47 protein-coding genes are annotated in these 52785 nt (G+C 61.6%); 37 read left to right on the top strand and 10 right to left on the bottom strand.

The window, feature by feature from the left end:
• The 18 genes from AC1ROT_RS07575 to AC1ROT_RS07490 all read left to right on the top strand — a co-directional run.
• Positions 1-818: toxin TcdB middle/N-terminal domain-containing protein (locus AC1ROT_RS07575; protein WP_492998171.1), on the top strand; the 818-nt coding region annotated here is incomplete at its 5' end.
• 106 nt (positions 819-924) lie between these two features.
• Entirely contained in the window at positions 925-3783 is a 2859-nt protein-coding gene (locus AC1ROT_RS07570) for an FG-GAP-like repeat-containing protein (protein ID WP_492998169.1), read from the top strand.
• A gap of 64 nt (positions 3784-3847) precedes the next feature.
• Entirely contained in the window at positions 3848-7540 is a 3693-nt protein-coding gene (locus AC1ROT_RS07565) for an RHS repeat-associated core domain-containing protein (protein ID WP_492998168.1), read from the top strand.
• Positions 7537-7917, top strand: coding sequence for a hypothetical protein (locus AC1ROT_RS07560; RefSeq protein WP_492998164.1), 381 nt, complete (start codon positions 7537-7539; stop codon positions 7915-7917). Before AC1ROT_RS07565 ends, AC1ROT_RS07560 begins: the two co-directional genes overlap by 4 nt.
• 825 nt (positions 7918-8742) lie before the next feature.
• Entirely contained in the window at positions 8743-10416 is a 1674-nt protein-coding gene (locus AC1ROT_RS07555; RefSeq protein ID WP_492998162.1) for a GspE/PulE family protein, read from the top strand.
• Between the two features lie 2 nt (positions 10417-10418).
• A complete protein-coding gene (locus tag AC1ROT_RS07550) occupies positions 10419-11633 on the top strand; it encodes a type II secretion system F family protein (RefSeq protein WP_492998161.1) in 1215 nt (404 codons plus the stop codon).
• 24 nt (positions 11634-11657) lie between these two features.
• Complete coding sequence (gene gspG / locus AC1ROT_RS07545; RefSeq protein WP_492998159.1) at positions 11658-12101, top strand: type II secretion system major pseudopilin GspG; 444 nt, start codon at positions 11658-11660, stop codon at positions 12099-12101.
• Positions 12082-12483, top strand: a complete 402-nt coding sequence (locus tag AC1ROT_RS07540) for a pilus assembly FimT family protein (protein ID WP_492998157.1) — start codon at positions 12082-12084, stop codon at positions 12481-12483. Before gspG ends, AC1ROT_RS07540 begins: the two co-directional genes overlap by 20 nt.
• Positions 12483-12857, top strand: a complete 375-nt coding sequence (locus AC1ROT_RS07535; protein ID WP_492969299.1) for a type IV pilus modification PilV family protein — start codon at positions 12483-12485, stop codon at positions 12855-12857. Before AC1ROT_RS07540 ends, AC1ROT_RS07535 begins: the two co-directional genes overlap by 1 nt.
• Positions 12854-13510 carry a prepilin-type N-terminal cleavage/methylation domain-containing protein gene (locus AC1ROT_RS07530; RefSeq protein WP_492998156.1) on the top strand — a complete coding sequence of 219 codons (657 nt, stop codon included), beginning with the start codon at positions 12854-12856 and terminating at the stop codon, positions 13508-13510. The genes AC1ROT_RS07535 and AC1ROT_RS07530 overlap by 4 nt, the downstream gene beginning before the upstream one ends.
• Before the next feature lie 12 nt (positions 13511-13522).
• Positions 13523-14605: a PilN domain-containing protein gene (locus AC1ROT_RS07525; protein WP_492998154.1), complete on the top strand. Its 1083-nt coding sequence runs from the start codon at positions 13523-13525 to the stop codon at positions 14603-14605.
• Positions 14602-15180 (top strand): type II secretion system protein GspM, encoded by a 579-nt coding sequence (gspM, locus tag AC1ROT_RS07520; protein WP_492998153.1) that lies wholly within the window; start codon positions 14602-14604, stop codon positions 15178-15180. The genes AC1ROT_RS07525 and gspM overlap by 4 nt, the downstream gene beginning before the upstream one ends.
• A gap of 8 nt (positions 15181-15188) precedes the next feature.
• Positions 15189-15725, top strand: a complete 537-nt coding sequence (locus tag AC1ROT_RS07515; protein ID WP_492998151.1) for a hypothetical protein — start codon at positions 15189-15191, stop codon at positions 15723-15725.
• A gap of 72 nt (positions 15726-15797) precedes the next feature.
• Positions 15798-17909, top strand: a complete 2112-nt coding sequence (gene gspD / locus AC1ROT_RS07510) for a type II secretion system secretin GspD (protein ID WP_492998149.1) — start codon at positions 15798-15800, stop codon at positions 17907-17909.
• Positions 17909-18772, top strand: a complete 864-nt coding sequence (locus AC1ROT_RS07505; protein ID WP_492998147.1) for a type II secretion system minor pseudopilin — start codon at positions 17909-17911, stop codon at positions 18770-18772. Before gspD ends, AC1ROT_RS07505 begins: the two co-directional genes overlap by 1 nt.
• A 210-nt stretch (positions 18773-18982) precedes the next feature.
• On the top strand, positions 18983-20188 hold the full coding sequence (locus AC1ROT_RS07500; protein WP_492998145.1) for a tyrosine-type recombinase/integrase: 1206 nt from the start codon (positions 18983-18985) through the stop codon (positions 20186-20188).
• A gap of 371 nt (positions 20189-20559) precedes the next feature.
• Positions 20560-21090 (top strand): hypothetical protein, encoded by a 531-nt coding sequence (locus AC1ROT_RS07495; protein WP_492998144.1) that lies wholly within the window; start codon positions 20560-20562, stop codon positions 21088-21090.
• Positions 21091-21212: 122 nt separating this feature from the next.
• Entirely contained in the window at positions 21213-21638 is a 426-nt protein-coding gene (locus AC1ROT_RS07490) for a hypothetical protein (protein WP_492998142.1), read from the top strand.
• 23 nt (positions 21639-21661) lie between these two features.
• Here AC1ROT_RS07490 and AC1ROT_RS07485 read toward each other — a convergent pair whose 3' ends face one another.
• Positions 21662-22225 (bottom strand): 4'-phosphopantetheinyl transferase family protein, encoded by a 564-nt coding sequence (locus AC1ROT_RS07485; protein ID WP_493001139.1) that lies wholly within the window; start codon positions 22223-22225, stop codon positions 21662-21664.
• 261 nt (positions 22226-22486) lie between these two features.
• On the opposite strand from AC1ROT_RS07485, the gene AC1ROT_RS07480 reads away from it, so the two are divergent.
• The 19 genes from AC1ROT_RS07480 to AC1ROT_RS07390 all read left to right on the top strand — a co-directional run bounded on the left by AC1ROT_RS07480 (position 22487) and on the right by AC1ROT_RS07390 (position 38653).
• Positions 22487-22846, top strand: coding sequence for a hypothetical protein (locus AC1ROT_RS07480; RefSeq protein WP_492998140.1), 360 nt, complete (start codon positions 22487-22489; stop codon positions 22844-22846).
• A gap of 9 nt (positions 22847-22855) precedes the next feature.
• Positions 22856-23572 carry a beta-ketoacyl synthase chain length factor gene (locus tag AC1ROT_RS07475; RefSeq protein WP_492998138.1) on the top strand — a complete coding sequence of 239 codons (717 nt, stop codon included), beginning with the start codon at positions 22856-22858 and terminating at the stop codon, positions 23570-23572.
• The gene (locus AC1ROT_RS07470) at positions 23562-24335 is read left to right on the top strand and encodes a lysophospholipid acyltransferase family protein (protein ID WP_492998136.1); all 774 of its coding nucleotides are present in this window, start codon (positions 23562-23564) and stop codon (positions 24333-24335) included. The genes AC1ROT_RS07475 and AC1ROT_RS07470 overlap by 11 nt, the downstream gene beginning before the upstream one ends.
• Positions 24328-24588 (top strand): phosphopantetheine-binding protein, encoded by a 261-nt coding sequence (locus tag AC1ROT_RS07465; protein WP_492998134.1) that lies wholly within the window; start codon positions 24328-24330, stop codon positions 24586-24588. The genes AC1ROT_RS07470 and AC1ROT_RS07465 overlap by 8 nt, the downstream gene beginning before the upstream one ends.
• Positions 24589-24593: 5 nt before the next feature.
• The gene (locus tag AC1ROT_RS07460; protein ID WP_492998132.1) at positions 24594-24839 is read left to right on the top strand and encodes an acyl carrier protein; all 246 of its coding nucleotides are present in this window, start codon (positions 24594-24596) and stop codon (positions 24837-24839) included.
• Between the two features lie 25 nt (positions 24840-24864).
• A complete protein-coding gene (locus AC1ROT_RS07455; RefSeq protein WP_492998131.1) occupies positions 24865-25404 on the top strand; it encodes a COG4648 family protein in 540 nt (179 codons plus the stop codon).
• 11 nt (positions 25405-25415) lie between these two features.
• On the top strand, positions 25416-26771 hold the full coding sequence (locus AC1ROT_RS07450) for an AMP-binding protein (protein ID WP_492998129.1): 1356 nt from the start codon (positions 25416-25418) through the stop codon (positions 26769-26771).
• Positions 26768-27121: an ApeI family dehydratase gene (locus AC1ROT_RS07445; RefSeq protein ID WP_492998127.1), complete on the top strand. Its 354-nt coding sequence runs from the start codon at positions 26768-26770 to the stop codon at positions 27119-27121. Before AC1ROT_RS07450 ends, AC1ROT_RS07445 begins: the two co-directional genes overlap by 4 nt.
• A complete protein-coding gene (locus tag AC1ROT_RS07440; protein ID WP_492998125.1) occupies positions 27118-28809 on the top strand; it encodes a glycosyltransferase family 2 protein in 1692 nt (563 codons plus the stop codon). Before AC1ROT_RS07445 ends, AC1ROT_RS07440 begins: the two co-directional genes overlap by 4 nt.
• Positions 28806-29213 (top strand): acyl-CoA thioesterase, encoded by a 408-nt coding sequence (locus tag AC1ROT_RS07435; protein ID WP_492998123.1) that lies wholly within the window; start codon positions 28806-28808, stop codon positions 29211-29213. The genes AC1ROT_RS07440 and AC1ROT_RS07435 overlap by 4 nt, the downstream gene beginning before the upstream one ends.
• Before the next feature lie 5 nt (positions 29214-29218).
• The gene (locus tag AC1ROT_RS07430) at positions 29219-29833 is read left to right on the top strand and encodes an outer membrane lipoprotein carrier protein LolA (RefSeq protein ID WP_493001137.1); all 615 of its coding nucleotides are present in this window, start codon (positions 29219-29221) and stop codon (positions 29831-29833) included.
• Positions 29833-32139, top strand: a complete 2307-nt coding sequence (locus AC1ROT_RS07425; protein ID WP_492998121.1) for an MMPL family transporter — start codon at positions 29833-29835, stop codon at positions 32137-32139. The genes AC1ROT_RS07430 and AC1ROT_RS07425 overlap by 1 nt, the downstream gene beginning before the upstream one ends.
• Positions 32136-32729 carry a DUF3261 domain-containing protein gene (locus tag AC1ROT_RS07420; RefSeq protein ID WP_492998119.1) on the top strand — a complete coding sequence of 198 codons (594 nt, stop codon included), beginning with the start codon at positions 32136-32138 and terminating at the stop codon, positions 32727-32729. Before AC1ROT_RS07425 ends, AC1ROT_RS07420 begins: the two co-directional genes overlap by 4 nt.
• Positions 32726-33931 (top strand): beta-ketoacyl-[acyl-carrier-protein] synthase family protein, encoded by a 1206-nt coding sequence (locus AC1ROT_RS07415; RefSeq protein WP_492998118.1) that lies wholly within the window; start codon positions 32726-32728, stop codon positions 33929-33931. The genes AC1ROT_RS07420 and AC1ROT_RS07415 overlap by 4 nt, the downstream gene beginning before the upstream one ends.
• A complete protein-coding gene (locus AC1ROT_RS07410; RefSeq protein ID WP_492998116.1) occupies positions 33931-34407 on the top strand; it encodes a hotdog family protein in 477 nt (158 codons plus the stop codon). The genes AC1ROT_RS07415 and AC1ROT_RS07410 overlap by 1 nt, the downstream gene beginning before the upstream one ends.
• The gene (locus AC1ROT_RS07405; protein ID WP_492998114.1) at positions 34404-35129 is read left to right on the top strand and encodes a 3-ketoacyl-ACP reductase FabG2; all 726 of its coding nucleotides are present in this window, start codon (positions 34404-34406) and stop codon (positions 35127-35129) included. The genes AC1ROT_RS07410 and AC1ROT_RS07405 overlap by 4 nt, the downstream gene beginning before the upstream one ends.
• Complete coding sequence (locus tag AC1ROT_RS07400; RefSeq protein ID WP_492998112.1) at positions 35129-36352, top strand: beta-ketoacyl-ACP synthase; 1224 nt, start codon at positions 35129-35131, stop codon at positions 36350-36352. Before AC1ROT_RS07405 ends, AC1ROT_RS07400 begins: the two co-directional genes overlap by 1 nt.
• 250 nt (positions 36353-36602) lie before the next feature.
• The gene (locus AC1ROT_RS07395) at positions 36603-37625 is read left to right on the top strand and encodes an alpha/beta hydrolase family protein (protein ID WP_492998110.1); all 1023 of its coding nucleotides are present in this window, start codon (positions 36603-36605) and stop codon (positions 37623-37625) included.
• A gap of 626 nt (positions 37626-38251) precedes the next feature.
• The gene (locus AC1ROT_RS07390) at positions 38252-38653 is read left to right on the top strand and encodes a RidA family protein (RefSeq protein WP_492998108.1); all 402 of its coding nucleotides are present in this window, start codon (positions 38252-38254) and stop codon (positions 38651-38653) included.
• A 3-nt stretch (positions 38654-38656) separates the two neighbouring features.
• Here the strand turns inward: AC1ROT_RS07390 and AC1ROT_RS07385 are convergent, their stop codons facing one another.
• The 9 genes from AC1ROT_RS07385 to AC1ROT_RS07345 all read right to left on the bottom strand — a co-directional run.
• Positions 38657-39586, bottom strand: coding sequence for an ABC transporter permease (locus AC1ROT_RS07385; RefSeq protein WP_492998106.1), 930 nt, complete (start codon positions 39584-39586; stop codon positions 38657-38659).
• 1 nt (position 39587) lies between these two features.
• On the bottom strand, positions 39588-40652 hold the full coding sequence (locus tag AC1ROT_RS07380) for an ABC transporter permease (protein WP_492998104.1): 1065 nt from the start codon (positions 40650-40652) through the stop codon (positions 39588-39590).
• Entirely contained in the window at positions 40649-42181 is a 1533-nt protein-coding gene (locus tag AC1ROT_RS07375; protein WP_492998102.1) for an ABC transporter ATP-binding protein, read from the bottom strand. The genes AC1ROT_RS07380 and AC1ROT_RS07375 overlap by 4 nt, the downstream gene beginning before the upstream one ends.
• 10 nt (positions 42182-42191) lie before the next feature.
• The gene (locus AC1ROT_RS07370; protein ID WP_492969333.1) at positions 42192-43229 is read right to left on the bottom strand and encodes a BMP family protein; all 1038 of its coding nucleotides are present in this window, start codon (positions 43227-43229) and stop codon (positions 42192-42194) included.
• Positions 43230-43322: 93 nt separating this feature from the next.
• Positions 43323-44450 (bottom strand): cyanuric acid amidohydrolase, encoded by a 1128-nt coding sequence (atzD, locus tag AC1ROT_RS07365; protein WP_492998100.1) that lies wholly within the window; start codon positions 44448-44450, stop codon positions 43323-43325.
• Complete coding sequence (locus AC1ROT_RS07360) at positions 44447-45481, bottom strand: isopenicillin N synthase family dioxygenase (protein ID WP_492998098.1); 1035 nt, start codon at positions 45479-45481, stop codon at positions 44447-44449. The genes atzD and AC1ROT_RS07360 overlap by 4 nt, the downstream gene beginning before the upstream one ends.
• A gap of 107 nt (positions 45482-45588) precedes the next feature.
• A complete protein-coding gene (locus AC1ROT_RS07355) occupies positions 45589-46494 on the bottom strand; it encodes a LysR family transcriptional regulator (RefSeq protein WP_492969336.1) in 906 nt (301 codons plus the stop codon).
• A 131-nt stretch (positions 46495-46625) separates the two neighbouring features.
• Entirely contained in the window at positions 46626-48668 is a 2043-nt protein-coding gene (locus AC1ROT_RS07350) for a response regulator (protein ID WP_492998097.1), read from the bottom strand.
• Positions 48669-48719: 51 nt separating this feature from the next.
• Positions 48720-52785, bottom strand: a 4066-nt coding sequence (locus AC1ROT_RS07345; RefSeq protein WP_492998095.1) for a response regulator, incomplete at its 5' end; no start/stop codon positions are given.

The following is a 52785-nucleotide window of genomic DNA, read 5'->3' as shown; positions in this document are numbered from 1 at the left end:
GCGCCAACAATACTATGGCGACCTACCGGCCGCATTTCGTCGACTTCAACGGCGACGGCAAAATCGACGTACTGTGGAATTACGGATATTCTGACGCTCGCTCGGGTTCGCCCGGTTTGCGCGTCCTTTGGACCTTCCAGGGCTATCAGGCGCCGGCCAACGACCTGCTGGCAACGGCGACATCGGGCAATGGCGCTCTGACCACGGTAATCCCGGACCGCATCAGCAACGGCAGCTTCTACATCAAGGACAGCGGTGGATCCGCTTGTGCCTGGCCCTGCCGCGACCTCAACGGCCCGCTCTGGGTGACCAAGGAAGTGAAGTCCGCCAACGGCCTCGGCGGCGAGTACCGCAGCACCTACCGCTATGCCGGTGCCAAGGCCGACAATCACGGCCGCGGGTTCCTCGGCTTCCGCCAGATGACGGTGAAGGACGAGCAGACCGGCGTCGAGCAGCTCACCAGCTACCGCCAGGATTATCCCTTCGCCGGTCTGGTGGCCAGCCGCGAGAAGAAGCTCAGCAGCCAGCTGCTCAATCGCTCGACCAACACCTACAGCAGCAGCAATCTCGGCGGCACGCGCCGTTATCCCTTCCTGACGCAGAGCTTGGAGGAGAGCTGGGAGTTGACCGGTGCGGCGCTGCCGGCAGTGACCACCAGCTACAGCTACGACTCTTACGGCAACGCCACGCAGGTCGGCGTCTCCACCGGCGACGGCCACAGCAAGACCACGGTCAACACCTACAGCAATGACACCGCCAACTGGCTGCTCGGGCGCCTGACGCGCTCGGAAGTCACCAGCACAACCCCGGGCAACTGATGTTTACTGAAAAGGGTAATAAATTGAAGATTGACAATTTTAGCGTCAGTCTTTTAGCTCATCTTTAAGGTAGAAAATAAGGCGAATCGTGGGCTTGGGGGTTGTGGTGACCGATCGGATGAAAGGGGGGCTGGTTGTGGCTCTGGCCGGGGCGTTTGCATCCGCGGCGGCCCTGGCCCAGATGACGCTGCCGGGCAAGTTCGAGGTCACCGATACCGGCTCGGCCAGCTACACCATCCCGATCAGTGTCGTCCCGGGCACGGCCGGGCTGGAGCCCAAGCTTTCGCTCTCCTACGACAGCCGCGGCGGCAACGGGCTGCTCGGCATCGGCTGGAGCCTGTCCGGCCTGCCGGCGATCACCCGGTGCGGCAAGACGATTGCCCAGGATAGCGTCGCCGGCAGCATCAACTTCGATGCCGATGACCGTTTCTGTCTCGACGGTCAGCGCCTGATCGCCACCTCTGGCACCTATGGCGCCGACAGCACGGAATATCGCACCGAGCGCGAGAGCTTCAGCAAGGTCGTCAGCTACGGCGGCGCTGGCTCCGGCCCGAGCTGGTTCAAGGTCTGGACCAAGGCCGGGCTGGTGATGGAATTCGGCAATACGGCCGATAGCAAGATCGAAGCCCAGGGCAAGGCCTCGGTCCGGGTCTGGGCGCTGAACAAGACCGCGGATACCAAGGCCAACTATTTCACCGTCAGCTATACCGAAGACAGCGCCAACGGCGGTTACCAGCCCAGCCGCATCGATTACACCGGCAATGGCAGCGTCGCGCCGAACAACTCGGTGCGCTTTGTCTACGAGGACCGCCTGGCGGCCCCGCCGGCTTTGCCCAACAACGTCACCACCGTCGATCCGCAGCCCGACGCGACGCCAGCCTACCAGGCCGGCAGCCGCGTGCAGGTCACCCAGCGGTTGGCCAAGGTCCAGGCCTGGCAGGGCTCGAACCTGACGCGCGAATACCGCCTGGCCTATGAAGCCAGCCCGGCGACGCGGCGCTCGCGGCTGACCTCGGTGACGCAGTGCGACGGCGCCAGCACCTGTCTGCCGGCGACCGGCTTCAGCTGGAGCAACACGGCGATTCCCTTTGCCTATAACAACACTGGCAACGGCGCTTTCACCCGCGTCTTCCACCAGACCGATGCCAATACCGGCCCGTTCTGGGCGACCGATACGCATCCGACCTTCCCGATCGATATCAACGGCGACGGCCGTACCGATTTCCTGCAGATCGGCAAGACCACCGATGTGGCGCAGGTGCTGAAGTCCAACGGCGACGGCACCTACACCCAGATATTCAGCCAGACGGTGGCGCAGACGCCGTTCCGCCAGGTCGATGGCAATCCCACCATCCTGGCCGATGTGGATGGCGATGGCCTCACCGATGTGATCCAGATCGCCAAGACGGCATCGGGCGGCCAGGTGGCGGCTCAGGTGCTGCGCTCCAACGGCGACGGTACCTTCACCCAGATCTACAGCAACGCGGCGAGCCCCTTCTGGGAGGGCAACGACGCCACCAATGTGACCTATGCCATCGATTACAACGGCGATGGCCGCGCCGACATCATCCAGAACCAGAAAAGCGGCGCGGTGGTGCAGATGCTGCGCTCCAACGGCGACGGCAGCTTCACCCAGGTGTTCAACCAGACCAGCACGGCCAACGGCCCGTTCCGCCCGGCCAGCGACTCCGTGCTGCATATCGTCGATATGGATGGCGACGGCCGCACGGAAATCCTGGTCCAGGCCATCGGGTCTTACTTCGCCTTCATCCTGCGCGCCAATGCCGATGCCACCTTCACCCAGCTCTGGGCGCAGCCCGAATGGGCCAACAATCCGGTTTGGCGTTCGACCGATGGCCATGCCTTCCCGGTCGATTTCGGCGGCGATGGCATGATCGACATCGCCAAGATCGCCACCACCTCCTGCCACTGCATGGAATCGCTGCGGCAGAATGGCGACTGGACCTACAACCTGGTCTTCTCCGGCCCGAACCAGGTCTACAGCCCGTTCATGGCGCTGGGCGCCGCTTATGCCTTCCCGATCAATTACAACAACGACGGCAAGACCGATTTCCTCCAGATCGCTCAGGTCGCCTCGCCGGACTATTATGCCCGCCTGCTGTTCTCGCGCGGTAACGGCACGTTTGACGAGGTGTTCTACCAGTCGAATGGCTCGACCGGCCCGTTCTGGGACCTGACCAGCTACGCCACCTTCCCGATCGATGTGAATGGCGATGGCCGCACCGACATCGTGCAGATCCACAAATACCAGCCGATCGCCCAGGTCGTCTTCCCCGCCGGCACCATCCCCGACCAGCTGCACACCATCACGGCCGGGCAGGGCGCGGTCACGCAGGTGGCCTATGCGCCATCGGTCAGCACCGGCGCGCTCTATACGCGCGACAGCGGCGAGAACAAAGCGGTATGGCCGGCGCAGGATATGGCCGGGCCGCTCTATGTCGTTTCCGAGGTGAAGAGCAGCAACGGGCTTGGCGGCGAATACCGCAGCACCTATCGCTATGCCGGCGCCAAGTCCGATCTGCAGGGCCGCGGCTTCCTCGGCTTCCGCCAGATGACGGTGAAGGATGAACAGACCGGCGTCGAACAGCTCACCAGCTACCGCCAGGACTATCCTTTCGCCGGCCTGGTGGTGTCGCGCGAGAAAAAGCTGGCCGCCCAGCTGCTCAACCGCAGCACCAATACCTACAGCAGCAGCAATCTCGGCGGCACCCGCCGTTATCCGTTCCTGACCCAGAGCCTGGAAGAGAGCTGGGAACTCACCGGCACGGCGCTGCCGGCGGTCACCACCAGCTACAGCTACGATTCTTATGGCAATGCCACGCAGGTCGGGGTCAGCACCGGCGACGGCCATGCCAAGATCACCGCCAACACCTACAGCAACGACAACACCAACTGGCTGCTCGGGCGCCTGACGCGTTCCGAAGTCACCAGCGCGACGCCGTGATTTACAAGTCTTAACGCATAAAGCGACAAGCAAACGACGGTCATATGGCCGGGGGGCAGTGAAGATGAATGCAGCGCAGCAGCGTTTGAGCACTCGGCTTGCGGCCGGGCTTCTCCCCCCTGGGCTGCCTTCATTGGGGCGTCTCTCATTCGGCCGTGTCCTGGCCGGCGCCGGCCTGGCCGCTCTGCTGCTCGGCCTGCCGCTGCAGGCCTTTGCCGCCACCGAGACCCGGGTGTCGAGCTGGACCTACGATGCGGCCGGCATGATCGCCACCGAGACGATCGAGCCCGATACCGCCCAGCTGACGCTCACCACCACCTACACCTACGATGCCTTCGGCAACAAGACCGCCGTCACGGTGTCCTCGCCGGCTACCGGCGATGCGGCGATTGCCAGCCGCACCACCTCCAGCGCCTATAGCAGCGACGGTCGTTTCCCCGTCACGGTGACCAATGCGCTGAGCCAGTCGGAGACCCGCGTCTACGATCCGAAATTCGGCACGCTGACCAGCCAGACCGGCCCCAACGGCCTGACCACCACCTGGACCTATGACGGCTTCGGCCGCAAGACGCTCGAAACCCGCCCCGACGGCACCAAAACCAAGGTCGAATACCTGTGGTGCAGCGGCTATAACGGCGGCACGCTCTCGGGCTGCCCCACGCTGGCGCGCTACGCTATCCAGTCCACGCCGCTGGCCTCCGATGGCACCACCCAGATCGGTGCGCGCTCGCGCCAGTATATGGATGCGCTGGAGCGCGAGATCCGCGTCGAGACGCAAGGCTATGCCTCCAGCGGCGATCAGGCGCATACGATTTACGCCGATACCGAATACGACAGCTACGGCCGCGTCTATCGCAAATCCCGGCCGTATTACGCGGGCGACACGGCGATCTGGACCAGCTTCGTCTATGACGCCATCAGCCGCGTGGTGGCGGAAAACCGCCCGCAGGAGGAAAACGGCGTCGCCGTCGTTAAGCAGGTGACCATCGCATACGCCGGCCTGGTCACCACGGTGACCAATGAGTGGAATGAAAAACGCATCACCACCAAGAACAGCCAGGGCCAGACCATCCATGTGAAGAACGGCCGCCAGGATGGCGGCACCAGCGTCTTCACGGTCAACCGCTATACCTACGATCCCTTCGGCAACCTGATGACGGTGATCGACGCCGAGAACGGCGCCACCGATGGCAACACCGTCAGCTTCACCTATGACAAGCGCGGCCGCAAGGTGGCGATGTCGGACCCCGACAAGGGCGCCTGGAGTTATGTCTATGATGCGCTTGGTCAGCTGAAATCGCAGACCGATGCCAAGGGCCAGACCACCGAGATCGTGTATGACCTGCTTGGCCGCACGACGTCCAAGGTGGCGAAGAACAGCGCGGCCGTGGTCGAGCAGACGGATACTTGGGTCTACGACACCGCCACCTATGGCATCGGCAAGCTGGCCAGCGCCACGGCGACGGACGGCAGCAGCGCGGTGATCCACACCAAAACCCAGGCCTATGACTCCTTGGGCCGGCCGCAGCAGACCACGCTGAGCCAGGATGGCAATACCAGCTACTACACCCAGACCTACGATTCCTACAGCCGGCTCGCCAGCCTGAACTATCCCTCCGGCCTGACGCTGGATTACGCCTATAGCGCCCTGAGCGAGCTACTCACCGTCTCCAATGGCGGCAACGCGGTCTGGTCGCTCAACACCCGCAACGCGGCGCGCCAGCTCACCGGCGAAACCTATGGCAACGGCGTGGTCGGCACGCGGACTTACGAGGCCGGCCGCGGCCTGGTGCAGACCATCGTCGCCACCAAGGACAGCGTCACCCTGCAGTCCTGGGCCATCGGCTACGATTCTGTCGGCAATGTCACATCCCGCGCCGAATCCGCCACCAGCCTGGCCGAGACCTTTGATTACGATCCGCTCAACCGCCTGATCGCGGTCAGGGTCGCCGGTACAGTCACGCTGGAGATGGCCTACGAGCGCGGCAATATTGCCTACAAGTCCGATGTCGGCACCTACAGCTACCCGGCCTCGGGCACCGCCTCGGTGCGGCCCCATGCGGTCACCGGCATCCTCTCCAACCAGTCCGGCGTGGCCGACAAGAGCTACGAGTATGACGTCAACGGCAACATGCTCAGTGGCGACGGCCGCACGCTGACCTGGAACGCCTTCGACATGCCGGCCAGCATCACAAAGGGCGGCAGCAGCTTAAGCTTCGCCTATGATGCGGATCATGCGCGCATCAAGCAGATCACCCCGGCCGACCAGAAGCACTACCTCACCGATCTGGTGACCGGCGCGCGCACCGAGCGCAAGCTCAGCCTGGCCGGCGCCCATGTGCAGTGGGACAGCTATATCAGCATCGGCGGCGAGCTGGTCTCGCTGGTGACCAAAGAGGCCAACGATAATATCGTCACGCGCTACTTCCACCGCGACCATCTGGGCAGCGCCACCTTGCTCACCGATGGTGCCGGCGTGGTGAGCCAGCGCCTGCGCTATGACGCCTGGGGCAAGCGGGCGGTGGTGTCGGGTCCGCTCGGGCCGGAGATCGACCGCGGCTATACCGGTCACGAGCATCTGGAAGAGGTCGACCTCATTCATATGAACGGCCGCGTCTATGATGCGACCATTGCAAGGTTTGTCAGTGCGGATCCGGTGATCGGCGACCCGATGTCGACCTTGGCGTTTAACCGCTATGCCTATGTCGATAACAATCCGCTCACATACACGGATCCGACCGGGTATCTGAAACTCGGGGGTATTCTGACCAAGATCCTTGGTGCCGGTAATTTCGGCGCATTCTATCTCATTCCTGGGATCGGGAATCGCATCGATAAATTCATCGCGGGTAATCAGTTCGCCCAGATGTATCTCATGGCAAGTTCTGCTTTCTGCGGGCCTGGTGCTGCAGCCTGTGCAGCAGCCAATGCAGCTTATATCTCGGGCATTCAAGGTGGGTCCCTTGGTGATATGTTCAAGGCTGCGGTTATTGCTTATGCCACAGCCGAAGCTTTCAACTTCGTCGGCGATAAAACTGCCCACGGGAAGTTTGATTTCCTAGAGCCGAACCACATCAAAAATATTGCTGGCCATGCCGTTGTTGGTTGTGGTTCAGCGGTAGCGAGTGGCGGCAAGTGCGGTTCGGGTGCACTTGCTGCCGGTTTTGGCTCATTTGCTGGACCACTGATCCCCTCGGAGTGGGGCCGCGTTGGAAATATCACTGCTCAAATGGTGATTGGCGGGACGGGCTCGATTTTGGGGGGCGGGAAATTCCACAATGGCGCGATTACTGCGGCGTTTGGGTACCTATTTAATGAGCTTCAGATACTCGAAGGTATCCCGATTAAGTCTGGTTCAAACGCAGAGTCGTATTTTGATGATAGCATCGCAGATCGGGTCAAAGGGTTCTTCGATACCTTGAATAACAAGGATATTCCGATCCAACTCACCGATGGATTCCGTACTAATGATATGCAAGCTGAATTGACCGGCAATCGGTACGGGGGCGCGCGAGCTGGTAATAGCTTGCATCAAGCTGGATATTCTTTCGACGTCAACTGGCGGGCATTGACGGTTGATCAACAGAGGACAGTTCTTCAGACTGCTAAGGACTACGGATTTAAGTGGGGGGGTGGATTTAAGCCTTCGGATCCAGTCCATTTTTATGTCGATCCCTTTAAGAACCTTGCTGCTCGACAGGCTTATATTCGAGATGCGCAGCAACAGTATCGTGATTTAGGAGGGCAGCGGCGATGACACGGCTCAGGCAATTATTCGGTGGACTTGTTTTATTATTGCTGCCGGTTGTTGCGCATTCTGCCGACGTTCCTGGCAGAATGAATCTGCGTGTATACTCTGAAATGAGCTTTAACAAACTTGAAGGTGAATTTAACGGGTTGGAACTCACTATTGTGCCTTATTCTGGCGGGCAAAAAATACTGTGGCGTTCTGGGAGTGGCCGGCTCGACCCGCCATTATTACTCGACGCGGTAAAAGAAGGTGGCAGTTGGAGAGTCGTTGTTCCAGAGAGCAGCGACTTTTTCGGAGAGTGGAATCTTTCGGTTGAGAGGAATGCTCTTCGGGCCGTTGGCCCTAGAGGGATGCAGTTCAACCTAAAAGAAGTGAAACGCTAATTTTACTAAGTAATCGGGACCGGCCGCGATTTCTGTTGCGCTGTCGCATCCGTCTGCTGAAATCGTCAGCACTTGCTGGCGAAGCCAAACGAACACCAAGAGTAATCGGGGACAGACCACGATTTTGTTGCCGCTGTCGCGTCTGATAACCGGCGTTCGGCTCGCAACCACCGCCTCCACCTTGCTCCACCATGTCACGCCGGCGTGCCCTCCATGCGCACGACCTGATGACCACCCTTGTCATTCGTGCTGACGCCTTTCCGACTCTGCGTTCGCCAGCCTTTGCGGCAACCACCTGAATGACCGGCCGCGCTCCTGCTCGTGCGGGACTTGATTCCGTAGGATCGTTCCCTATATGCCCCAATGCTGCTGTCGCCCATCGTGAATATCGCCGTCCATCCGCAGAGAATCGCGGAGAACAGCCTGTGCGTGCATGCGGGCTGAAAATACCTGGCCACAACTGGCCGGAACTGACTCCGAATGGGTCTCAACTGGCTCGCAACGGGACACAACTGGTCCCGCATTGGCCCTCAACGGGCCCAAACTGGCTCCGCATGGGCCCTGATTGGCCGGGCTGGTAGCGCCACCGGCTCAATGTCGTCAGTTGCTTAGCCGCAAAAATTCACCACACGGGCCCGATTTTGCCCGCAAACATCCACCCTTGGCCCGTTTTGCGGCCGGCATTTGCCCCGCACTGCAATCCCCGGTAGGCTGTGGTCGGGTTGCCGGCGCCGCATCGTCCGGTCTGGTTCGCAAGCTTTTCCAAGGGGATAGAGCAGGGTGCAGGGGGAGTCCGCAGGCGCCGTCTTGGCGACAGGTCAGGCCATGCTCGAGCTGGGTGCCCTGCTGCTGCAGGCCGGCCGCCTCACCGCCCCGGCTCTGGCCCGCGCCCGCACCCTGCAGCGTGAAACCGGCGAGAGGCTCGACTCTGTTTTGCTCAAGCTCGGCCTGGTCGCCGAGGCCGATCTGGCGGAAGCCCTGAGCGCCGCGCTGCGGCTGCCGCGCATCCGGCCCGAGCAGTTTCCCGCCATGGCCCTGCTGCCCGATCGCCTGCCGGCCGGCTTCCTGCGCCAGATGCGCGCCATCCCGGTGCAGGCCAGCGAAACCGCCATCGATGTCGCCGTGGTCGATCCCACCGACTCTTACGTGGCCGAGGCCATTGGCTATCGCCTCAAGCTGCCGGTGCGGCTGCAGGTGGCGCTGGCCAGCGATCTCGACCGCGCTTTCGAGCGGCTCTATGCCGATGGCCAGACCGCGCAGTCCGAGCTGGCGAAATCCGCCGGCGAAAAGGTGGCGGCACTGCGCCATGACGATGTCGAGCGGCTGAAGGACCTGGCCTCCGACGCGCCGGTGATCCGGCTGGTGCATCGCTGGATCGAAGATGCCGCGGCGCTCGGCGCTTCCGACGTGCATCTGGAAGCCACCGAGGATGCCCTGCTGGTGCGCTACCGCATCGATGGCGTGCTCAAGCCCATCGAGCAGGCGCCGCCGCAGATCCAGGCCGCCGTGGTGTCGCGCCTCAAGATCATGGCCAAGCTCGATATCGCCGAGCGACGGCTGGCCCAGGACGGCCGCATCGGCATGGCGATCAAGGGCCGCGAGATCGATATCCGCGTCTCGATCATCCCCACGGTGGCCGGCGAGAGCATCGTGCTGCGGTTGCTGGAGCGCGGCAATATTGCATTGGAATTTGGCAGCCTCGGCCTCGAAGGCGAGGCGCTGACGCGCTGGCTGTCGGCGCTCGAACGGCCCCATGGCATCGTGCTGGTCACTGGCCCCACCGGCAGCGGCAAGACGACGACGCTCTATGCCTCGCTGCTGCGGCTGCGCAAGCCCGAGGTGAAAATCCTCACCCTGGAAGATCCGGTGGAATACCGGCTCGACGGCATCAACCAGACCCAGGTGAAGCCACAGATCGGCTTCACCTTTGCCTCTGCCCTGCGCAGCTTCCTGCGCCACGATCCCGATATCATGATGGTCGGCGAAATCCGCGACGTCGAGACCGCGAAGATCGCCGTGCAGGCGGCGCTCACCGGCCATCTGGTGCTCTCCACCCTGCATACCAACGATGCCGCCAGCGCCATTACCCGCTTGGTCGATATGGGGCTGGAGGATTTCCTGCTCACCGCCACCATCAACGGCCTGGCCGCCCAGCGCCTGGTGCGCGTGTTGTGCAGCCATTGCCGTGAGCCTTACAAGCCCTCGGCCGAACTGACGGCGCGGCTCGGGTTCTCCGCCATTGCCGGCGCGACGCTACATCGGGCGGTGGGCTGCAGTCATTGCGGCAACACCGGCTACAAGGGCCGTACCGCGATCTCGGAAGTGCTGGTGATGAGCGAGGCGATCCGCCGCCTGGTGATGGGCCGGGCCACCGCCCAGCAGATCCAGCAGGCGGCCGCGGCCGAGGGTATGGAAACCATGTACCAGCACGGTCTGCGCAAATGCATCGCCGGCGTCACCTCGGTGGAAGAGGTGGTGCGGGTGACGCGCGACATCTGATCATGCCGGTTTTCCGCTATCAGGCCATCGCGCGCAGCGGCGAACCGCTGACCGGCGAGCGCGAGGAGGCGAGCGCCCAGGCGGTCACCGGCTGGCTGCAGGCGCAGGGCCATTTCCCGCTGCAGGTCGAGGCATTAGATGGCGTGCGGCGCTGGCGTCTGCCCGCGCTGCGCTTCGAGAGCAGCGGCACCCGGCGCGCGGTGGCGTTGTTCACGTTTGAACTCAGCGTGCTGCTGCAGGCCGGCTTCCCGGTCGACCGCGCGTTGCAGGCCGCCATGGACTCGCTCAATGACCGGGTCTTGCGCAAGGCGCTGGGCGAAGTGGTCGAGGCGGTGCGCAGCGGCGGCAGCCTGGCGGCGGCGTTGCGCCTGCATCCGGCCCTGTTCTCGCCGCTCTACTGCGCCCTGGTCGAGGCCGGCGAAGCCAGCGGCGCTTTGGCCGCCACGCTCGAACGCCTGGCCGAAGACCTGACCAAGGCGGAGGAATTCCGCGGCGCCGTCGCCTCGGCCTTGCTCTATCCGGCGCTGCTGGTGGTGCTGGCGGTGGTGTCGGTGATTTTCATCCTGCTGGTGGTGGTGCCGTCCTTCCGCCCGATGCTGGCCGATGCCGGGGTGGAATTGCCCTGGTCGATGACCCTTCTGCTGGCTGCCTCCGATCTGCTCTCGGCGGTCGGCGGCGTTCTGGCGCTGCTGCTGGCCGTGGTTCTGGCCGGCGTCATGCAGACCTGGAATCGCCCGGATTTCCGCCTCTGGCGCGCCGGCCAGGCGCTGCGTTTGCCGGGGTTGCGCGACATTGTCGCCAAGGCGGATACGGCGCGGCTTTGTCGCAACCTCGGGTTGCTGCTCACCAACGGGGCGCCGCTCACCGTCGCCTGGCGTACCTCCTTGGCGGGATTGAGCAATGCCGCGTTCCAGGCCCGCCTCGCCGGGGTGGGGGATGCGATTGCAGAAGGCGACGGACTTTCTCACGGGCTGGATCACAGTGGCGTGGTGACGCAACTGGCGGTACACATGATCAGGGTTGGCGAACAGACGGGCAGGCTGGGCGCCATGGCCGACCAGGCCGCCGGATTGATCGAGCGCGATGTGAAACGCCGGCTCGACCGTTTCCTGGCGATCCTGGTGCCGGCACTGACCATCGGCGTGGGGGCGATGATTGCCTTTCTGGTCGCCACGGTGTTCTCGGCCCTGCTCAGCATCAACCAGATCGTGCTGTAGGCCGGGTCTGGCAGGGGGACGTATATGATTGCGCGTAAGCAGGGGCGGGCGCGGTATCGCAAGGATGCCGGCTTCACGCTGATCGAACTGCTGGTGGTTCTGGTGATCATCGGCCTGCTGGCCAGCGTGGCGACGCCGCCGGTGATCCGCTATCTCGGTAAGGCCAAGACGGATACCGCAAAGATCCAGATTCAGGCGCTGAGCGCGGCCGTCGATATGTACCGCCTCGACAACGACCGCTATCCGGCCACGGAAGAAGGTCTGCAGGCGCTGGTGACCAAGCCGGCGAATGCCGAGCGCTGGAACGGTCCCTATGTGAAAAAGGATTCCAGCCTGCTCGATCCTTGGGGGCAGAAATATCAGTACCGCGCGCCGGGCGAACATGGCGATTACGATCTCTTCACGCTCGGCGCCGACAGGACGCAGGGCGGCACCGGCGAGAATGCGGATGTCGGCAACTGGCAGTAAAGCCGATGCCGGCTTCAGCCTGGTCGAGATGCTGGTGACGCTCGCCATCGTGGCGCTGCTGGCTGCCGGCACGGTTGCCATCTGGCCCAAGCGCGGCGGCGGCACCCTCGACCTGCAGGCCACCGCGCAGGCCCTGGCGGGCGATCTGCGCGCCGCCCGTGGTCGCGCGATTGCCGAAGGCCGCGCTGTGCTGGTGACGGTGGACGGCCTGCGGGCCTTGCCCGCCGGCGTATCGCTGGCTGAGGGCACCACAGCAGAATTCCTGTTCCAGCGCGACGGCACCACGGCCGGCGGTGCAATCGCGCTGCAGGCCCAGGCCCGCCGCGCGACCGTGCAGGTCGAGCGCCTGTCCGGTCGCGTCATGGTGGTCGAGCCACGCTGATGAAGGATGCCGGCTTCACCCTGCTGGAAGTGCTGATCGCCGTGGCGATCCTGGCACTGGGGATTCAAGCCGCAGCCTGGGTCTTCACCGAGCAGGCTGCGGGTCTGGCGCGCGCCGAACGCCTGCAATATGCCACCGCCATGGCCGCCAGCACCTTCGATCGTGTCGGGCAGGATATTCCCTTGCGCGACACCCAGCTGCGTGGCCAGTGGCTTGAAGGCATGGACTGGGAGCTGACCATCGCGCCCTATCAGGCCGCGCCGGCCGGGGCGCTGGTGCGGCTCTATCGCGTCGAACTCGCGGTGCGGGATGCTGCTGCGCGTAAACCATTGTTGGAACTCAGCACCCTGCGCCTTGCCGCGGTGCGCTCATGACGCACCATGTCGGAGACCGCGGCTTCACACTGGTCGAGACGCTGGTGGCGCTGGTGGTGATCAGCCTGATGGCCGGCGCATTGTATCAGGGCTTCCGGCTGGCCAATGGTCTTTGGGCCGGCCTGAATGCCCGCGCATCGGCAATCGATGAAATCGGCGTGGCGCAACGCCTCATCCGCCAGGCTTTCGATCAGGCCTATCCGCTGCCGGCGCCCACGGCGCAAGGCTATCGCGTCGATTTCCGCGGCGAGCCCGGCAGCGTCACATTCTGGACGCCGCCGCCAGATATCTGGCGTTATCCCGGCGGTTTTATCCCGGCACAGTTGCGCGTGACTGGTCCGGACGGACGCAAGCAGCTCGTGCTTTCGCTATCGGAACAGGCTGGCGCCGCCACCCGCATGACTGAAGATGTCGTGCTGCTGCGCGATGTCGCGACTATCAGCCTGGATTATTTCGGTGCCACTGGCACAGCTGCTGCAGCCTGGTCAACAAGCTGGACGGATCGTCCGGCATTACCGGGATTGATCCGCCTTCGTGTGCGTTTTGCCGATGGGGATCGTCGCCGTTGGCCCGAATTGGTGGTGGCGCCCAAGGTGACCATGGATGCCGAATGCGTGCCGGATCCGCTGACCCAACGTTGTCGGGGCCGATAGATGCGCTTCAGCATGGCTCGTGTCCTTCCCGTTCTTGAGCAGGTCGCCGATCTGGCCAGCGACGGCCTGCGCTGGTGGCGCGCAGAGCTGCTGGCCATGGTTCCTGTATCCATCCAACTGCGGCTTGGCCTGGCGCGCCCAGAATTGCTGGCGCATCTGGAAGGTGAAATCCTCACGTTGACCCTGCAGACGACGAGCGGCCCGCGGCCGGTCTATCAGGGAACAGCGGAGCCGGGCGCGGTTCAGGCTACCCTGCACCGGATGCGTCCGGCATTGCGGCCGGATCGCCTGAATGTCGTGCTGCTGGTGGCGCGAACCGACGTGCTGATGCGACAGGTGGAACTGCCTTTGGCTGCCCGCCGGCAGTTGGCTAAGGTCCTGACCTTCGAATTGTCGCGCCAGACACCGCTTGCCGCAAGCGAGGCTTATTTCGACTGGCGCATGACAGGTGAAGCAGCTGGGCGTTTGCAGGTCAGCTTGGCCGTTGTTGAACGCGCGCCGGTGGATCGTGCGCTTCAGATTCTGCAGCACTGTCGCCTGCCACCATCCTCGGCGCGGATCGATGGCAGCGCGGATGGTGCAATCAATATATTGCGCGAGGTTCGTATAAGGTCGCCGCTGCATTGGGCAGCCATCACGACTGCAGCGCTCGCCATGCTCATGTTCAGTCTTGGCCTTGTCGTTGCCGATCTACAGTTATCCCGCCAGGAATCTGCGCTTGCAGCTCTTGCGGTCGATATTGGCAAAGAGCGCAAAGTGGCAATGGAGGTGGAGGCGTTGCGCAGGGATTTGGCGGAAGCAGACCGGCGGGCCGGTTTCTTTGCCGAAAAGCTGGAAGATAAGTCTGTCTCGCGCATGTTAAACCAACTGAGCCGGATACTGCCTGGGGATACCTGGCTCTATCAGATGCAACTGCAGAATCGCGATATCCGCCTCTATGGCTATGGTCCCGATCCCGCGACCGTCATTGCCATTCTGGAAAAATCTGAGCTGTTCCGTAATTCGCAGTTCCGCTCGCCCTCAACCCGCCGCAGCGGCGCAGAGGTCGATCGCTTTGATATTTCGACTACGCTGGTGCGGAGCGATAAGCCATGATGTTCCGCTTAGCTCCCTATTTGCGGCGGGCTCTGGCAATTGCCCTCCTGATCCTACCGGTCGCCGTGGGGTGGCAGCTTACCATCGCGCCGATGGTCGATCGATATCTGGATGTAGAGGAGGCAACCTCCACCTCTATTCAGCTATTGTCGCGGTATCGTGCGTACGCCGCGGAGAAACCACGTTTGAGCGAGCAAGTGGCGCTGCGGCGTCAAGATGCCACCCAGATACGCGGCTTCATCGAGGCTCCGAACCAGCCTTTGGCAGCCTCGACGTTGCAGACGGCAATGCGCCGTATTCTGGAAAGCAACGGAGCATCCGTCCGCACCTTGTCGGTGCTTCCGCCGGTAAAGGACGGCGGATATGAGCGCCTGACGGCCCGGGTGGAGGTGGTGGCAGATGCGGATCGGCTGATCGAGATTCTGCACGGGATAGAAAGCGCTGTCGCTCCTAGTATGACCATCGATGGTATGGATATCCGGGCGCCGGATCAGGGTTTGCCGACACAGAAGAATGAAGCAAATGTCAGTCTAACGGTGCGGCTGGATGTTGTCGGATATTGGGTCGCCAAATGAGAGCCGCTATGCAGGCTGCGGCAACCCCATTGAACAGCGTGATGGCGGCGGGAATCCTTGCCCTGCTGGGACTGATGCTGTGGCTGGCCATCTGGGCATCTCCGCTGCGGCCAGATGTGCCAACACAGGCACCCGTCGCCTCAGCGGCGGCAACTGCACGACGCCAATCAACACCCAGCCCATTTCCGCCCGTTCAAGACTTTGCTGAAGCCGCTGAAAGGCCGTTGTTCAATCCTTCGCGTGCGAAAGTTCCGCGCCTGCTCGCAGTCACGCCGACACCATCTCCAGTGACGACAGCGTTTCGCGCCCCAGTGCTCCTGGGGGTGGTGGGTGCCGGGGAGCGCAGGCTAGCCCTGATCCGCGGTCTGGACGAGAAGGACAGCCGCCGTCTGCGGACCGGTGACAGTTATGATGGCTGGGTTTTAAGCGCCATTCATACCGATTCCATTGTTTTCAAGAACGGTGTCGAGGAACGTGAAGTACGCCTCAACACCGGAAAGGAGGCAGGCATGTTGAATCCGCCATTGCCTCCGCGACGCAGATAGGCGTCAGACATGTATGTTGGGGGTAGAAGGGTGAACGGGAAATCCATCGTAGCGTCAGTCGGTTTGCTGGCGATGACGCTGTCGGCCTGCGCCGATCAGGCACGCAGACCGGCCAATCAATTGCCGCCGGCCAATATGGCGATGCGCACAGCCGCCACCCCGGTTCCGGATGTGCCGACTGCCGCCGCTGGTAGCAACCAGATGCGCAATGATGGCGTGCAGCAGGATTTCAGCAAACAGATGTTTCCCGGCAGTGGCCGCGTGGTGGGTGGCCGTCCGGGGGTGTTGTCGCGTAGCGGTGCAAATGCCGAGGGCGACATTACGCTCAATTTCGTGAATGCCGACGTCAAGGATGTCGCCCGCACTGTCCTAGGCGATATCCTGCAAGCCAATTTCGCTATCGATCCCAAGGCGCAGGGCACCATTACGCTGCAGACTAACCGGCCGATCAGCCGTGATGCGGTATTGCCGGTGCTGGAAAGCGCATTGCGCCTCAATGGTCTTAGTGTCGTCCGGTCCGGAGACGTATATACCGTCGCTCCATCCAATGACGTTCTGCGCTACGGTGCCGGTGTAGGCCGGTCCAGCATTGCCATGGCTGATCAGCCTGGCTATGGCCTGCGAGTGGTGCCGCTATCCTTCGTGTCGGCCGAGGAGATCGCCGGCCTGCTCCGTTCATTCATGCCTCAGGAATCTGTCATCCGCACAATTCCCTCAAGGAATGTTTTGCTACTTGGCGGCAGTCAGGGCGAAATCGCGACGATGATGGATACAGTTGGCGTCTTTGACGTCAACTGGATGTCGGGTATGTCTTTCGGCCTGTTTACGCCACGCAATGTCGATGCGAAGACAGTCGTCAAGGAGCTGGAAGTCATTTTTGGCTTGAATATCCGGCAGGCCGGTACCGCTCCGATCCGTATTCTGCCGATCGAGAGGATTAATGCGGTGCTCGCCATCGCATCAACAGCAGAGTCGCTGCGCGAAATCGAGAGTTGGGTCGATCGCCTTGACCGCGGCGCAGAGAATGTGGACGCCCGTGTTTATGTTTACTACGTACAGAACGGCCGGGCGGCCGACCTGGCCACCGCACTGACAGGCCTGTTCGGTGAAGGCGATGCCGGTGGAGGAAGTTCAAAGAGCGCTGTCCGGGACGGGACCGCGGCGCGCTCCAGCCTGCTGATGGGAACTGCGACCGATGGGCGTGCCAGCACCGCCACGACAGATGCTGCGCCATTGCAGAATGTCCGCACGGACGCCTCCGGCGGTAACGATGGCGGGATCAAGTCGGGCAATCTTGGGGGGATGCGCCTGAAGGCGGACGAAGTGAATAATGCCCTGCTGATCCTGGCGACTCCGCGAGAATATCGCGTTATTGAGGCGGCGCTCAGCAAACTGGATATTCCACCGCTACAGGTGATGATCGAGGCGGTGGTGGCCGAGGTTACCCTGACGGATGAGTTGCGCTACGGCGTACAATGGCTGTTCCAGCCCGGTTCGCAGACTTTGACGCTGAGCCAGGCTGCAAGCGGTGCTGTGGCGGGTACCTTCCCGGGCTTTTCTGCCGTGCTCAGCAAGGGCAATGACATCCGGGCTGTTCTCAGCCTTTTGGAGGGTGTGACGAATGTCAACGTGGTGTCTTCGCCCAAGCTGATGGTGCTGAACAACCAGACGGCAACCCTACAGGTTGGCGACCAGGTGCCGGTCGCCACCCAATCCGCGGTCAGCGTCGGTGCCGCCGGTGCCCCGGTGGTCAATACCATTCAGTTCCGCGACACTGGCGTGATCCTCAAGGTGACGCCGCGTGTGAACGAAGGCGGCTTGGTGCTGATGGATATCAGCCAGGAGGTCAGCGACGTGGCCAAGACGACGACATCCAACCTCGACTCGCCAACGATCCAGCAGCGCAAAGTTTCAAGCTCGATCAGTGTGTCTACCGGAGAAACCATTGCGCTGGGCGGTTTGATCCGGGACCGGCGCGTTGACGGAAATTCCGGCGTACCGATCCTCAAGGATGTCCCTTTGCTGGGTAACCTGTTCAAGACCACCACAGAGACGACGACCCGTACTGAGTTGCTGATCCTGATCACGCCGCAGGTCGTGCGGGCCCCGGCCGATATCCGCCGAGTTACGCAGGAATTGCGGGATCGCCTTCGTATTCCGCCAGGAATGCTCGGCGAGCAGTAATGGCGGTGCGGAAGGGGGACCGTGGCTCTGTTCTGGTCGCCAGCCTTTGGGTGGTTGCCGCAGTCGCCCTGCTGGCCGGGGCGATAATCGCCATTGCCAGGCCATCGCAGTCGGTGGCACGTCATGCTGCGGATACCCTGCAACGCGAGTTGCGCCTGCAGAAGGCGGTTATGACGGCTATCGATGGATTACTTGTTCAATCCCAGCAGTGGCGCTCAGATGGCGTTGCGCGGGATATATCCGTGGATGGAGCTGTCGTGCGTATTCTGGTGGAGGATGAAGCCGGTAAGCTCGATCTCAATGCTGCGACTGAAGATCTGTTGCGGCAAATTCTCTCGGCCGGGATGCCGGAACCGCAGCGGTCTCGACTGATCGATGCCGTGCAGGACTGGCGCGACCCCGACACAGCGCGGCGGCTGCAGGGCGCGGAATCGGCTGAGTATGCCGCGGCCGGCCGCCCCTATGGGCCAAGTAACAAACCATTTCAGAGTGTGACTGAAGTGCAGCGGGTCATCGGCATGACGGCTGATCACTATCGTCGCACGATGCCGCATCTGACGGTTTATTCGCAGCGTACAGGGATCGACAGCCGCGTTGCGGTTCCAGCCATTTTGGTGCTGTTGCCTGGTATGGACCAAGCAGCCGTCAATGCCATTTTACAAGAGCGTCGCACGGGCCCAGCCGGCACCGATAGCCGGAGTGGGATGGGGCGAACGGTTACGATCATGGCTGCAGATCAAAGTGTATCAAACATGGCCTGGATGGCGGTGGTACGGCTGACCGGTGCGCCCAGCCGTCCATTCGAAATTCTGCTGTGGCAACAGGTTGATCAAAAGGGCCGTACAGCAAGTATGAGCGCATGATTTGAACTGATCTATTTCGATAACATCAGGATAAAGACGGGCCGTTCATAACGATGATGATTGCTAATACATTTTATCGACTACGTTGGTATTCAGCATCACTCCTTATGGCCGTGCAATTTAAGTCTATAATGCTTCTGCATGCTCGGCTGCAGGGGGGTATAGATGCGCTCAATTATGAATTGCGGATCGGGCACAAGCTCCAGGCTTATGTCCCATGATGAGTTGGCCCACTACCTCGGTGTAAGAGCGACCGCTCTATCGAATCTAATACCAAAGTTTCAGAAAATTCAGTTCCCCCAGCCATTACCCCAGTTTGGTCTCTACGACAGGAAAGTGATTGACCTGTGGCTGGATCGACTTAGTGGTATCACGACAGATGGAAGGTTCAGTTTTCATCCACCAGAGCATTTTAGAATTGGAAGTCCATTTGCTCCGATAAAGCGAAAATCTGGAGTTATAATGGAGCGAAACAGCTCAAATCCATACACGGTGGCACAAGCAATCGATGCTTATGCTGCGTACTGCAGAGAATATACTGTTTCTGTGATGCGCGTTCAGTGGATATCCAACGCGACAATCCTCCCTCATTTTGGCCATCGCACTGTCGACAGTCTTACACCAGTGGAAATACGTGAGTGGCATGCGGGCATTGCCAAAAGCCCAAAAGTGAAGCGTTCCGGGTTTGGCCAACCCCGTGCCTATTGCGAGCCACCGAAAACACCAGAAGAAAAGCGGCGTCGTAAGATGACTGCGAATAGTCATTTACTGGTGCTAAAGGCGGCGCTTAATTTCGCGTTTAGAGACGGAAAAGTATCTTCAGACAATCCATGGCGACCAGTGATGATGTTTAAGAATGTTTTTAATGCAAATGCACGATATCTAACAATTGAAGAGTGTAGGAGGTTGGTTCCTATGCTTGCTCCAGATTTTAGAAACCTAGCAAAGGCAGCGATCTATACAGGGGCGCGATTGATGGAGCTCGCATCGCTGGTCGCCTCAGATTTCAATAAAGTGGCAGGATCGGTTCACTTCAAACCGGGGAAGAATCGAACTGGAAGGCATGTAATTTTAAACGCTGAAGGCACTCAATTTTTTGCTGCATGTGTATCAAATTTACACAAAGATGATCTTATTTTTCGTCGTGGCGACGGACAGAGTTGGAAAGCACATGATGCTGCTCAAAGGTTAAGCCAACCTGTGCAATTGGCTGGCTTGCAGCACATAACTTTCCATTCATTCAGGCATACGTATGCGTCGATGATGGTTCAAGCTGGAGCATCTATCTCTGTCGTCGCCAAGAATCTCGGGCACAAACAAACGGAGATTTGTGAGCGTTATTATGCCCATCTCGCGCCTTCATACGTTGCCAGCGAAATCAGAGATAAAATGCCAGTACTGGGTCTGCACCAGTAGTTTTAGGACCTGCGGGCTGAGGGTGGTGCGCCAAGCAATCGAATTGGCCTAGTAACCAAGGGTATTTTCGCTACTCACAGCTAAACGCTGGTCGTTATTGGCCGTCGAAAAATCTAAGGCCGGCGACAGTCATTAAGGTCGAGAAGATTCAAGAAATCTCGAAAATATGCAGACAGAATGGTGATCGGCTCGCGGTTAATGTGCAATATCATCTGCCCGAGCGAATGAGCGTCAGGCTATTTACGCGCCAATTTAAATAGGCCGTGACTAACTTAATTATGGCGGTATACGAAAGCATTCCGAGAGTTGCAGACATAAATTAGTACTATATAGATTGAGGGGATCGCGTTGGACCGCGTGGGGGATTGTATATGAAAAACTTCGTGTTCGTTTCGGCTGTGGTGGCGTTTCTGGCCGGTTGCACCACACAGATACATGCGCAGAATGAAACTATTCAGCCCAGCAAGGTGCCGCTGGGAAGTTTCAAATATGCTGAACTCAAGCCGCTTGTTATCGAGCGGATGGAAGATGATGCCGGTGATAAGCGCGCTGCGATGCGAATCGGGAATGAACTGGAAACCTGCCTGAATTCTGTATTTCCGGCGATCCGAGCAAGCGCGGGAACTGATGCCGACAGAAAATTGCTCATCGAACCGAGTATCGTCGACATGAAGAAGGTCAATGTCAGTGAGAGATTCTGGCTTGGCAGCATGGCGGGTAGCTCGGCAGTTCTGCTCAAAGTTAAATATACCGACCTCGTGACGCAGCAAGTGGTGGCTGAGCCGGTTTTCTATGCGAAGGCAAATGCCATCGGAGGTGCTTTCTCGATTGGCGGCACTGACAATATGATGCTTTCACGTATTGTCGAAAACGCCTGCGCATACGGACGCCAATACTACTGAGCGCTGGGTTGTCTGTTCAGGTGAAGGGCTGCCATGAAATAGCTCCTTGCTTGAACGACTGCCATAACGCTGCGCAGTTAGCGCCGCATTAAATGGACGCGCATTATGATCCGAGAGCCAGAATGCATCTAGCTGTACGCCCAATTGCCGCCATCCTGCTGGCTGGTATTCTTGCTGCCTGCGCTAATGCTAGCACTGTGGCGCAGAAGCCGGCCGATGCAGGAACGACGCGGAGCTTCGAGGTACCCTTCGCCGAGGTGAAGGATGCCGCCTATGGTGCGCTCAAGTTGCTCCGGCTCTATCCCGAAGGCGAACAGGACGCGCCTGAGCGACACGTCATCCTGCTTGCGCGTCCGCCGCACGGTATGAGCTGGGGCGAAGTCGGCCGGATCTCCGTGGAGAAGTCCGCTGTGCCGCCGACGGTGGTGCGCGTCGTCTATGAAAAGCGCGCGACTTTCCAGTTCACCGGCGGTGAAGAAGCGTTCTCGCGTCGCCTGTTCGAGCGGATGGAAACCATTCTGGCTAAGCAGGCGACCGGACAGAACTAGAAGCACGGATATTACGGCGTCGCTCAAGCTGATACTTGCAGCAGCGGCTGCTGCAGTTCCCCGGCTTTACCTGAAGACATGGCGCAGGCCAGGCTGAGGTCGGGCGCCGGTAGCGTGTGGGTTATAACCCATGCCTCATCAGGGGTTGCCAGGCGCCAGCTACCCAGCAACGGCCCGCTGCCGGCATAATCCCGACGATCGGTCGCCTGCACTAGGCCGGAGCCGGTCGCTTTGGCGAGAGCCTCGCGGACGGTCCATATCCGGTAAAATTCCTGGGTTCCCTGGTGACTACGGTGTTGTTCACAGGGGCTGAAGCTAAGCGCAGCGATACCGTGTAAGTCTCGATCGCGGCGATGTACTTCAATGTCGACGCCAATAGGCCCCTCAGTGCTAAAGGCAGATGCGACCCATGTATCGGAATGGCTGAATGAAATCCAGATACGGCGGCTTATTGGGCTATGGAGCTGGGGTTGCCCGGATGGCGCGTGGGAAAAAACCCATCCCGAGGTATCGGAGAAATTGCCAGAATTCCCAGCGGAATATCGTAAAAGTGCTCGAGCTACACGGCCGGAGTGGGAAGATGCCATCTGGTCTGTTGCATGTCCCCAAGTCGACAGAAGTTGCAATTTCTGACCCGCCTTCAAGCTCATTGCGTGAACGAGAATCATGCGCGCTCAATTTCGCTTGGGTTGTAGAATAATCAAAAAAATCTATACTAAAATTGTATTCAGGGTTGTAGGGGTTGGAAGGCTGCAAGGCGTGCCCGACCAAGGCTGCCCAGCATACTGTGGGGGACTTACATGGTACAATGTAGCGTTCGCTGTGCTATCGGCGCAGCGTTGATCGTTATGTTGGCTGTCGGCGGCTGCAACCGCGTACAGCCTATCTATAAAGTTGAGGATCATCCGGTTCCGGTTGCTGCCCAGAAGGTCGATCTGGTCACTCTGGAGACTGCCATTTATCAGGCTGCTTCCTCGAATGGCTGGCTGGTCGACAAGGTCAATCCCGGGCTGATGCGTGCCACCCAGAAGTGGCGCGAACATACGGCGACGGTCGATATCGTCTATACGCAGAAAGCCTACAGCATCCGCTACGCAGGATCTTCAAATTTGAAGGCGGAGCAGGACTGGATTCATCGGCGATACAATTCCATGGTCGTCAAACTTGAACAGGACATTGAGAAGCGTTTGTACGCGGTCGGCTCTTGAGGGGGAGGCATGTCGGCTCAGCTGGCAGTCACAGTACATGACTATTATGCATGGTCGCCACCACAGGAGGTGCAGCGGCCTATCTCTGGCGGTGTACGCGATGGTGTAGTCGAGCTGCCGATGATGATGCGCCGCAGACTGGCTCCTACCGGGCAGGCTCTGATTAAGGCGGCTATGACCTGTACGGGCAGCCGGCAGGATGTCCGTTACGTCTTGGCAACGAGAGACGGTGAATTGACACGGACCATGAGTATCCTCGAAGCGGTGTCGCAGCACGAGATGCCATCGCCGGCAGATTTCAGCGTCTCAGTGCATCATGCTTTACTCGGCCTGCTGTCGATTCATACAAAGAACAAGGCTGGCCATACGGCGGTTTCAGCGGGGCCGGACTCTTTCGGGTACGGCCTGCTCGAAGCGGGGGCTTGCTTGACGCAGCGGACCGAAGAACATGTGCTGCTGTTATATGGCGAAGAACCATTACCGGGGCCCTACGCGGCGTTCGAGGATGTCGCTAGTCCGCGACGGCCTTTCATATTCTCTCTGCTGTTGGGGCGGCCGGCCTCGACAGCTGATGCCATTCATTTCCGCATGTCGGCAAATGTGCAGCCTAAAGCCAATCCTGTCCCGTGCCTAGCGCAAGATTTCCTCACTTTTCTACTCTCACACAGGCAGCACCAGTCGGCGGTCGGTGCTGACATGACGTGGGAGTGGTCCCGTGCGGCCTAAACTGGATCGCACCTGGCGCATGATGGCCACGGGACTGGCTTTTGTCGCCCTGTTCGGTGGTGGGCCGATTCTGGCATTCATTGCGTTCTGCACAGCTCGCGTGATGTCGCTGCGGGAGCCAGAGCGTGGCGTGCGCATCCGTTACTTGATCCATCGTCTGTTTCGCCTCTATGTCAGAGTGTTGCTGAGGCTGCGCATCTTTGACCTGGAGATGGAAGGTATCTATAAACTCAATGACCGTGGTGGCCGGCTGATTGTCGCCAACCACCCAACCCTACTTGATGTCGTATTACTGGTTGCCCTGTTGCCCCGTGGGCAATGTGTGATCAAGTCCGAACTCTGGGATAGCCCGATGCTGGGGCGGCTGATGCGTGCAGCTGGCTATATCCGGAATGATCTGCCCGCCGAGGAGATGTTATCGGCCTGCCGCAGTGCGCTGGAGGGCGGCAATCACCTGATCATCTTCCCTGAGGGTACGCGTAGTCGCCCAGGGGAACCGCTGAGGTTTCGCCGCGGTTTCGCCCATGTCGCGACGCTACTGAATGCGGAAATCCAACTTGTTGTGCTGTTCTGCAATCCCCCCACCCTTCTCAAGGGTGACCGGTGGTGGCAGGTGCCAGCGCGGCGACCACAGTTCCGGATCGTTATTGGTGATACCATAACGACAGGGGATATCGGCATCGAAGAGCATCGCTCGCTCACAACACGTAAGCTTGTTCGTCATCTTGAAGATTATTACACGGAACGGTTGGCCAATGGTTGATCTTGAACTTGAGGTAAAGAAGCTCATCGTCTCGTCCCTGAAGCTTGAGGATATAAAGCCAGAGGAAATCGACAGTGAAGAATCGCTGTTTTCCGACGGCTTGGGATTGGATTCTATTGATGCGCTGGAGCTGGGTGTGGCGCTGCGCAAAACCTTTAACGTAAAATTCGATTCGGTGACCGAAGAAGTCAAGGCGCATTTCTTCAATGTGCGCAGCCTTGCTCGCTTCATTGCCGCGCAGCAGGCAGGGTGAGTGGAATGCTGTCCCGGGACGAAATATTTGAGAAACTGAAGGGTCACCTTGAGGAAATGTTTGAGGTGCCGTCTGAGAAAATAGTGCAGAGCGCGCGTCTGTATGAGGACCTTGACCTTGACAGTATTGATGCCGTTGATCTGGTGGTGAAGCTCCAGGAGCTGACAGGCCGCAAGTTCAAGCCGGAGGAATTTAAGAGTGTTCGGACGGTGGGCGATGTCCTCGAAGCGGTTCATGCTCTGGTTGCCTAGCCAGGCAGCTGCGGCGTGCCTAACGGTGGTTCTGCTTCTCAGCGTCGCCTATCCTGCCATTGTTTACTTTACGCGGGATCATTTTGCGCCACTGGCTTTCATTGGTCTGGCGGAGACGCTATTGCTCTTGCGGCTGCTGACTCTGCCGGAGCACTTGATCCGGCACTGGTGGCCGCCGCTGGTGGCCGCGCTGGTGCTGCTGCCGCTGCTGGCCATGCTGGATGCCGAACTTGCCAGCCGCTTCTATCCGGTCTTGCTCAGCCTGGCCATCGCTGCAGTCTTCGCGCTGTCGCTGTGGCGCCCGCCGAGCCTGATCGAGCGGTTCGCGAGCCCGCGTTATGGAGTATTGCCACCGGAGGGCCAGATTTACTGTCGCCGCCTGACGATGGTATGGGCCGGATGGTTGGTCGCCAATGCCGCCATCGCCGCCGTGCTTGCCGCGATGGGCGCCGATGATTTCTGGGCGCTGTGGACCGGGCTGATTTCCTATGTCGTGATGGGCGTGTTGTTTGCCGGCGATTACATCCTGCGGCAAACTATCTATCGATCCTTCGGGCGCGCATGATGGAAGGGCGGTTGTCTCATCTGCTGACGGATGCGGCGTCTGCAGCGGGATGCATCGCCATCCATGGTGGTCACCGCAAGAGCTGGGCGGATTTTCGCAGCGACGTTGTGACCAATGCGCATCGCCTGCGACAGGACGGTTGTCGTCGTGGCCTGCTGCTTGCCGATGACAGCTACTGGGCGGCGGTCGGGCTGTTCGCTCTGCTGGATGCCGGCTGCGAGATCGTCTTTCCGCCCAACGGCCGGCCCGGTACGCTGGATGCGATGGCCGGCAGCTTCGATTGCCTAGTCAGCGATGTGCCGCCACTGGTGCCGGTGCGCAGTCTTGTGCTGCAGCATGGCGGGCCGGGTGAACCGCCGGCCGTCCGACCGCTTGATCCTGCGACGCCCATCGCTTTCTTCACCTCCGGTTCCACCGGTGCGGCCAAACGGGTCGACAAGACCCTACATCAGCTCGAGCAGGAGGCTGCCGCCATCGAGGCGGTGTTCGGGGCCATCGTTCCGCCATCGGCCTGCGTGCATGCCACGGTCAGTCATCAGCATGTCTACGGCCTGGCTTTCCGCCTGTGTTGGCCTCTGGCCAGCGGCCGTGTCTTCGAAGGCCGCACGCATGACATATGGGAAAGCGTGATGGCCGCGTTCCAGGATGATGGCGTGCTGGTGACCAGTCCGGCGCATCTGATGCGGCTGGATGGCATGATGCCGCCTTCAGGCAACCGCCGGCCCAGCCTAATCCTCTCGGCCGGCGCACCGCTTGGTGCTGATGCCGCCGCGACGACGACGCAGGTGTTCGGCGTGCCTCCGACCGAGATCTTCGGCAGCACGGAAACCGGCGCGGTGGCCTGGCGCAGCCATGACAGGCCCGATGCCGACTGGCAGCCGCTGCCCGGTGTGCGCATCGGCGCCGATGCCGAGGGTCGCATGGAGGTGCAGGCTCCGTATGTCGCCGGCGTGCAGGCCAGCGCTGATCTGGTCGATCTGCTGCCCGCTGGCGGCTTCCGCTTCCGCGGCCGTGCCGACCGAGTGGTGAAGGTTGAGGGAAAACGCGTCAACCTGCAGCAGGTCGAGCAGATGCTGGTGGCACTGCCCTGGATCGAGGATGCCGCCGTGATCCTGCACGAGCCGACACGACGCATTGCTGCTGCAGTGGTGACGACGCCCGATGGCCGGGACCACCTGGAGCAGCTGGGCGCCTTCCGCTTTGGCCGCATGCTGCAGAAGGCCTTGTCCGCGACGCAGGAACCGGTTGGCCTGCCGCGTCGTTGGCGCTTCGTCGCCAGCCTGCCGGTCGCAGCACTGGGTAAACGGCGGCAGACCGATATTGCGGCGCTGTTCGATGTCGCGCAGCCAGAAGGTGTTCAGTCATGACGCGGCCAGTCGAGCCGGTCTTGCACTACAGCCATGTTGCTGACGGTGTGGCCGAGCTGACGCTGTTCATTCCGCCGGATCTAGCGCAATGCGAGGGGCATTTCCCCGGCCAGCCGGTGTTGCCCGGCGTGGTCCAGGTCGATTGGGTGGTGTTGCTGGCCGAGCGGCATCTGGGACTCGCGGTTGAGTCCGCGCAGAAGCTGCAGGTGAAGTTCCGGCGCATCACGCAGCCAGGCATGACTGTGGTGCTGCGCCTGCAACATGCGGCCGCGCGCGGGCGTCTGACCTTCGAATACCGCCATGAGGACGACATCCTGTCCTCGGGCAGCATTGCCCTGGTGTCGGCATGACCAGCGGGGAGCAGAAAATCTGCGCCATTGTGCCCAGCCATAATCACTGGCTGGCGCTGGATACTGTACTTACGCCGTTGCTGGCTGCCGGCCTGACCGTGTTCATCGTCGACGATGGCAGTACCGAGCCGGCCAGCAGTGCTTTGGCGGCCCGACACGATCCCGCACGCGGCATCATCGTGCATCGTCTGGCCGTCAATCAGGGCAAGGGCGGCGCAGTGCTGGCCGGCATGACGCTGGCCGAGGCGGCCGGCTTCACGCATGCGCTGCAGGTCGATGCCGATGGCCAGCATGATATGGGCCGGCTGGAAGATCTGCTGGCGCTGGCCCGGCAGCATCCGCAGGCCCTGGTGACCGGCGTTCCCGTCTATGACAGCAGCATCCCGCTGGGCCGTGCCATCGGCCGCTGGATCACGCATATCTGGGTCTGGATCGAAACCCTGTCGCTGCAGATTCGCGATTCCATGTGCGGCTATCGCGTCTATCCGCTGGCGGCCGTGCATCGCCTGCGGGCGGACGGCGAGGTGCTGGGGCAGCGGATGGATTTCGACACCGAGATCATGGTGCGCCTGTTCTGGCGCGGCACACCGGTGGCGCAGTTGCCGGTCCGCGTCACCTATCCGCCGGGCAACACCTCCAATTTCAATATGCTACGCGATAACCTGCAGATATCGGCCATGCACACGCGGCTGGTCCTCGCCATGCTGTGGCGCCTGCCGCAGGTGTTGAAGCAGCGCCCCGGACCATTGCGCGCGGAACCCACGCATTGGGCGCGGTTGTCGGAGCGCGGGTTGTGCTGGGGCCTACGCTTCTGTTCACTGCTGTACCGCCTACTCGGTCATCGGCTGTCGCATGCGGCGATGGGGCCGATCGTGCTGTTCTTCTATCTCACCGGCGCCGAGCAGCGCCGGGCTTCGCGCGATTTCCTCGCCCGTGCCTTCGCCGCCCGCGGTGAAGCGCGCCAGCCGGGCTTCTGGGATGGCTACCGGCATTTCTTCAGCTTCGCCGGCCGGGCGCTGGATTCCCTTGCGGCCTGGTCAGGCAACCTGTCGCCGGACATGATGGATGGCGATGGCGCCGACAGCCTGCGGCAGGCGATGGGCGATCAGCGTGGTGCCGTGATCGTCGTTTCCCATGTCGGCAATATCGAGGCTTCACGCGCGCTGATCGATCCCGCCATCCGGCGCCGGCTGCTGGTGCTGGTCCATACTCAGCATGCCGCGAACTACAACCGCGTGCTGCGTGACATCAATCCGGAGACTGCCCTGAACACCTTTCAGGTGACCGAGCTCGACACAGCCACCGCGGTGCTACTGAAGGAGCGGGTCGACCGCGGCGACTGGGTCGTCATCGCCGGCGACCGGGTGCCGGTTTCCGGCCCGCGCGTCAGCCTTGTGCCCTTTATAGGACAGCTGGCCGCCTTTCCGCAGGGGCCATATATCCTGGCGGCGGTGATGGAATGCCCACTCTACACGTTGTTCTGCCGCCGTGAAGCCAAAGGTTTCCGCTTGGCCGGTCACCGGCTGGCCGAGCGGGTGACATTGCCGCGGGGGGAGCGTATGGAGGCGCTGGATGGATATGCAGGCGCATTCGCCCGCGCCCTGGAGGAACAGGCGCTCCAGGATCCGTTCCAGTGGTACAATTTCTTCGATTTCTGGGCGATGAAGAAGGATAGCTTGACACCATGATCTCGGCCGAGGTGGTCATCCAGCCGCAATTCTATGATCTCGATCCGATGAACGTGGTCTGGCACGGTAATTACCCGCGTTTTCTGGAGCAGGCCCGCTGCGCCCTGCTGGACAAGATCGGCTACAATTACCAGCAAATGGTAGACTCCGGTTTCGCCTGGCCGATTGTCGACATGCATCTGAAATATGTGCGGCCCATCCGTTTCGCTCAGGCGATCGTGGTGCGCGCCACGCTGACCGAATACGAGAACCGCGCCTGCATCGACTACCGCATCATCGACCAGGCCACCGGCGAAACCGTGACCAAGGCCCGCACCGTGCAGCTCGCCATCGCGGCCGAAACCGGCGAACTGCAATTCGTCTCGCCGCCGGCCTTCACCGATAAAGTCAGAGCGTTGCTGTGAGTGCCATGCTGCGCCTCTGTTTTGCCGTTCTGATGCTTCTGCTGGCACTGCCTGCCGCACAGGCCGCCGAACGGGTCGGCGAATTCACCGATGGGCAGGTGCTGCAGGGCCGCTTCGTGCAGCTTCGGCAGCTCTCTGGTTTTCCGGCACCGCTCAAAAGCGAAGGCCGCTTCACGCTGGCGGCCGGTCGCGGCCTGATCTGGCGGACGGAAACGCCCTTTGCCGTCACCACGGTCATCAGTCCTGCCGGCCTGGTGCAGGAGACCGGCGGCGTCGAGACCATGCGCCTGCCGGCTGCGCGGCTGCCGTTCATCGCGCGGCTCTATGCCATGCTAGGCGGTGCCCTGAGCGGCGACTGGCAGGGCCTTGAAGAGGCCTTCGTGGTGACGCGCGAGGGTAACGATAAGTCCTGGACCCTGCACCTGCTGCCGCGCAAGTCTGACGATGCGGCCATGCCTTTCCGCGAAATCCTCATCCAGGGCAGTCGCTATGCCGACCGTGTTGAGCTTCTGAAGTCCGATGGTGATCGTGATACGCTGGTCTTCCTCGATCAGGCCCTCGTGACCCAGTCGCTGGGCGCCGATGACATGCAGATACTTGCGACGGTGGGGCGCCGCTGATGCGTATCCTTGCCGTTCTGTGGCTGGCGGTCGTTCTCCTGGCCGGGCTGTATCTCGGCTACCGCTTTCATGACGGCGCGCTGTTCCGCACCGATCTGACGGCGCTGCTGCCGCAGGACGAACGAAACCCGGTGCTGCAGCAGGCCAGTGACACGGTTTCAAGGGCGCTGAGCAGCCGTGTGATTTTCATGATCGGTCATCAGGACCGTGTGGCGGCGCGCGTTGCGGCTGCGCAATTCTCGACCGATCTGCTTTACCGCGGCATCATCGAACGGTTCGACTCCCAATTCGATGCCGAGCGGGTGGTGCGCCTGGGTCGCCAGTATTTCCCCTATCGCGACGGCCTGCTGTCGGAGCGGCATCGCAGCCTGCTGATGCAGGACCGGGGCGAGCAGCTGTCGGTCAATGCCCTGTCGCAGGTCTTCGGCTTTGTCGGCATGGCGGACGCCGCCCTGCTGCGGCACGACCCTTTTCTGTTGCTGCCAGGCTTCATTGCCGACCTGCCGTTTCCGGCGTCGCGCCTGGTGGTGGATGATGGTTATCTCACCGTGGTCGACCAGGGCGTCACCTGGATCGCGCTGACCGGCCTGATCACCGGCGAGCCGATGTCGCTCGATACGCAGCAGCGGGTGATCGATGCGGTGGCCGAGGCTGAAACCAGGCTGAAAACGACGGCGCCGGGACTGGAGCTGCGTCGACTAGGCGTGACCTTCTTCGGTCATGCCGGTGCATCCGTGGCGCTCGAGGAAGCCTCCTGGCTCGGTGGCCTGTCGCTGATCGGCACCGTGCTGCTGATTCTGGTGGTGTTCCGGCGCATCGGGCCTCTGCTGTATAACCTGATGGCGTTGGCGACCGGCAGCATTGTCGCGCTCGCTGTCAGCTTCTTCATTTTCGGCGAACTGCATGTCGCTATCCTACTGTTCGGTACCAGCCTGATCGGTGTTGCCGTCGATTACGGCCTGCATTACAGCGCCAGTCTGTTTGATCCGGAGATGCGGCAGCCGTCTGAGCGGCTTGCGCATGTCGGCATCGCCATCACGCTGGGTCTGGCGACCACGCTGATCGGCTATGCTACCTTGCTGCTGGCGCCGTTTCCCGGTCTGCACCAGCTGGCGGTCTTCGCCGTGGTCGGACTGATCGCGGCTTTCTTGACGGTGATCCTCTGGATTCCGCTGCTCGATCGCGACCGCACGCTGCGCCATGGCGCCACCATGCTGCGTGCCGCTGGTGCACTCTGGCGTTTCTGGGCTGCGCCGCGTCTGCGGCCGCTGCGCCATGTCCTGCTTGCTCTGTTCGTGCTGATCGGTATCGCCGGCTGGCTGCGCCTGGAGGCGGATGACGATGTGCGCCACATGCAGGCGCTGTCGCCCGCGCTGCTGAAGCAGCAGGCGGATATCCAGCATCTGACCGGCGCAGTGCCGGCAACGCAGTTCCTGCTGATCAAGGCCAGCGATGACGAGGCCGCGTTGCAACGGGAAGAGGCGATCATGCCGGCGCTGGAGGCCATGAAGGCCAGCAGTCAGATCGCCAGCTATCAGGCGCCGGCCAGCTACGTGCCGTCGGCAGCACGCCAGCGCGAGAATGCGCAGCTCCGTGCCACCCGGCTCAATGCGCCGCTGCGGGATGGACAATATGCCAAGCTCGGCCTCCCGGTGCCCGCCGAGATTGCGCCGACGCAAAGCGTGTTGACCTTGGACGAGGCACTGCAGCGCGATGCCATCCCTTATCTGAAAGACATGGTTGTTGCGCCGGGCCTGCACACCATCACCTTGCACGGTCTGCAGGATGCCGCCGTACTGCGCGCTGCCTTCGCCGGCATGCCAGATCTGTGGGTGGTCGACCCGGTGATCGATTTCAATGCGCTGCTCGGCCGGTATCGCGGCCGCGCGGTGATGCTGATCGCCATCTCGGCGCTACTGATGCTGCTGCCGCTGTTCTGGCGTTATGGCCTGCGCGGTGGCCTGCGTGTGATGGCGCCGCCGGCCATGGCGCTGCTGCTGACGCCGGCCGTGCTGGCCCTGCTGGGCCAGCGCTTCACCTTCTTCCATGCCATGGCGATGATCCTGGTCCTGTCGATCAGCGTCGATTACGCGATCTTCTGTGCCGAGGGCGAGGCCGAGCATCATTCGATCATCATGCTGGCGATCTGGCTGGTCACTTTCACGACGCTGCTGTCCTTCGGCATGCTGGCCTTCAGCGAGGTGGCCGTGGTACATGGCTTCGGCCTCACCATGTTGGTCGGCATGTGCATTTCGCTGTTCCTGGCGCCGCTGGCGCGCCGGCAGACAATGGCGGGAGCGGCATGATGCGACGCTTCGCCCTGCCTGCTCTGCTGCTTCTGTTGCTGGCCGGCTGCGCCGCCGCGCCGCCACCGGTCTCGCCCGAAGAGGCTGCGCGACCGATGATCGCGCCCGCACGACTGCTAACCCTGCCGCAGCCTGCCGATCTCGGGCGTGAGGTTCAGGCCGTGCAGCTCATCACGCTGCGTCGCGACAATCAGGCGATCAACTTTGAAGGCCATCTCAGCGTCACGCCTGAGCGCCTGCTTCTGGTGGGCATCGACTCTGTAGGACGGCGGGCGATGACGCTGACCTGGACCGAAGCCGGCCTTGTTGCCGAAGCTGCGCCATGGCTACCGCCGGCGGTACGGCCGGGCAGCATGCTGGCGGATATCGTGCTGTTATACTGGCCGGCAGCGGCGGTGCGCGCCAGTCTGCCAGTTGGTGGGGCATTGATCGAAAGCGATGGCCGGCGCCAGATCCTGCTCGATGGCAAGCCGGCGCTCAGCATCGAATATGGTTTCGATATCGGCCGGCGTTGGACCGGCCGCCTGCGTTATACCAATCATTCCTGGGGCTACGAGATCGACGTCCAGTCGGTGGAGGCGGGATCGTGACGGCGCTGTCTCTGGGCATCACGGCGATGGGCCTGTGCACGCCGCTGGGGACCGGCAAGACCGCGACGGCGGCGGCACTCTTTTCCGGTTCTTCTGTCGGGCTGGTGCCGCGTGACGATCTGCTTCCGGGACGCAGGCTGCATATCGGCTCGCTGCCGCAGGATCTGCCGCCGCTGCCGGCTGCGCTGGCGCAGTGGGATTGCCGCAACAACCGGCTGATGATGCTGGCGCTGCAGGAAATCGCCGATCCGGTGCGCGAGGCCGCTGAACGCTATGGTCGTGATCGCATCGCCGTCATTATGGGCACCAGCACCGGCGGTATCGCCGAGGGCGAGCTGGCTTTCGCCGCGCATCGGCAGAGCGGGCAATGGCCGGATGGATTTCACTATCGCCATCAGGAAGCCGGCAGCCTGAGCCGTTTTTCTGCGGCGGTGTTCGGCCTCACCGGTCCGGCCTATGCGGTGGTGACCGCCTGCTCATCCAGCAGCAAGGTCTTCGCATCCGCACGTCGGCTGATCCAGGCCGGTGTAATCGATGCGGCGGTGGTTGGCGGCGCCGATACGCTCTGCCGCATGACGGTCGGCGGCTTCTCGGCGCTGGAGGCTGTATCGGCCGGCCGCTGCAATCCATTCAGCGCCCATCGCGACGGCATCAATATCGGCGAGGGTGCCGCCGCCTTTCTGCTCACGCGCGACGCGGCACCAGTACAGCTGCGCGGCATTGGTGAGGGGTCGGATGCGCATCACATCAGCGCGCCGGATCCCGAGGGCCATGGCGCTGCTACTGTGATGCGGCTGGCGCTGGCCGATGCGGATCTGACGCCGGGCGACATTGCCTATATCAATCTGCATGGCACCGGCACGGCACTGAACGACTCGATGGAGTCCAAGGCGGTGGATGCCGTCTTCGGTGCGGGCGTCGCCTGCAGTTCCACCAAAGGCATGACCGGGCATACGCTGGGCGCTGCCGGGGCCTGCGAAGCCGCTTTCCTGTGGCTGACCCTGCATCCCGACTGGAATCCGCAAGGGTATCTGCCGCCGCATCTGTGGGATGGCACTGCCGATCCGGCGCTGCCGCGCCTGGCATTGACTGCGGTCGGTGCCCGTCTGTCCGATCCCGGTGCGCCGGCGGCGCTGCTCAGCAATTCCTTTGCTTTCGGCGGCAGCAATCTGGCGCTGCTGTTTGCACGGGGAGGCCTGTGATGACGCTTTGCCCCTATCCGATCGAGCGGTTGCTGCCGCATGCTGCGCCGATGCTGCTGCTGGATGAAGCGATCGCCTATGACGATGCCGCCATGCAGGCCGGTGTCACGGTGCGTGAGGGCCTGTTTTTCCGGGCTGGCCGCGGCATGCCGGCGCATATCGCACTCGAATGGATGGCGCAGACCTGCGGCGCCTATATCGGCGCGCTGGCACTCGACAAAAAACTGCCGGTACGGATCGGTTATCTGCTCGGCACGCGCGACTTCCGCTGCAGCCGGGCATGGTTTTCCGCCGGTGAGCATCTGCATGTCCATGCCCGCCTGCTGTTCCGTGACGACGAGATGGGCGTATTCGACTGCCGCGTGGCGGAAGCCGCGACCGGCCTAGATCTGGCGCAGGCACAATTGACAGTCTACCAGCCAGCGGAAGGCAGCTCGCTTTCGGTCGGCGGTGGACAGAGGGGAATGCAGCCATGACACGATTCATACTGGTCACCGGTGCCAGCAAGGGTATTGGACGAGCCATTGCACTCCGGTTGGCGCGTGACGGTTTTGGCATCGCCGTACATTACGGCAGCGATCGCACCGGCGCTGAACAGACCTTGCAGATGCTGCAGGCTGCGGGCGGCACGGGCCGGGTAATTGGCTTTGACATATCAGACCGCGCTGCGGCCCAACAGGCGCTGGAGGCCGATACGCAGGCGCATGGTGTCTATTACGGCGTCGTGCTCAATGCGGGCATCGCGCGCGATGCGGCTTTTCCGGCCCTGTCCGATGATGACTGGGATTCGGTACTGCGCACCAATCTCGATGGATTCTACAATATCCTCAAGCCCCTGAGCATGCTGATGATCTCGGCACGGCAGGGCGGCCGTATCGTCACGCTGTCCTCAGTTTCAGGCCTGATCGGCAATCGCGGCCAGGTCAACTACAGTGCCGCGAAATCCGGTATCATCGGCGCGACCAAGGCCTTGGCCATCGAACTGGCCAAGCGCAAGATTACCGTGAACTGTGTGGCGCCCGGCCTGATCGAGACGCAGATGACAAAGGACGTACCGATGGCGGAAGCCCTGAAACTGGTGCCGATGAACCGGACAGGTCAACCCGACGAGGTGGCCGCCGCTGTTGCTTTCCTCTGCTCGGATGAGGCCAGCTATATCACCCGGCAGGTAATCTCGGTGAACGGGGGAATGATTTGATGCGGCGCGTTGCTGTCACCGGCATGGCCGGCATTACCGCCCTGGGCGAGGATTGGGCCAGCATTCGTGATCACATGATTCGCGGCGAAACGGCTGTGCGCGTGATGCCGGACTGGGATCGCTATGTCGGCATCAACACGCGTCTGGCCGCACCTTTGCCGGCCTTTACCGGAACCGATCACTATCCGCGAAAGAAGACGCGCACCATGGGCGCCGTCGCGCGGATGGGCGTTTATGCCACCGAACGCGCGTTGCAGGATGCCGGCCTGCATGATGATCCGGTCGTGCGCAGCGGCCGCACTGGCATTGCCTATGGATCGTCTTTCGGCAGTCCGGCCCCGGTGATCGGTTTTGCCGAACTGATGACGCAGGGACATTCGCGTACTCTGAATGCGACCACCTATATCCAGCTGATGAGCCATACCGCGGCGGTTAATATCGGGCTCTTCTTTGAGATAACGGGCCGTATCATCCCCACATCCAGTGCCTGCACCTCGGGCAGCCAGGCCATCGGCTATGCCTTGGAAGCGATCCGCAGCGGCAAAGCCGATGTCATGGTCGCAGGCGGTGCAGAGGAACTCGATGTTACTCAGGCCGCTGTGTTCGATACGCTGTTCGCCACATCGACGCGCAACGATCGGCCGCAAACGACGCCGCGGCCCTATGACCGCGACCGCGACGGCTTGGTAATTGGCGAGGGCGCTGCCACGCTGATTCTGGAAGATTATGATCGCGCCGTGGCGCGCGGCGCGCGCATCCATGCCGAGGCGGTGGGTTTCGCCACCAATTCAGACGGCAATCATGTCACCCAGCCGCAGGCCTCCACCATGGAGCTGGCGCTGCGGATGGCGCTTGAGGATGCCGGCCTGCAGGCGACGGACATTGGCGCGGTCAACGGTCATGGCACCGCGACGGAATGGGGCGATATCGCTGAGACGCAGGCGACCTACAATGTCTTTGGCGGGTCGACGCCGATGCATTCCCTCAAGAGCTATTTCGGTCATACGCTTGGCGCCTGCGGAGCCATAGAAGCTTGGTTGGCCATCGAGATGATGCGCGACGGCGTGCTATATCCGACTGTCAATCTGGTGAATGTTGATGAGCGCTGCGCACCCTTGGACTATGTGATGGGTTCTCCGCGCCAACACCTGCATAGCTATGTCATGTCTAACAACTTTGCTTTTGGCGGCATAAACACGTCTTTGATATTCCAGACTGCTTGATGAGATTTCCAATTCTAAAAATAAAACTCATAAATAAAAACCAATAAGAATAGCAAAGGAAGGGCGACAAATATCCAACGCATGAGTGAATTCTCGTTTCTAGATAAAAGACATCACATGCTGAATGTTATTATATTCATCATTATATCGCGAGCTGGTTTCCGAGTTCCTAGTTATCCATTTGACAATCAAGAATTGTCCGCAAAAATTACAACCTTTCCCATTATGAGCGGGCGCTCATGTTCCTGGAATGATCGTGACGAATCGGATATCAGGTATAATTGCGGGCGTGTTTCTGTTGGCGGCGACGCCTTGCATCGGTGCGGCTCAATCCTATACGGCAGGGATGATGCAACTGCCTCCTGTTAAGATGCCCGGGGCTGTTGTGCCGGGTGTTCCGATCACTGTCTGGTACCCAGCGAAGACGCCAGAGAAAATTGTGCAGTTCGGGGACGTAGAGCTCAAGGTGGCTTTGGATGCGGCCCCACTGCCGGGGCGCCGTCGCCTGATATTGATCTCGCATGGCAGCGAAGGGAGTGATCTAGCCCTAAGTAATTTGGCCCGGTTGTTGGCGCAGCGGGGGATGATCGTCGCGGCGCCTCGTCATCTGGGAGATAGCTTTGACGATAAATCGGCACACGGTTCGTCGCGGCAATTTGGAGCGCGCCCTTACCAGGCGTCGTATGCCTTGGATGTAGTGCTCAAGAATTCGAAACTATCCAAGGTTATTAACCCTCGTCAGATAGGCATGGTCGGGTATTCTGCCGGTGGTTATACGGCACTGGTGATGGCAGGCGCCAAAGCTGATCGCCAAAACTGGATTAAACATTGCCAGCAGCCCGTGGATCACGGTGCTGCTTGTCCTTTGGGCGGTTGGCTAACGAGCCTGGGATTGAGATTTCTCGATGATTGGGACAGGCCCCCGGAAACCCGTATTAAATCAGTGGTTCTGCTCGCCCCATTTGGCGTTATGTTTGATAAAGCCGCATTGGCGGATGTGAAGGTTCCCGTTTTGATGTTCCAGCCAGAACGGGATGAGGTGCTTCCCAACGCCTTCAATGGCGAATTAATCCGGGACTCTTTACCGCGTCGACCGGACTATCGCATTGTTCCGGGCGGGCATTTCATTTTTATCCAGCCCTGTTCGGCAAAGCTGGCTGCTGCGGTTCCGCGAGTTTGCGTAGATTCGCCGGGAGTGAACCGAGCCACTATCCAGTATCAAACAAACATCCAAATCGCCGACTTCTTTGTACGTTCTTTGGGTCGTGAATAAACGGATTGCGACAGAGTGTAGTTCAGTCCCGGACGACTGCTGCCGGGGCCAACTTCCATGGCCGGAAAAGAGCCTGAATAGCGCTCAGGCCAAAATCAGGCTCCTTCGCTGTCTCTGATTGCCGGAACCGGACGATAGCCACGCTTGGAGTCTCCGCTTGAACAGTAACAGGCCGGCGAATCGGGTAGGTAGGCGTTGGATTTTCGAGTGATGGGTCCGTATGGGGCGGGCACAATGATCGGCAGATCAGAGGTTGGGGGCACCGAGCTTGGATGTCTCTCTCTATATGTCCGTGGCCAGCTTGGGATTCAGAATGGGGTGTATTGGCCATTCGTGACAGTTCTGCTATATTCACTTTTGCTCCAATTTTGCTCCACTGCCGAATGCAAAGCGGTCGGTACCGGTGCAAGAGAATGCAGCTAAGTGGTTGAAGTTTTTGGAGGCAGGTCTCCAGTTGGCACAGGAAAACGGGCTGGGTTCCGGCTCATAACCTGAAGGTCAGAGGTTCAAATCCTCTCCCCGCAACCAAATTGAAAAACCCGCCGGCGCAAGCCTGGCGGGTTTTTTGTTGTCTGCGGCATGCTCCTTGCAGCTTTTCCGGCAGACCCATAACCGGAGCGACGCCCATGTTCACTCTGCATAATCCGCCCGACACCGCGCCGCTGCCCGGCCCGATCAGCTGGGGTGTGGAGATGCCAACGCCGCGGCGCCTGCTTTATGTCTCGGGCCAAGTGGGCGAGGATTCTGCCGGCGCGGTCGGCGATGGCATCCTGCGGCAGGCCGAGCTGACCTGGGGGAATGTCGGCGCCGTGCTGCGCGCCGCCGGGATGACGCCGCAGAATATCGTGCGCACCGGGATCTATTTCACCAGCGGGGTGGAGATGACCGATGCGCTGAAGGATGACCTCAACAAGATCCGCGTCGGTTTCCTGGGTGCGCATCGCCCGGCTTCGACGATCCTGTTTGTGCCGCGGCTGATGAATCCGGCCTGGCTGATCGAGATCGATGCCATCGCCGCAGAATTCTGACGGCTACTTGGCCTCGCGGTCATAGGCGACGCCGATCGCCGCCGGCAGTCGCGCGGCCCGCCCCATCAGTGCCAGCACGACGATGGCGATGATATAAGGCAGCATCTGCACGACATATGAGCTGATCGGCAGGCCGATGGTCTGGACCCTTAAATAAAGGGCCTCAGCCGCACCGAAGACCAGGCAGGCCACCAAAGTGCCGAAGGGCATCCAGCGACCGACGATGATCGCGGCCAGCGCGAGATAGCCGCGGCCCGAAGTCATTGCATCGGTGAAGGTGCCGATCTGCTGCAGCGCCAGCACAGCACCGCCAAGGCCGGCGATGGCGCCGCCGGCCAGCACGGCCCAGATGCGGATCGCCACCGGATCGGCGCCGATGGCATAGGCGGCCTGCGGGTTTTCACCCACGGCGCGCAGGGTCAGGCCTGCCTGGCTGCGCATCAGGAAGAAGAACATTGGCACGGTGATGAGCAGGGCCAGATAGGTAAGCGGCGGCTGCTGGAACAGCAGCGGCCCGACCCATGGCAGATCGGCGAGGCCGGGAATCGGCCAGGCCTGCAGCAATGGCACCTGGATCACCGGGGCCTGGCCGCGGCCGACGATGCTGCGCAGCAGGAAACTGGTCAGGCCGATGGCAAAGATATTGGCGGCCAGGCCGGTCACCATCTGCTCGGCGCCGAAGCGCACGGTGACGATGGCGACCACGCCGGCCAGGCAGGCGCCGCAGGCCAGGCTGGCGACCAGGCCGAGCGCGGCATTGCCGGTGATGAAGGTGGCAATCGCGGCCCCGAAGGCGCCGGCCAGCATCATGCCTTCCAGTCCGACGGCAAAGACGCCGGCCCGTTCCGACAGAATGCCACCCAGGGCCGCGAACAGCAGCGGCGTGGCAATACGCAACGCCGAGATCAGGAAATCGAGGGTTGCCGCATCCATGTCAGGCTTTCGGTTTGCGGCCGGCCGACGCCATGGCGGCCAGCACGAACAGCATGGTGAGCCCCTGGATCACGGTGACCAGCGACGACGGCACGCCGACCTGCCGCTGCATCGCCAGGGCACCGGTTTCCAGAAAACCGAAGAACAGTCCGGCCGGCACGACCGCCAGCGGGTTGAGCGCGCCGAGCAGGGCGATGGCCACGGCATTGAAGCCGAATCCATGCGAGAAGCCTTCGATCAGGCGGTAGTGGATCCCGAGCACTTCAATGCCACCGGCAAGGCCAGCCAGTCCGCCAGCCAGCAGCATGACGGTGAAGGTGCTGGCAGTTGGCGAGAAGCCGGCATAGAGCGCGGCGGGCCGGCTGCTGCCGAACACACGCAGCCCGAAGCCGTAGCGGGTATGCCAGAGAAAGACATGGGACAGCACGGCGATCACCGCCGCGATCAGGATGCCGTAATGCAGCTGCGTTCCCTGCAACAGTTTGGGCAGCCAGTAATCGGCTGGCAGCAGCGGGGATTGCGGGAAGCCGGCGCCATCCTCGCCCAGGCTGCCATGCAGGGCCGCGCCGACGATCAGCAGGGCGACGAAATTCAGCAGCAGCGTGACCAGAACTTCATGCACGCGGCGGCCGACATGAATGGCGGCAGCGAGGCCGGCCCAGGCCATGCCGCCGAGAATGCTGGCCAGCAGCGCCGAACCGATCGCCAGCACGGGATGGCCAAGCGGCAGCATGATGCCGACCCAGCTGGCGCAGAGCCCGCCGATGGCGATCTGGCCTTCGCCGCCGATATTGATGATCTTGGCGCGGAAGCACAGCGCAACGCCCAGTCCGGTGAGAATATAGGGCGTCGCCTTGTTAAAGCCGACGGCAATGCGATCGAACGAGCCAAATGCGCCGTTCAGCATGGCGCGAAAGGCCGTGAGTGGGTCCTTGCCGGAAAACATGATCAGAAGTCCGGTGCAGGCGAGCGCCAGCAGCACCGCCAGCGCGGCGCGGCTCAGCGAGGCCGGAATCTGGATGCGCCAGACCGGGCGTTTGGCGACAGGGGCGGCGGTTTCGCTCATGCCGCCTGCCCGACCGGGCCTGACGCATCCCCCAGGCTGCCAGCCATCATCAGGCCGATGCGACCGACATCCACGGCCTCGCGCGGCACCACGCCGACCAGACGGCCATCGAACAGCACGCCGATGCGGTCGCCGATCGACAGCACCTCGTCGAGTTCGGAGGAGATGTAGATCACGGCCGCCCCGCTGTCGCGCAGGGCCAGGATGCTGTCCATGACAAAGCGCGTGGCGCCGGGATCGAGGCCCCAGGTCGGCTGGTGGGCAATCAGCAGGCGCGGGCCGCGATCGATCTCGCGGGCGACGACGATCTTCTGCTGGTTGCCGCCCGACAGTTGCCGGGCCTGCAGGTCCGCACTCGGCGTGCGAATATCGAAAGCGGAGACCAGCCGCGCGGCGGCAGCGGCCAGACCGGCGCGGCTGAGCCATGGCCCGCGCGAAAACGGGGTCCGTGCGGAATCGCGCAGCATCAGATTCTCGGCAATGCTCATGCCCTGCACCAGGCTGGTCTGGGCCCGGTCGGCCGGCATATAGGCAATGCCGGCGGCCACGCGCGCGGCAATACCGGCCTGGCTGAGATCGGCGCCGTCCAGAAGGATACGGCCGGCCGTCAGGCGACGCAGGCCGGCGATCGCTTCGGCCAGTTCCAGCTGGCCGTTGCCGTCGACCCCGGCGATGGCCAGGATTTCACCGGCGGCCACATCGATGTCGATATTCCGCAACGCGACGCCCTGGCCCGCCGCGGTGGCGATGCCATTGAGGCTCAGCAGGGTTGTGGCAGCGGCAGACGGCCGGCGTTGCAGCGGCGCGGCGATGTCGCGGCCAACCATCATGCGGGCCAGTGTGTCGCGGTCAGTGCCGGCAGCCGTGGTGCGACCGGCCACCTTGCCGTCGCGCAGCACCACGATATCGTCGCAGACCTCCATCACTTCGCCGAGCTTGTGCGAGATGAAGATGATCGATTTTCCCTCGTTGCGCAGGCGCTGCATGATCTGCAGAAGGGCGGAAACTTCGGGAGGGCTGAGATTGGATGTGGGTTCATCGAGCACCAGGAGATCGGCGCCACGCAGTAGCGCCTTGAGAATCTCGACGCGCTGCCGTCGCCCCAGCGGCAGGTCGGCCACCATGGCGTCGGGGTCGAGATCGAGGCCGTAACGCGCGCTGGTTTCCTTCAGCAGGGCATGAATGGCATCGCGCCGCAACCAACGGCCGGCGGCCGGCCAGCCGAGCATGATATTCTCGGTAACCGTCATCGCCTCGATCAGCATGAAATGCTGGTGGATCATACCGATGCCGGCGGCGATGGCATCGCCCGGCGCATGGTCCGACAACTCCTTGCCTTTGAACAGAATGCTTCCGGCATCGGGCTTCACCATGCCGAACAGCACCTTCATCAATGTGCTCTTGCCGGAACCGTTCTCCCCGAGCAATCCAAGGATGGCGCCCGGGGGAACTGTCAGGGAAATGCCGTCATTGGCACGCACGGGACCGTAGGTCTTGACGATCCCGTGCATGTCCAGGAGCGGCTTCATAGCGCGACTATTACTTGCCGCCGCGGGCGTCATCCTTGGTCGGCGCCAGCTTCATCTCGCCGGTGGCGAACATCTTCTTGTAGGTATCGAGTTCGGCCACCACGGCGGCTGGTACGGCCGGGTGATAGGCGCGCTCCGGCGTCTGCTGCAGGGCGGCGCCGCTGGTGGCCGGCGTGTTGTAGCCATACATGACCAGATCGCCCGACAGCTTGCCGGCCTTCACCGCGTCTGCCGTCGCGGCATACATGTCGGCCCATTTCTCGACCACGTTGGTGATCACGTTCTCGGGTGCAATGGCGGTATGGCCGAAGGACCGTCCGGTGGTGAAGACATTCTTCTCCTTGGCGGCCTGGATCAGGCCGGCCTGCGCGGCATTGAGCTTGCCGGCCACCACATCGGCACCGCCTGCAATCAACGAGAAGGCGGCTTCCTTGGCGGCCGCGGCATCCTCGATATCCTTGATGTAGATGATCGAAACCTCGATATCGGGCTTGATGCGCTTGGCGCAGAGGCGATAGGCGCCGACCTGTGCCACCATGTTGGGCAGGCCTTCCAAGGCATAGACGCCGGCGATCTTGCCAGTCTTGGTCATTCGCGCGCCCAGGACGCCGAGCTGGCAGCCGAAATGCGTGTTGTCGTAATCGATCGACATCACGTTCTTGCCCTGGCCGCCGCCACCGGCGCCGGCGACGAACTGGACTTCGGGGAATTCAGGGCCAACGCGCTGGGCCGCCGACAGGAAGCGGCCGGAATGGCCGATCACGATCTTGTAGCCCTGGCGCGCATAATCACGCATCGCCTCGACATGGTCAGCCGCCGGCACGTTTTCCGAGTAGGCGGTCTGATATCCGCTATCTTTCATCTTCATCAGGCCGGCATAGCCCTGAGCGTTCCAGCTCTGGTCGTTGATGCTGCCAGGCAGCAGCATGGCGACCTTGGTCTGGGCGGCAGCAGGCTGGATCGCGAAAGCAAGGCCGGCTGCGGCAACCGCAAGCCCGGCAAGTTTCAGATGACGTTTCACGCCCATGTGTTGTTGCGTATTGACCATGGCAAGAACCTCCTTTGGTTCGGCAGCCGTTGCTGGGGAGTCTGCCGCTGCGTCATTGCAGCGGTATCTGGTGCAATAACCGAGCCAGAAGCATCAGGCGCGCCGCGCGATCACGGCGATCGGACCGCCGCCATCGGGGCCCTGATGTTCGGCACCGCCGGAAATGAACAGGTCGGTGCGGCCGATGGCGGCTGCGACCACGCCGCCGACCAGCGCGCGGGCATGCCGCGTGGCGTTGATATCGCTGTCGTCCCACATGATATGGCGATTGCCGCGAATACGGCCGCTGCGGGCCGGCTCGGCTTTTGCCAGCACAGCGCATAGGCGGCCTGCCTCGCTTTCGGGCAATTGCCCGTCAATGGAGAGTCCCGCGGCGCGCAGGGCGCGGCCGACTGCGGGAAAGTCGATGCCGTCTTCCATCACGGCATGGGCGATGATGCTGTCGCCGGCCCAGGCCTCGCTGTTGCCCATGACAATCACTTCATTGCGGGTCAATTCGACACCCGCGGATGCGCTGGCACGGCCAGACCAAAGTGTCAGGTCCTGACCGATGGCGGCATCATGCAGTTTGGCGGCATCGACTTCGCCGAGCGCCAGCGCCACGCCGAGCGCGGATGCACCGCGGGACAGGCCCATCGAGGCATAAGTATCTTCGGTGGCCACATCCTGGCCGCGTGCATGCGCCTCGGCCATGCGTTCCGAGGTCAGCAAGGGACATTTCACCTGCACGTAATGCACGTCGTCGACGGCCGTTATACCGGCCTGCTGCATGGCTTGCGTCACGGCATCGGCCGTGGCCTGCACCTGCGCCATACGGCCGATTTCCTCAGGCAGGAAACTACGCGTGAACGCCGTGCCGATGGCCATGGCCTTCTGTCCAGCGGAGGGTCGCTGGGCCGATTGCACGGAAAACACGATGTAATGCGGCGACAGGCCGCCTTCGGTGCCGCCCGACATCACCATGGCGACGCGTTCGCCGACTTCTTCAGGCGTGGATTCGAGCCGGCGAGCCAGCATCACCTGCAGTGCGAAAACCGCGTAGGCGCGGGTGAAATCGTTGACGCAGCCATTGCCCTCGGTCTTACCCAGGATGGCGACTACGGCCTCCGGTGCCACCGCACCGCTATTAAACAGTGCCTCGATTCCGCTCATGTCGCCCGGATGCTGCATGGCCACGCGGGTGACGCAGCATTCGAAAGCGGTATTGCTGAGCGCGTTCATACATGCACCGGAACTTTGGCGATTTCGCTTTCACGTCCCATGACATTGGCCTTGCCGATCTTGCCGAGCAGGTGATCACCGGATGTGGTCGGCCGGTATTTCGCCGGGGTACCGGCGTCCTGACAGGTCGGCAGGCAGGCGACTTCGGCGTCATAGTTTGGCTGATGGAAGAAGACCAGCGACATGCGGCGCGTCTGGTCCGAGGCGAGATCCCGCGGCGGATTGGCAACCCGATGCATGGTGGATACCCAGCGGTCGTTGGTCCACATCGCCATCAGGTCGCCGATATTGATGACGAAATCGTTTGGCGCGGTGCGCACATCGACCCAGTCACCTCTGGCAGTTCGGACCTGCAGGCCACCGGCAATGTTCTCCTGCAGCAGGATGGTCAGGCTGCCATAGTCGGTATGGGCGCCAGCACGCAGCTGGCCGGGCAATGGCTCGTCGGGCTGCGCCGGATAAAGATTGGCCTGCAGATGACTGATATGACGGTCGATCTTGTTGGCGAAGAACGTCTCGGGCAGGTCAAGCGCCACGGCAAAACTCTCCATCAGCAGCGCAGCAAGCTGCTCCATCTGCCGGTAATACCGGGTCCAGGTTGAGCGGAAGTCGACAGGGCGCTGCGGCCACAGGTTGGGAGCGTAGTAGCTGGCTCTGGCGCGTTCGGCATAGGCATCCAGGCCCGGCTCCACATGGCCGATGCGGAAGGTCTCCTTCAGGTCCGGCGGAGCGGCTTCGCCCAGGGAGTAAGACAGGCTTTCATCGCCCACGGCGCGGAAGCCGCGGATGCCCTTCTGCCCGCGCGGCGGCGCGATCTTCAGCTTGTCGGCCAGCGGCTGGGTGAAGAAGCTGCGGGAAATACCACGCATCGCATCGAGATCGGCTTCTGCAACGCCATGACCGGTGATGATGAAAAAGCCGATCTCGCGGCAGGCGCGGTCGATCTCGGCGGCAACCTGGCGGCGGGCGGCGGCATCGCCCAGGCGAAACGGCGTGATGTCGATCAGCGGTACGTAATCCAGAACTGCCATGACATGCCCCCGCAAGACCCGCAACGGCATTCAGTAAGCCGGGCACGAGTGATGCCGACAAGCAGCGTTTTCAGAGCAGACTGATCTGTTTTTAAGAGCGCTTCGGATCAGGCTTTGCGGCGCTGGCGGGCCGCCAGATCGGTTTTCAGGTTTTCCAGGAAAACGGCGGCGGCTACTGGCAGCTGACGGTTGCGCCCGATGCCGATCACCAGTCGTCCGCGCAAGGCGCGGTCAATCAGCGGAATGGCCACCAGGCCAGCGCCGCTGCGGGCGCCAATCTCGATCTGGAAGCAGATGGCCTGGCTGCGCGCCGCTACTGTCTGCATCACCGCCACCGAGTTGCCGGTGATCACGGGCCGCAGGGACAGTGACGATCCTTCCGTCGCCGTATCGAGCAGGCGGCGACCACCCAGGCTTTCGTCGCCCATCAGTATCGGATAGGGCAGGCAGTCGCTCAGCCGAAGCTTGTCGCGGCCGGTCAGCGGATGCCGCCGTGCCATCAGGGCCTGCAGGGCCTGGGGCACATCGGCAACCACGGCGAAGCTGCGGTCGGCGGGCGGGTTGAAGGCATAGCCGATATGGGCTTCCTCCCGAGCAATGGCGGACACCACCTGCTGACTGCCCACGACGTCAACGGTGAAGGTGACGCGGGGATGGCTGGCCTGGAAGGCGGCAATCTGCTCAGCCACGACGTCGGCAACCGCCTCGATGATGGCGAGATGGATATGGCCACGACGCAAACCGCGCAGTTCCTCGATCTGAGAGCGAGTCAGGTCGAAATCATGGGCGGTGCGGCGGATATGCGCGAGCAGGAGTTCGCCGGCGCTGGTCAGCCGGACGCCGCGTGCCTGTCGCTCGAACAATGCCACGCCGAGGCTTTTCTCAAGGTCCAGCACATGGTGATTGACGGCGGAGGAGGCGATGTTGAGCGCCGCCGCGGCCTTGCGGATCGAGCCGACGCGGGCGACCGCTTCGAAATAGGCAAAGGCGCGGGGACGGGATTGCTGTTTCATATGCTGCACGGCCGGACAGGATGCGATCCCTCTAAACTATCCGTTCCGGCTCGCTGAACGCAGCAAAATAGGTCTGGCAGCCACCAGAGAAGGCGGTCATGCCGGTCCGGGCATTAGGGTAGGGGGGGCGATCAGGGTTTTACGCGGATTGACTGCCGGATGGCCGCAGCCAGATCGGCATTCCGATAGGGCTTCTGCAGCAGGCGCCATTCGGATGCTCGCTCGGCCCCGGCCGTGACTCCCCCGGCATTCGCGGAGGTCAGCAGAATGGAGAGGCTGGGGCGCAGGGCAGCCACCTCGGCCGCCAGCTGGTAACCGTTCAGCGTGCCGGGCATGGCAACATCGGAGAACAGCAGGGTTACATCGCTTTGCTCCTTCAGGGTTGCGATGGCTTCCTCGCCGTTGCCGACTTCTAGCACGGCATAGCCAAGGTCCCGCAGGAAAGCGGACACGGCGGTGCGGACACCGGGATCGTCCTCGGCAAGCAGAATGCGCTCGCCGGCCAGCGCCTTCGGCATATCGGTCGGGTCGATCGCTGCTGTCCCTTGCACGAGAGAATGTGGGGTCTGATGCAGGCGGGGCAGAAGAATCTGGATCGTCGTGCCCTTGCCGACGGCACTGTTGAGCCTGATATGTCCGCCGGACTGTTGGACAAAACCATAGATGATACTGAGGCCCAGGCCGGTGCCCTTGCCATCTTCCTTCGCCGTGAAGAAGGGCTCGAAAACCTTGTCCATATGGGCCGGCGGAATACCGATTCCCGTATCAATAACGCTCAGTGAAACATAGTCGCCAGTCGGAATGTCACCGCCTGCGGCTGCCTTGACCACGACATTGCGGGTTTCCACGGTCAGATGCCCGCCCTCAGGCATGGCATCACGCGAATTGACCACCAGATTTATCAGGGCCGCTTCCATCTGGATGGGATCGGCATAGACGGCCCATAGATCGTTGCCGCGCATGACATCGAGGAATATCGTGTCGCCGATCAACCGGCGGAGTATGACTTCCGCGTCGCCGAGCAGGTCATTGAGGTCCAGGGGGCGCGGATCCAGTGCCTGGTGGCGGGCGAAAGACAGAAGCCGCTTGGTCAGGTCTGCGCACCGCAGGGCGCCGTTCAGCGCCAGGTCGATATTGCGCAAGAACGGGCCCTCGGAGTCCGCAATCCGGCGCATCCGGTCCAGACTGGAGATCACCACCGTCAGCATGTTGTTGAAGTCATGGGCAATGCCGCCGGTGAGGCGGCCGAGCGAGTCCATCTTCTGCCCGTGCACGACCTGCTGTTCGAGCATCCGGCGTTCGGAAACGTCAAGCAAACTGCCCACGATCTCGGACGGTGCACCGTCACCGCGCGCAACATAAACGGCATGATTGAGGAAGTATCGCGATGCGCCATCGGCACAGAGCCAGCGGTATTCGGTCACGCAGGTTCCGGTCTCCGACAGCTGCTCGAACTGTTGACGCACCAACGGCTGGTCATCGGGATGAATGCGGTCGAACCAGAATCCGGGCTCCAGGAAACGCGCCGATGGAAAGCCCGATGGCCTCTGCACGGTTTCGCTGATGCGCAACGGTGCCATGAACGCGCGGTCGGCCGTCGTCGAGTATAGTGCAATCGGCAGGGAACGCAGGATCAGCGCCTGCCATTCCTCCGCCCGCTGCAGTGCGGTTTCGGCGGCCTCACGGCTGGCATTGGCCTGCAGGTTGGCCTGCAGCAGGCGCCGCTCTTGTTCCGCCTTGCGGCTGATCTCGCGGGTTTTCTTGTAGAGATCAACAAAGACAGACACCTTCGAGCGCAGAATGAAGGGTTCGATCGGCTTGAAGACGTAATCGACGGCGCCGGCCGTGTAGCCCTTGAATTCGTGGACTTCATTGCGGCTGACGGCGGTCAGGAAGATGATCGGTATGTGGCGGGACCGTTCACGATTGCGCACCAGGCCGGCTGTTTCATAGCCATCCATACCTGGCATCAGAACGTCCATCAGGATCAGGGCGCAATCGTTGTGCAGGAGATAACGCAGCGCCTCCTCGCCCGAGCGGGCGAAAACCAGTTCCTCACCTAATTCGTCCAGGATGACCTGCAGCGCAGTGAGATTGCGCTCGTCATCGTCGACGATCAGAATCCGGGCCTTGTCGAAGGCCGCAGCGCCGGGCTCCGTGTCTGCCTGGCCCATGCCCGGGGGTGCGACCTGAATGCTTGCTTGCTCGTGCATCATGTCACCGGGTCATTCGCCGGCCAGGACATGAATCTGGCTGCGCCGGATCCAGACGCGGATCAGGGAAACCAAGTGATCAACATCGACAGGCTTGGAAATATAATCGGATGCACCCGCCTGGATGCACTTCTGGCGATCGCCTTTCATGGCCTTGGCGGTCACGGCAATGAGCGGCAGGCCACGCAGCTGTTCATGCTGGCGGATGACGCCCATGGTCTGATACCCGTCCATGTCCGGCATCATGATATCGATCAGTGCAACGTCGATATCCGGATGGTCCAGCAGCGTCTGCACACCGTCCCGGCCGTTTTCTGCATAGATTACCTGGACCTCGTGCTGTTCAAGGACGCTGGTGAGCGAGAAGATATTGCGGATGTCGTCATCGACGATCAGGATTTTTTTGCCGCGCAGTGTCGGATCCTTCTGGTGCACCTGGCCGAGCAGATGGCGCTGATCCGCGGTCATGCTGCTGAGAGTCTGATGCAGGAACAGAGAGGTTTCTTCCAGCAGCTCGCCTTTGCTCTTGGCCTCCAGCAGAAGGGCGTCATTGCCTTTCTGCTGGGCCTGGCCAGAGGCGGGCAGGGGTTGGTCCGAATAGACGATCACTGGCATGCGGTCTTGCGTGTGAAGCGTGCGATACTGCTGCACAAGCGCTGTGGTTTCGTCGTCATAGGAGCCGATATCCACCACAATGCAATCCGGGGTCATAGTCTCCAGGCAGGCAGCGAAGCCTGCCTTCGATGCAGCGACAGTGACGTCGATATCGCCGGTCTGCACCATCTTTGCTGTCGCTTCTGCATGAGCGGCATCCTGATCGAACAGCAGAAGCGCCCGGGTGCCGTACTTGGAGTAATGACTGATCTTGTCCAGCGCGGCCAGCAGCGTATCACGGTCGGCTGGCTTGCCGGTGAAACCGTAGGCCCCGAGCGACAGGCCGCTGGCCTGCAGCTCATCGCCCGAAATGACATGTACCGGGATGTGGCGCGTGGTGGGCTCGCGTTTAAGAAGATCGAGCAGGGCGAGGCCATCCATATCGGGGAGGCCAACATCAAGCGTGATGGCGCTGGGCTGATACCGCTTGGCCAGTGTCAGTACACCGGCTCCCGCCGTGGCAACGATGCCTTTGGCGCCTTTCTCGCGGACAACATCGAGCAGGATCGAAGCGAAGCTGTGGTCGTCTTCCACGATCAGCACGACAGGGTCGCCTGGCTTGATCTGGTCGCGATCGTCGCTGATTTCGATCGGGGCCAGCAAAGCAAGGCCAGCTTCGGCGCCGCTGTTTATATAGCGTGCCGGCGAGCGACTGAGCGCGGGCTGTTCGAGGGCTGGCTCGAAATCCATCGGCAGGAACAAGGTGAACGTGCTTCCCGTGCCCGGCGTGCTGGCCACCTGGATTTCGCCATTGAGAAGGCGGGCGATCTCGCGGCTGATGGAAAGCCCCAGGCCTGTGCCGCCGTATTTTCGGCTTGTGGTGCCATCGGCCTGCTGGAACGCTTCGAAGATCAGGCGCTGCTTCTCCTCCGGGATACCAATGCCGGTGTCTGTGACCGAGATGGCGAGCGCCGTGTTGCTCGCGGTGCCCCGCTTGTGGGTGACGGCCCAGTTATGCGGGGCGACCTTCGCTTCCAGCGTGACGCTGCCTTCGTGCGTGAACTTGAAGGCATTCGACAGCAGATTCATGACGATCTGCTGCAGGCGCTTTTCATCGGTGCGGACTGTAGTGGGAAGATTCTCGAACTTGATGTTGAAGGCGAGCTTCCTGTCGTTGGCGATCTGCGTAAAGGTACGCTCCATATGAATCCGCAGATTTTCCAGGGGCAGGTCACTGACATCGAGAGTAACCGTGCCGGATTCGATCTTTGACAGGTCCAGAATGTCGTTGATCAGGGACAGAAGATCGGAGCCGGCGGCATGAATGGTGCGGCAGAAATCGGTCTGCTTCTCGGTCAGGTTGCCGTCCGGATTGTCGGACAGCAACTTGCTGAGGATCAGCAGGCTGTTCAGCGGCGTGCGCAGTTCGTGCGACATGTTTGCCAGGAATTCCGACTTGTACTTTGAGGTCAGGGCAAGCTGCTCGGCTTTTTCTTCCACCGCGCTGCGCGCCATCTCGATTTCGATATTCTTGGCTTCGACCTGCTTTTTCTCGTTCGAAAGCAGGACGGCTTTTTCCTGCAGTTCCTCGTTGGTGCGACGCAATTCGTCCTGCTGGTTCTTGAGCAGCTCTTCCGATTCCCGCAGCGACTTCGCCTGCAACTCCAAGCGGTCATTCGTTGTCTTCAACTCTTCCTGCTGGCTCTGCAGTTCGCGGGTCAGCAGCTGGGATTGCTGCAGCAGGCCCTCTGTGCGCATGGTGGCGGCGATGGTGTTCAGAACGATGCCAATGCTTTCCATGAGCTGATCGAGGAAGAGCTGGTGGGTATCGCTGAAGCTGCTGAAACTGGCCAGTTCGATGACCGCATTCACCTCGCCTTCGAAGAGTACGGGCAGAACCAGGATGTTGGCGGGCGGTGCGTCGCCCAAAGCCGAACCGATGCGGAGATAGTGCTCCGGCGCCGTGGTTAGAAGCATGCGGCGCTTGTCGGCGGCGCACTGGCCGATCAGGCCTTCGCGCAAGCGGATTTTCGGTGCCAGAATGGCCTGTCGCTCGGCGGCATAGGACGCAACGAGATCCAGGTTGACACCATCGTCATCATGATTGGTGACGTAGACCACGGCATATTGGGCATTCACCAGCGGTGCGAGTTCGGACAAGATCAGGTTGGTGACCGTGTTGAGGTCTCGTTCGCCCTGCAACATGCGCGAGAAGCGGGCCAGATTGGTCTTCAGCCAATCCTGCTCGGTGTTCTTAAGGGTCGTGTCCTTAAGATTTCGGATCATTTCGTTGATGTTGTCTTTCAGAACCGCGACTTCACCGAGGGCTTCCACGGTGATCGAGCGTGTCAGGTCGCCCTTCGTCACGGCGGTCGCCACCTCTGCGATGGCGCGCACCTGGGTGGTCAGGTTGGCGGCAAGCTGGTTGACGTTATCAGTCAGGTCGCGCCACAGGCCGGCCGCACCAGGTACTTTGGCCTGGCCGCCCAGCTTGCCGTCGATACCCACTTCGCGCGCCACGTTGGTCACCTGATCGGCGAAGGTGGCGAGCGTCTCGATCATGAAGTTGATGGTGTCGGCGAGGGCAGCGATTTCGCCCTTCGTTTCCACCTCCAGCTTGCGGGTCAGGTTGCCCTGGGCCACGGCAGTCACAACTTCGGCGATGCCGCGCACCTGACCGGTCAGATTGGCGGCCATCATGTTGACATTGTCGGTGAGGTCCTTCCAGGTGCCATCGACACCTTCCACCTGCGCCTGGCCACCGAGCTTGCCCTCGGTGCCGACTTCGCGGGCCACGCGGGTCACTTCCGAAGCAAACGAGTTGAGCTGGTCCACCATGGTATTGATGGTGTTCTTGAGCTGGAGGATTTCGCCCTTCACGTCCACGGTGATCTTTTTGGACAGATCGCCCGTAGCGACAGCCGTGGTCACTTCGGCGATGTTGCGCACCTGGCCGGTCAGGTTGGCGGCCATCAGATTGACGTTGTCGGTAAGGTCTTTCCAGGTACCGGCGACGCCTTCCACACGAGCCTGGCCCCCCAGATTGCCTTCGGTGCCGACCTCGCGCGCCACGCGGGTCACTTCCGAGGCAAACGAGTTGAGCTGATCCACCATGGTATTGATGGTGTTCTTCAGTTCTAGGATTTCGCCCTTCACGTCCACAGTAATCTTTTTGGACAGATCGCCGTTGGCCACGGCCGTCGTCACGTCTGCGATGTTACGCACCTGGCCGGTCAGGTTGGCCGCCATCAAATTGACGTTGTCGGTGAGGTCCTTCCAGGTGCCGCCCACGCCCTTCACCTTGGCCTGACCGCCGAGCTTGCCCTCGGTGCCGACTTCGCGGGCCACGCGGGTCACTTCCGAAGCAAACGAGTTGAGCTGGTCCACCATGGTGTTGATGGTGTCTTTGAGCTGAAGGATTTCGCCCTTCACGTCCACGGTGATCTTTTTGGACAGATCGCCCTTCGCCACCGCGGTGGTGACC

This window comes from Ferrovibrio sp. GW821-FHT12E11 (assembly GCF_058806975.1).
This window is presented reverse-complemented; position numbering and strand designations above follow the sequence as displayed.

Bases quoted from the DNA above. Each gene is read 5' to 3' on its own strand.
- AC1ROT_RS07565 (WP_492998168.1), top strand. From the start codon at position 3,848: ATGAATGCAGCGCAGCAGCGTTTGAGCACTCGGCTTGCGGCCGGGCTT.
- AC1ROT_RS07560 (WP_492998164.1), top strand. From the start codon at position 7,537: ATGACACGGCTCAGGCAATTATTCGGTGGACTTGTTTTATTATTGCTG.
- AC1ROT_RS07555 (WP_492998162.1), top strand. From the start codon at position 8,743: ATGCTCGAGCTGGGTGCCCTGCTGCTGCAGGCCGGCCGCCTCACCGCC.
- AC1ROT_RS07550 (WP_492998161.1), top strand. From the start codon at position 10,419: ATGCCGGTTTTCCGCTATCAGGCCATCGCGCGCAGCGGCGAACCGCTG.
- gspG (WP_492998159.1), top strand. From the start codon at position 11,658: ATGATTGCGCGTAAGCAGGGGCGGGCGCGGTATCGCAAGGATGCCGGC.
- AC1ROT_RS07540 (WP_492998157.1), top strand. From the start codon at position 12,082: ATGTCGGCAACTGGCAGTAAAGCCGATGCCGGCTTCAGCCTGGTCGAG.
- AC1ROT_RS07535 (WP_492969299.1), top strand. From the start codon at position 12,483: ATGAAGGATGCCGGCTTCACCCTGCTGGAAGTGCTGATCGCCGTGGCG.
- AC1ROT_RS07530 (WP_492998156.1), top strand. From the start codon at position 12,854: ATGACGCACCATGTCGGAGACCGCGGCTTCACACTGGTCGAGACGCTG.
- AC1ROT_RS07525 (WP_492998154.1), top strand. From the start codon at position 13,523: ATGGCTCGTGTCCTTCCCGTTCTTGAGCAGGTCGCCGATCTGGCCAGC.
- gspM (WP_492998153.1), top strand. From the start codon at position 14,602: ATGATGTTCCGCTTAGCTCCCTATTTGCGGCGGGCTCTGGCAATTGCC.
- AC1ROT_RS07515 (WP_492998151.1), top strand. From the start codon at position 15,189: ATGCAGGCTGCGGCAACCCCATTGAACAGCGTGATGGCGGCGGGAATC.
- gspD (WP_492998149.1), top strand. From the start codon at position 15,798: ATGACGCTGTCGGCCTGCGCCGATCAGGCACGCAGACCGGCCAATCAA.
- AC1ROT_RS07505 (WP_492998147.1), top strand. From the start codon at position 17,909: ATGGCGGTGCGGAAGGGGGACCGTGGCTCTGTTCTGGTCGCCAGCCTT.
- AC1ROT_RS07500 (WP_492998145.1), top strand. From the start codon at position 18,983: ATGTCCCATGATGAGTTGGCCCACTACCTCGGTGTAAGAGCGACCGCT.
- AC1ROT_RS07495 (WP_492998144.1), top strand. From the start codon at position 20,560: ATGAAAAACTTCGTGTTCGTTTCGGCTGTGGTGGCGTTTCTGGCCGGT.
- AC1ROT_RS07490 (WP_492998142.1), top strand. From the start codon at position 21,213: ATGCATCTAGCTGTACGCCCAATTGCCGCCATCCTGCTGGCTGGTATT.
- AC1ROT_RS07485 (WP_493001139.1), bottom strand. From the start codon at position 22,225: ATGGCATCTTCCCACTCCGGCCGTGTAGCTCGAGCACTTTTACGATAT.
- AC1ROT_RS07480 (WP_492998140.1), top strand. From the start codon at position 22,487: ATGTTGGCTGTCGGCGGCTGCAACCGCGTACAGCCTATCTATAAAGTT.
- AC1ROT_RS07475 (WP_492998138.1), top strand. From the start codon at position 22,856: ATGTCGGCTCAGCTGGCAGTCACAGTACATGACTATTATGCATGGTCG.
- AC1ROT_RS07465 (WP_492998134.1), top strand. From the start codon at position 24,328: ATGGTTGATCTTGAACTTGAGGTAAAGAAGCTCATCGTCTCGTCCCTG.
- AC1ROT_RS07460 (WP_492998132.1), top strand. From the start codon at position 24,594: ATGCTGTCCCGGGACGAAATATTTGAGAAACTGAAGGGTCACCTTGAG.
- AC1ROT_RS07445 (WP_492998127.1), top strand. From the start codon at position 26,768: ATGACGCGGCCAGTCGAGCCGGTCTTGCACTACAGCCATGTTGCTGAC.
- AC1ROT_RS07440 (WP_492998125.1), top strand. From the start codon at position 27,118: ATGACCAGCGGGGAGCAGAAAATCTGCGCCATTGTGCCCAGCCATAAT.
- AC1ROT_RS07435 (WP_492998123.1), top strand. From the start codon at position 28,806: ATGATCTCGGCCGAGGTGGTCATCCAGCCGCAATTCTATGATCTCGAT.
- AC1ROT_RS07430 (WP_493001137.1), top strand. From the start codon at position 29,219: ATGCTGCGCCTCTGTTTTGCCGTTCTGATGCTTCTGCTGGCACTGCCT.
- AC1ROT_RS07425 (WP_492998121.1), top strand. From the start codon at position 29,833: ATGCGTATCCTTGCCGTTCTGTGGCTGGCGGTCGTTCTCCTGGCCGGG.
- AC1ROT_RS07420 (WP_492998119.1), top strand. From the start codon at position 32,136: ATGATGCGACGCTTCGCCCTGCCTGCTCTGCTGCTTCTGTTGCTGGCC.
- AC1ROT_RS07410 (WP_492998116.1), top strand. From the start codon at position 33,931: ATGACGCTTTGCCCCTATCCGATCGAGCGGTTGCTGCCGCATGCTGCG.
- AC1ROT_RS07405 (WP_492998114.1), top strand. From the start codon at position 34,404: ATGACACGATTCATACTGGTCACCGGTGCCAGCAAGGGTATTGGACGA.
- AC1ROT_RS07400 (WP_492998112.1), top strand. From the start codon at position 35,129: ATGCGGCGCGTTGCTGTCACCGGCATGGCCGGCATTACCGCCCTGGGC.
- AC1ROT_RS07395 (WP_492998110.1), top strand. From the start codon at position 36,603: ATGATCGTGACGAATCGGATATCAGGTATAATTGCGGGCGTGTTTCTG.
- AC1ROT_RS07390 (WP_492998108.1), top strand. From the start codon at position 38,252: ATGTTCACTCTGCATAATCCGCCCGACACCGCGCCGCTGCCCGGCCCG.
- AC1ROT_RS07385 (WP_492998106.1), bottom strand. From the start codon at position 39,586: ATGGATGCGGCAACCCTCGATTTCCTGATCTCGGCGTTGCGTATTGCC.
- AC1ROT_RS07380 (WP_492998104.1), bottom strand. From the start codon at position 40,652: ATGAGCGAAACCGCCGCCCCTGTCGCCAAACGCCCGGTCTGGCGCATC.
- AC1ROT_RS07375 (WP_492998102.1), bottom strand. From the start codon at position 42,181: ATGAAGCCGCTCCTGGACATGCACGGGATCGTCAAGACCTACGGTCCC.
- AC1ROT_RS07370 (WP_492969333.1), bottom strand. From the start codon at position 43,229: ATGGTCAATACGCAACAACACATGGGCGTGAAACGTCATCTGAAACTT.
- atzD (WP_492998100.1), bottom strand. From the start codon at position 44,450: ATGAACGCGCTCAGCAATACCGCTTTCGAATGCTGCGTCACCCGCGTG.
- AC1ROT_RS07360 (WP_492998098.1), bottom strand. From the start codon at position 45,481: ATGGCAGTTCTGGATTACGTACCGCTGATCGACATCACGCCGTTTCGC.
- AC1ROT_RS07355 (WP_492969336.1), bottom strand. From the start codon at position 46,494: ATGAAACAGCAATCCCGTCCCCGCGCCTTTGCCTATTTCGAAGCGGTC.
- AC1ROT_RS07350 (WP_492998097.1), bottom strand. From the start codon at position 48,668: ATGGGCCAGGCAGACACGGAGCCCGGCGCTGCGGCCTTCGACAAGGCC.